This window comes from Neisseria basseii (genome assembly GCF_962707005.1).
GTDB classification, from domain to species: Bacteria; Pseudomonadota; Gammaproteobacteria; order Burkholderiales; family Neisseriaceae; genus Neisseria; species Neisseria bergeri.
The window spans coordinates 1-42,758 of sequence record NZ_CAUIXH010000017.1 but is presented as its reverse complement, the minus strand read 5'-3'; the positions used below and the strand labels follow the sequence as shown (position 1 = coordinate 42,758).

Sequence of the window (42,758 nt, the reverse complement as noted above, 5' to 3'; positions counted from 1 at the left end):
CGGGTTCTTTGACGGTTCAGGTATTGTTCGATCGGCTGCCAATCAATCACTTGATCCAACTTCAATAGTGGGAAGCGGTCGATGTGTTTGGCAATCATGGCTTGTGCGGTTTGCTGGAAGAAGGTGTTCATGAAAAATCCCCTAAATGTCTTGGTAGGAATTTAGGGGATTTTGGGGAATTTTGTAAAGGTCTCTAGTGTTGATAGGCGTACTTGGCTTCAATGTATTCAATAGGATAGATTTCTTCCTAACCGAAAAAATAATTGTTTTTTTCCTTGTAAATAATTGAAATCAACAGATTACTAAAACACAGCCTTGTTTTTTGTTTGGAAGGGAAATGACTGGAAAAAGATCTGCATTATATCGGGGAATGAATCGATGCAAAGGAAATGCCGTCTGAATATGCGTTCAGGCGGCGTTTTGTTGGGGGTATCAGAGCGGAATGTCTGAAAAAGGGTCTCAGGTGGCCTTTGGGCGTGTGGCGGCAGTTGAAAACGTGATAAGGCTACCTGAAAAGTTTGAGAGATTTTCAGGTAGCCTTTGGTATTGGGCGCAACAGATGCAGGTACAGATTAGGCGGTGCGCCGTAATCGCACGAATGCCGATTCAACCCAAGCAGACATCAGTATTTGGGAAGCGGGTGTTCGATGGGGCAAAGGTTGTACGAAGGGTGGAAGGATTTGTTCGTACGATTACGCCACTTGAGGCGGCTAATCGTACTTACCCGGGTTTCAGGCAACCTTTGGGTGTTTGGTATGGTCGCGCTTGAAAAAACGTGTTTTAAGGGACAAATGCCGTCTGAAAATCGGTTTCAGACGGCATTTTTGGTTTGTATGAAACAATTAGGTAAACCGCGCTACGGAATACTTTCCTTGGAAATGGGAAAAGGCAGCATTTTTATGCTGCTTTTTATACGCAAGGGAATTAGAACGTTGCGGCTACACGGAAGCCGTACTCGTTAAACTTTTCTCTGTCTGTTTTGGTTTTGGTAGTATTCGAGACAAATTCGGCAGACTTGCGGATTGCGCGGTGGAGGTAGTATGGGTCAAACTCTACGCCGAGACTGCCGGTCAGTTGTTTGCCCACATTCAGACCAGTGCTGACGAACCGGCCTTTGGAGTTTAGGCTGGCATCTTGGGAAGCAATTGCTATTTTGTTTTTGTTGCGGAGATAGACAGCCACCCCGCTCATGGCTTCAGAAACCGGCCTTCGCCAAGGTTTTGACGGATTTCACCATCTGCTTGCAGGGGGAGGCGTTCGCTTTTGGACAGGCGTAGCCGCAGCACTTTTCTCCCAGATAACGTTTAACTTGGACGCGCTCCAAACCGCCACGGAAACGTGTGGATTCGCCGACCGGTTGGGTGTGGGTATAACCGGCATACACGGCAGCCGTTTTGCCTATTGCGCCGTTAGCGATGTGTGCATTCCCTCTTTTGTCGTCTGCATCGTTTTGCTTCAGGCGTACTCTGTCTCAAAACGCATACTGTGGCGTTCGTTGAACGGAAGCCGATGGACGGTGTGCGTTGTTTTTCTTTCAAATTGCCGGTAGTGGCTTTGCCTTTAACATAAGCGGAAAGACTTTGTATTCGCTTTTGCCGTTAGATTCGGGAATGTCGGTTACCGTAACGGCGGACACGGCTGCAAGTGAGTGCAAGCAGGGTTTTTTTCATGTTTTTATAATGAGGATAAATAAATGGAGAAAGTGTGGGAAATACCCGCATTCCAATTAAATCTTTTTTTAAGCAATTAGTTCTTTTTGTTTTCAACATTTTCCTTGCGTATGAAATTTTGCCGGATGTGCAGGCGGAATCGGCAGTGGGTGTCCTGTACCGGATTGTCGTGGAAACGGGAAAATGGATGTTCCGTACGGTTTTGCCCGAATGAATGGCGGGTATTGTTTTTATCAATCTGTTTCTTTTTCTTTGGAATAAAATTCCTAAAATATTAAAAATATAAAATTTAAAATCTATGAAAAAAGATATATCAGTTATTTTGAAATAAAATAGCTTTGTAGTAATATGTTGCACTTGTTTGTGCAAGGTAAACGATGTAACCTAAGCCGCGTATAAAAACCCATCAGGAAAGATGCAAGATGACACACCATTACCCCACAGACGATATTAAGATTAAAGAAGTTAAAGAGTTGTTGCCGCCGATTGCCCATCTTTACGAGCTGCCGATTTCCAAAGAGGCTTCGGGCTTGGTTCACCGCACCCGTCAGGAAATTTCCGATTTGGTTCACGGCAGGGACAAGCGGCTGTTGGTCATTATCGGGCCGTGTTCGATTCACGATCCTAAGGCGGCGTTGGAATATGCGGAGCGTTTGTTGAAACTCCGCAAGCAGTATGAAAACGAGCTTTTGATTGTGATGCGCGTTTATTTCGAGAAGCCGAGAACGACGGTGGGTTGGAAAGGTTTGATTAACGACCCGCATTTGGACGGTACGTTCGATATCAATTTCGGTTTGCGTCAGGCGCGCAGCCTGTTGTTGTTGCTGAGCAATATGGGTATGCCTGCCTCTACCGAGTTTTTGGATATGATTACGCCGCAATATTATGCGGACTTGATTTCTTGGGGGGCAATCGGCGCGCGGACGACCGAAAGCCAAGTTCACCGCGAATTGGCAAGCGGGCTGTCCTGCCCCGTCGGCTTTAAAAACGGTACAGATGGTAATTTGAAGATTGCAATCGATGCAATTGGTGCGGCGAGCCATTCCCATCATTTCTTGTCTGTAACTAAAGCTGGGCATTCCGCCATTGTCCATACCAGTGGCAATCCAGATTGTCATGTTATTTTACGGGGCGGTAAAGAGCCGAATTATGATGCGGAACACGTCAGCGAGGCGGCGGAACAACTGCGTGCGGCAGGGGTAACCGACAAGCTGATGATAGATTGCAGCCACGCCAACAGCCGCAAGGATTACACTCGGCAGATGGAAGTGGCACAAGACATTGCCGCCCAATTGGAACAGGACGGCGGCAATATTATGGGTGTAATGGTGGAAAGCCATTTGGTCGAAGGCAGACAGGATAAGCCGGAAGTTTACGGTAAGAGCATTACCGATGCGTGTATCGGTTGGGATGCGACTGAAGAACTGTTGGCATTGTTGGCGGGTGCCAACAAAATACGTATTGCTCGGGCAAGTTGAGATTTTTGATACGGAATATCATAAAATGCCGTCTGAAGCTTTCAGACGGCATTTTTATGGAGACGACATGACTAAAATAACCTTAATTGCAGCATGTGCGGAGAATCTGTGCATTGGGGCGGGAAACGCCATGCCTTGGCATATTCCGGAAGATTTTGCATTTTTTAAAGCATATACCTTGGGGAAGCCGGTGATAATGGGACGGAAAACATGGGAGTCTTTACCGGTCAAACCCCTGCCTGAAAGAAGAAACATTGTTATTAGCAGGCAGGCGGATTATTGCGCGGCAGGCGCGGAAACTGTGGCAAGTTTGGAGGCGGCATTGGCATTGTGCGCCAGCGCGGAAGAAACCGTCATTATGGGCGGCGCGCAGATATACGGACAAGCGATGCCATTGGCGACCGATTTGCGGATAACCGAAGTGGATTTGTCTGTGGAAGGAGATGCATTTTTCCCCGAAATAGATCGGACGCATTGGAAAGAGGCAGAGCGGACGGAACGCCGTGTCAGCAGCAAAGGCGTTGCATATACATTCGTGCATTACCTCAAGGGATAACCGCAAGGCAGATGCCGTCTAAAGCCGCTTCAGACGGCATTTTTCCAGCTTGAGAACGGATGTTTGCTCAAATAAGCATTGGTAAACATACCGTCGGCAGTGATTTCGTGCCCCAGCCAGTCCGGACGGTCAAAATCGGCATTTTCGGCGGGCAACTCGATTTCCGCGACGACCAAAGGCGCGTTTTCGCCAAGGAAAACATCGATTTCAAACAGGCTGCCGCCCCATCTGACCGGATAACGCCGTTTTTCCATCTTAAACGGGCACATCGTTTCCATCATCTTTTCCGCATCGGCAAGCGGGATTTCGTATTCAAACTCGCTGCGGCTGATTTCCGAAATATAGCCTTTCAGCGTCAGCCACGCCCGTTGTCCGACAATACGGACACGGACGGTACGTTCTTTCTCGACAGACAGATAACCCTGCCTCAACAGCAGCGGCTCATCGGCGTATTGCCGCCAGTTGTCGTTTCCAATCAAAAAACGGCGTTCGATTTCTATCGGCATAAGATGCTCCGTCAAAACGGTTTGAACACGACCAGATACAGCGCGGCAACCATCAGCAGCACGGGGATTTCGTTGAACACGCGGTACCAGCGGTGTGAAAAAGCATTGCTGTAATTCTGAAAACGACGCAGCAGCACGCCGCAATACAACTGGTAAGCCAAGAGCATCAAGCCCAAACACAGTTTGACGTGAACCCAGCCGCTGCCCCACCAGCCGGCGGCAAACGGTATCGCCGCGCCGAACACGACCGCGCCGAAGCCCAACGGCGACATAAAACGGTACAGCCGCACCGCCATACCCGACAGGCGCACATACTCGGGATTGCCGCGCGGCGCATCAATCATCGCCATATTGACGAAAATCCTCGGCAGGTAAAACAGCCCTGCAAACCACGAAATGACAAAAAACAAGTGAAACAGCTTGAACCAAGAAAACATCATCGCCCACACCCTGCCGAAAAGCGGTATTGTACAGGCAAACCGCTTGGGAAACGTGATAAAATCAGGCGGATAAACAAATCGAATAAATCCTTACCGCAAAACGGAGGCAAAATGCTCAAATCCATCGAACTCAATTCACACGTCCGAAACCGCCTTGCAGCATATCTGAAAGGCAGGGGTATGGATTTTCAGACGGCGATGCGGGAGGAAAAAGGCAACAAAGAAATCGCCGCCATCGTCCACAGCGGTCTGCCCACTCTGGTACGCAAACTGTATTCCGAACAAAAAATGCAGAAGTTTTTTTGGGACAAGCGGGATTTGATTGCCGACTACATCAGCCGCCGGATGCAGGGATAGGCGGCTGAAATCTGTTTTCAGGCAAGTGAAAAGACAATATGGCGGATTGAAATTACGCTTATCGTCATTCCCGCCCGCGCGGGAATCTAGGTCTTTAAACTTCAGTTTTTTCCGATAAATTCTTGAGGCGTTGAAATTCTAGATTCTCGCTTTCGCGGGAATGACGGCGGAGGGTTTTTAGTTTTCCCGATAAATGCACATCATCCAAAATCCCGTTATTCCCACAAAAACAGAAAATCAAAAACAGCAACCTGAAATCCCGTCCTTCCCATACAGGTGGGAATCCGGTTTGTTCGGTTTCGGTTATTTTTCGTTTCGTAACTTTTGAGCCGTCATTCCCGCGCAGGCGGGAATCCAGACCTTTAAACCCCTGCCATCTCCGATAAATTCTTGCGGCATTGAAATTCTAGATTCCCGCTTTCGCGGGAATGACGGCGGAGGTTTTTTTGTTTTTCCCGATTTTTCATTGTGGTGTAGTATGATGTAGTATATAATCATTATAATTTTAACACTTGACAAAGGAAAATTTCTCATGACACTGAAAGCAAGCAAGCAAGCAAGCAAGCAAGCAAGCAAGCAAGCAAGCAAGCAAGCAAGCAAGCAGTCGGGTTAATCTATTAACATTATCTGTTTTATCGCTGTTTTGCACGCCATATGCTTGGGGTTCGGATGCGTACGATCCCGTCAAAGAAGCCGAGATTAAAAACAAATTTATTTTAGAAGCGGCGGAAGACAGAAATTCCCACGTTTGGCGCGGCCCGTGCAGCATATCTTTTGATTGCTTCGGTGCTTTCAGTTATCAGCCCGGTTCGGATACTCGTTCTACAAATATTGGCGATGCTGCCGATTTTTCATTTTCAGACAAGCCGGCAAACGGTGTTTCCCATTATTTTTCCAGCGGTAAAACTGATCAAAATTCATCCGAATACGGGTATGACGAAATCAATATCACGGGTAAAAACTACAATAGCGGCATCCTCGCCGTCGATAATATGCCCGTTGTTAAGAAATATGTTACAGAGAATTACGGAACTGATTTAAAGCAGGCGGTTAAGAAGCAATTAAAGGCTTTGTACGACACGAAACCCGAAGATTGGGAAAAAAATAAAAAAATAGTTGAGGAAGTGTATAGAAAACAGCTTGGAGGAACATTTGATATACTTAAACAGAAAAGACCCAATATAATTAATCAATTGATAGAAGACGCCGTACTCACTCCTTATCCATCATCTACCAATCTCGACAACATCTTCAATAAAACACTGCACGTCAAAATCGAAAACAAATCCCACGTCGCCGGACAGGTGTTGGAACTGACCAAGATGACGCTGAAAGATTCCCTTTGGGAACCGCGCCGCCATTCCGACATCCATACGCTGGAAACTTCCGATAATGCCCGCATCCGCCTGAACACGAAAGATGAAAAACTGACTGTCCATAAAGCGTATCAGGGCGGCGCGGATTTCCTGTTCGGCTACGACGTGCGGGAGTCGGACGAACCCGCCCTGACCTTTGAACAAAACGTCAGCGGAAAATCCAATGTGGTTTTGGAACAAAATCCAAAAAATGTGAAAACGCTCGATGGGCGCAAATTGATTGCGGCGAAACAAGCCGATAAAGATGCGTTTGGTTTGGATAAAACCTATAAATCCGGGCTGTACGAATTATTGCTCAAGCAATGCGAAGGCGGATTTTGCTTGGGCGTGCAGCGTTTGGCTATCCCCGAGGCGGAAGCGGTTTTATATGCCCAACAGGCTTATGCGGCAAATACTTTGTTTGGGCTGCGTGCCGCCGACAGGGGCGACGACGTGTATGCCGCCGATCCGTCCCGTCAAAAATTGTGGCTACGCTTCATCGGCGGCCGGTCGCATCAAAATATACGGGGCGGCGCGACTGCGGACGGGCGGCGCAAAGGCGTGCAAATCGGCGGCGAGGTGTTTGTACGGCAAAATGAAGGCAGCCGACTGGCAATCGGCGTGATGGGCAGCAGGGCTGGCCAGCACGCATCAGTCAACGGCAAAGGCGGTGCGGCAGGTAGTTATTTGCATGGTTATGGCGGGGGTGTTTATGCTGCGTGGCATCAGTTGCGCGATAAACAAACGGGTGCGTATTTGGACGGCTGGTTGCAATACCAACGTTTCAAACACCGCATCAATGATGAAAATCGTGCGGAACGCTACAAAACCAAAGGTTGGACGGCTTCTGTCGAAGGCGGCTACAACGCGCTTGTGGCGGAAGGCGTTGTCGGAAAAGGCAATAATGTGCGGTTTTACCTGCAACCGCAGGCGCAGTTTACTTACTTGGGCGTAAACGGCGGCTTTACCGACAGCGAGGGGACAGCGGTCGGACTGCTCGGCAGCGGTCAGTGGCAAAGCCGCGCCGGCATTCGGGCAAAAACCCGTTTTGCTTTGCGTAATGGTGTTAATCTTCAGCCTTTTGCCGCTTTTAATGTTTTGCACAGGTCAAAATCTTTCGGCGTGGAAATGGACGGCGAAAAACAGACGCTGGCAGGCAGGACGGCACTCGAAGGGCGGTTCGGTATTGAAGCCGGTTGGAAAGGCCATATGTCCGCACGCATCGGATACGGCAAAAGGACAGACGGCGACAAAGAAGCCGCATTGTTGGTCAAATGGCTGTTTTGATGTGTCGGGAAATGTTTTGACGCACAGGCGGCATACCGATCCGAACCCTGTCGCCCCGAAGGGCGGGGCATAATGATGAAACCGGCGGAAAACCGCCGGTTTTTTGCCGCCGTCTGAAACCCGATTCTGGCTTCAGACGGCATTGTCGCGGCATCGGGCGGCAGGGTTTGGAACAGCGGCATAAAAAACTGATACAATCCGCCGGTTGATAATGGTTATTTTTTATTTTTATTTTTGTGGGAAGACATTTATGCCTGCACGAAACAGATGGATGCTGCTGCTGCCTTTATTGGCAAGCGCGGCATACGCCGAAGAAACACCGCGCGAACCGGATTTGAGAAGCCGTCCCGAGTTCAGGCTTCATGAAGCGGAGGTCAAACTGATCGACAGGGAGAAAGTACCGGGGCAGGTGCGGGAAAAAGGAAAAGTTTTGCAGATTGACGGAGAAACCCTGCTGAAAAATCCCGAATTGCTGTCCCGCGCGATGTATTCCGCAGTGGTCTCAAACAATATTGCCGGTATCCGCGTTATTTTGCCGATTTACCTACAACAGGCGCAGCAGGATAAGATGTTGGCACTTTATGCACAAGGGATTTTGGCGCAGGCAGACGGTAGGGTGAAGGAGGCGGTTTCCCATTACCGGGAATTGATTGCCGCCCAACCCGACGCGCCAGCCGTCCGTATGCGTTTGGCAGCGGCATTGTTTGAAGACAGGCAGAACGAGGCGGCGGCAGACCAGTTCGACCGCCTGAAAACAGAAGATCTGCCGCCGCAGCTTATGGAGCAGGTCGAGCTGTACCGCAAGGCATTGCGCGAACGCGATGCGTGGAAAGTAAACGGCGGTTTCAGCGTTACCCGTGAACACAATATCAACCAAGCCCCGAAACAGCAGCAGTACGGCAACTGGACTTTCCCGAAACAGGTGGACGGCACGGCGGTCAATTACCGGCTCGGCGCGGAGAAAAAATGGTCGCTGAAAAACGGCTGGTACACGACGGCGGGCGGCGACGTGTCCGGCAGGGTTTATCCGGGGAATAAGAAATTCAACGATATGACGGCAGGTGTTTCCGGCGGCATCGGTTTTGCCGACCGGCGTAAAGATGTCGGGCTGGCAGTGTTCCACGAACGCCGCACCTACGGCAACGACGCTTATTCTTACGCCAACGGCGCACGCCTTTATTTCAACCGTTGGCAAACCCCGAAATGGCAAACGCTGTCTTCGGCGGAGTGGGGGCGTTTGAAGAATACGCGCCGGGCGCGTTCCGACAATACCCATTTGCAAATTTCCAATTCGCTGGTGTTTTACCGGAATGCGCGCCAATATTGGACGGGCGGTTTGGATTTTTACCGCGAGCGCAACCCCGCCGACCGTGGCGACAATTTCAACCGTTACGGCCTGCGCTTTGCCTGGGGGCAGGAATGGGGCGGCAGCGGCCTGTCTTCGCTGTTGCGCCTCGGCGCGGCGAAACGGCATTATGAAAAACCCGGCTTTTTCAGCGGTTTTAAAGGGGAAAGGCGCAGGGATAAAGAATTGGACACATCCTTGAGCCTTTGGCACCGGGCATTGCATTTCAAAGGCATCACGCCGCGCCTGACGCTGTCGCACCGCGAAACGTGGAGTAACGATGTGTTTAACGAATACGAGAAAAATCGGGTGTTTGTCGAGTTTAACAAAACGTTCTGATGTTCGCTGCAAAGTGAAAAATGCCGTCTGAAACGCTTCAGACGGCATTTTTATAGTGGGGAAGACTTAGGCTTCAACAATTTTGCCGCGCAGGGAGAAGGTGTAGGCCTCGGTGATTTCCAAATCGATCATTTGGTTAATCATGTCGGGTGTGCCGGTAAAGTTGACCACGCGGTTGTTGGCGGTACGGGCTTGCAGTTGGTCGGGGTCTTTTTTGGAGATACCTTCGACCAAGCAGCGTTGAACCGTGCCGACCATGGTTTGGTTGATGCGCGCGGTTTCGGCTTCGATGACTTCGTTCAAAGCTTCGAGGCGGCGCACTTTTTCTTCATGCGGTGTATCATCGTGCAGGTTGGCGGCAGGCGTGCCAGGGCGCGGACTGTAAATAAAGACGAAACTCAAGTCGAAGGCAATGTCTTTCACCAGTTTCAAGGTTTGCTCGAACTCGCGCTCGGTCTCGCCCGGGAAGCCGACGATAAAGTCGGAGCTGAGGCACAAATCAGGACGGATGGCGCGCAGTTTGCGGATGATGGATTTGTATTCCAAAGCGGTGTAGCCGCGCTTCATCGCGCTCAATACGCGGTCGGAACCGCTTTGAATCGGCAGGTGCAGGTGGGAAACCAGTTTGGGCAGGTCGCGGTAGCACTCGATAATCGAGTCGGTAAACTCGCGCGGGTGGCTGGTGGTGAAGCGCATACGTTCGATGCCGGGGATTTCGTGGACAATACGCAACAGGGTGGCGAAGTCGCAGATTTCGCCGTCGTCCATTTCGCCGCGATAGGCGTTGACGTTTTGTCCCAAGAGGTTGATTTCTTTCACGCCTTGCTGGGCAAGGTTGGCGATTTCGGTCAATACGTCGTTGAGCGGGCGGGAGAATTCTTCGCCGCGCGTGTAGGGGACGACGCAGAAGGAGCAGTATTTGGAACAGCCTTCCATAATCGATACAAATGCCGCGCCGCCTTCGACGCGGGCAGGCGGCAGGTGGTCGAATTTTTCGATTTCGGGAAAGGAAATATCGACTTGCGACAGCCCGCTGGTTTCTTTGTCCACAATCATTTTGGGCAGGCGGTGCAGCGTTTGCGGGCCGAAAACCACGTCCACATAAGGCGCGCGTTTGATGATGTTTTCGCCTTCTTGCGAGGCGACGCAGCCGGCAACGCCGATGATGAGGTCGGGATTTTTTTCTTTGAGCGGACGGACGCGCCCCAAATCGGAGAAAACTTTTTCTTGCGCTTTTTCGCGCACGGAGCAGGTGTTGAACAAGATGATGTCGGCTTCGTCGGCCTGGGTAACCTGTTCGATGCCGCCGTGTTCTTCGGCGAGGACGGCGAGCATTTTGTCGCTGTCGTATTCGTTCATCTGGCAGCCGAAGGTGCGGATAAATACTTTTTTCATGGTTTGTGTCTTTCTCAGGCAGCCGTAATTGCGGGGCTGATGGTTGTTGGAATGAAAAAATTTCAGACGGCACGACGATGCCGTCTGAAAATCGGTGCGGATTATAGCACGATGTGGGTTTTGTAAACAAAATATTGTTTTTAATATGAATTTATCCGATTTTGATGGCTGTATTCGGTTGATACCAGTAATCACAGTCGTGGGGGAATTACAGCAAGCGTTTCCTTAAAAGATTGGGTAAACAATCAAAAACAAAATGGCATTGCACCAATCAGAAAAGCACGTTTCTATGGTACAGCCACAAATGTGAAGAATGATTACGCCGATGTTTTACAGAAAAACGGCTATACCTATACGGGTGCAGACGGCAAAACTTATAATAGCGGAGCCTATTCGATTGTGCATAACAAGGATCTTATTGGTAATAGATCGACAATGTGGATACCGCCATTTTTCTTGCTAGGAAATAATGAGACAACAAAAGGAGCTTGTAGGATATTTTGTTATCCGCATAGCTCGTATTTTGCAGAAGTGCCTGAGCAGTACCAAAGGGATAAGAATGGGGATATTTTTGAGAAAAATGGCAAACCTGTTTTAACGGAAGCTTGGAAAGATTACACAAAAAAATGGGGAACCCCTAAAACAGGTGCTGATGGTAAATATATAAATCATGCTATTCCAAAATTAGTCAGTCCCAATAATCCGAATGGAGAAAAATATGAAACAAATCCTTTTTAAATATTTTATGCTAATTACTTGTGTTTTTGTATTAAGCAGTTGTGGTTATTTATTATCATTTGGGCAGTTAATGTTTGATGGTAGTTGTGCAGATTGGAATTGCTCCAAGCCTACTCAAAGATGGGCAAAAGCCGTTGACACATGTGAAACTGAAAATCGCACCTTTGTTTTGCATGAATTAGGCAACCAATTAGGATATAAATCTATTACCGAAGTCTCATTTAGTGAAATTGGGCAACATATTTCTTCTCAATGTATTTACCATAGCGGTAAATATGATATTCATAAAGATAAGCAGTATGGTCATTTGTTTGCAAAATGATATTACGCCAATGTTTTACAGAAAAACGGCTATACCTATACGGGTGCAGACGGCAAAACTTATAACAAATGTTTGGCTTTAATGGGAGGTGTGTATGAAACCGGTTGTATGGGCGGCATTGCTGCTGTGTGCGTGTACCAGCAATTTCGGCGACAGGGAACATCAGTTCCTGCGTTATCAGACGGAAGAGGGAATCGCACAAACGGTTGTTAAAGGCAAAACGACCCGGGCGGAGGTAGAGGCACGTTTCGGGAAGCGCAACCCTTTCGGCTGTTATGCCTATCATGAAGTCAGCTTGCCTATTTATAATTTTTTGCCGACCAATTTCATTTATATGAAATCAGAACGCCGGCATTGGGAGTGGTGTGTGGATTACGACGGGGAGGGAGTTGTCCGGGACTACCGCTTTACACATAAAGTGGAAAAAGACGAGCGTTCCGTCATCCGGGATGCGGTTGGCGTAATCCGCAAAGAAGCGGGCAAATCCTTGTCGCAACCTGAAAAATGATAAAATGGGGCTTTCTGCTTCCAAGCCCGAAACCTGCCGTTCAGACGGCATTTGAGGATAAATATGAACCGTAACGAAATTTTATTCGACCGCGCCAAGGCGGTCATCCCCGGCGGTGTGAATTCGCCAGTCCGCGCATTCGGCAGCGTCGGCGGCGTACCGCGCTTCATCAAAAAAGCCGAAGGCGCGTATGTTTGGGATGAAAACGGCACGCGCTACACCGACTATGTCGGCTCTTGGGGCCCTGCGATTGTCGGACACGCGCACCCCGAAGTCGTCGAAGCCGTGCGCGAAGCCGCGTTGGGCGGTTTGTCATTCGGTGCGCCCACCGAGGGCGAAATCGTCATCGCCGAACAAATCGCCGAAATTATGCCGTCTGTCGAACGGCTGCGCCTCGTCAGCTCCGGCACGGAAGCGACGATGACCGCCATCCGTCTGGCACGCGGTTTTACCGGCCGCGACAAAATCATCAAGTTTGAAGGCTGCTACCACGGCCATTCCGACAGCCTGTTGGTGAAAGCAGGCAGCGGTCTGCTGACGTTTGGCAATCCTTCTTCCGCCGGAGTGCCTGCCGACTTTACCAAACACACTTTAGTCCTCGAATACAACAACATCGCCCAACTGGAAGAAGCCTTTGCTCAAAGTGGCAATGACATTGCCTGTGTGATTTTGGAGCCTTTCGTCGGAAATATGAACCTTGTCCGTCCGACCGAAGCCTTCGTCAAAGCCCTGCGCGAATTGACCGAAAAACACGGCGCGGTGTTGATTTACGACGAAGTGATGACCGGTTTCCGCGTCGCGCTCGGCGGCGCACAATCGCTGCACGGCATCACGCCCGACCTGACCACGATGGGCAAAGTCATCGGCGGCGGTATGCCGCTTGCCGCGTTTGGCGGACGCAAAGACATTATGGAATGTATTTCCCCGTTGGGCGGCGTGTATCAGGCAGGTACATTGTCCGGCAATCCGATTGCGGTTGCGGCCGGTTTGAAAACGCTGGAAATCATTCAGCGCGAAGGCTTCTATGAGAACCTGACTGCCTTGACCCAACGCCTCGCCAACGGTATTGCCGCCGCCGCCAAAGCGCACGGTATCGAGTTCACCGCCGACAGCGTGGGCGGTATGTTCGGCCTGTATTTTGCCAGCCATACGCCGCAAAACTACGGCGACATGGCGCGCTCTAATATCGACGCTTTCAAACGCTTCTTCCACGGTATGCTCGACCGCAGCATTGCCTTCGGCCCGTCCGCTTATGAAGCAGGTTTCGTTTCTGCCGCGCATACGCCCGAGCTGATTGACGAAACGGTTGCGGTTGCGGTTGAAGTGTTCAAGGCGATGGCTGCATGATGTTTTGACGGACAGGGTTTCTCTGTTCGATTTGTTTGGCAGATTGAAGTAAGAATGCACACCGCCGTCATTCCCGCGTAGGCGGGAATCCAGACCTTTCAGTTTCTGTAATGATTGAAAATAACGGCAAGCCCGACCTTCCGGATTCCCGCCTGCGCGGGAATGACGGGCGTGTATGTTTTTGATTTCAATCTGCTGTAAAAATGCCGTCTGAAATGCAAACAGCGTTTCAGACGGCATTGTTTGTTTCTTATTGCGCTTCGGCTTTCGGGGCGGAAATCAGGAAGTGTTCGCGGTAGTGGCGCATTTCGTCGATGCTCTCCAAAATGTCGTCCAATGCCTTGTGCGAACCGCGTTTGACGACGCTTTTGGCAACGGGCGGATTCCAGCGTTTGGCGAGTTCTTTCAGCGTGGAAACGTCGAGGTTGCGGTAGTGGAAGTAGTTTTCCAGTTTCGGCATATATTTGACCATAAAACGCCGGTCTTGGTGGATGGAGTTGCCGCACATCGGCGTGGCGCGTCCGGGTACCCATTCCGACATAAAGTCCAGCAGTTTCTGTTCGACTTCGGCTTCGGTATGCAACGATTCGCGCACGCGCTGTGTCAGCCCCGTCCTACCGTGTGTGGCGGTGTTCCATTCGTCCATATTGTCGAGCAGCTCGTCGCTTTGGTGGACGGCGTAAACTTCGGATTGCGCCAATACATTCAAATCCGAGTCGGTAATAATCATCGCGACTTCGATAATGCGGTCGGTTTCGGGATTAAGCCCCGTCATTTCCATATCGAGCCAGCAGAGGTTGTTTTTATCCTGCATGATGTTTCCTTTGCTTGTCAGCGTTTTGTCCCGCTCAATCGCGCCCATCCTTCTTCGGTTTCTGCAGGATCGAGATCGAACCATTGGCTGTAAATGCCGCCGAGTTCTTCGATTTGTTCGTCCAACAAACCGGATAACACGATGCGTCCGCCCTGTTTGGTGCGGGCGGCGAGCATTTCGCCGAGCATACGTAAAGGGTTGGCGAGGATGTTGGCGACGACTACGTCGAATTGCCCTTGAGGCAGGCCGTCGGGCAGGAAGAATTGTGCATCGACGTTGTTCTGTTCGGCGTTGTCCTTGCTGGCACGGATGGCCTGTTCGTCAATATCGACGCCGACGGCAGAACCTGCGCCGAGTTTGAGGGCGGCGATGGTCAGGATACCTGAACCGCAGCCGTAGTCGAGGACGCTTTCGCCGTTTTTGAGTTGTGTATCCAACCATTTGAGGCAGAGGCGCGTGGTCGGGTGGCTGCCGGTGCCGAAGGCTAGTCCGGGATCGAGGCGGAGGTTGACGGCAGTGCCTTCGGGGGCTTCGTGCCAAGAGGGGGTAATCCACAGGCGTTCGGAAATTTGGATGGGGTCGAATTGCGCTTGGGTCAGGCGTACCCAGTCTTGGTCTTCGAGGGTTTCGCCGGTGTATGCCAAGTCTTTTAATCCGCATTCTTGTGCGGCGGTTTGGATGATGGCAGAGGCTTCGTCGTGTTCGCTGAACAGGGCGATGACTTTGCTTTGCTGCCAGATTTGTTCGGTCGGCATACCGGGTTCGCCAAAGATGGCTTGTTCGTTTTCGGTGCCGGCGTAGGCATCTTCGATGGCGGCGGAGAGTGCGCCGTGTTCCATCAGCGCGTCGGCGAGGCGTTCGGCGACGGCATCGTTGACGTTGACGGTGATTTGTTGGTAGGGCATAACGGGCTTTCTTGGAAATATCGAAATCGGTTTCAGACGGCGGGGCAAGGGAAATGCCGTCTGAACGCGGACGGGCGACTTCAGACGGCATATCGGCGGCGGTTTATTTGTCCTGTTTGGCTTTGCGATCTTCCAGCCAGTGTTCCAAATAGTGGATGCTGACGCCGCCTTCTTGGAAACCTGCATCGGCGAACAGGTCGCGGTGCAGCGGCGTATTGGTTTTGATGCCGGTAATCGCCAGCTCGGCAAGGGCTACGCGCATTTTCGCCATTGCCTGTTCACGCGTTTTGCCGTGTACGCAGACTTTGCCGATCAGGCTGTCGTAGTAAGGAGGGATGCGGTAGCCTTGGTAAATGTGGCTGTCGACGCGGACGCCGAAGCCGCCGGGCAGGTGGCAGCTTTCAATCAGGCCCGGGCTTGGAATGAAGTTGTACGGGTCTTCGGCGTTGATACGGCACTCAAACGCATGGCCTTCGACTTGAATGTCTTCCTGTTTGTATTGCAAAGGCAGGCCGGATGCGATGCGTAATTGCTCTTGGACGATGTCCACGCCGGTGATAAGTTCGGTAACCGGATGCTCAACCTGAACGCGTGTGTTCATCTCGATAAAGAAGAATTCGCCGTCTTCGTACAGGAATTCAAACGTACCTGCGCCGCGATAGCCGATGCGTTTGCAGGCGTCGGCGCAGGCTTTGCCGATTTTGGCGCGTTCTTCTTCAGTGATGAACGGAGCCGGTGCTTCCTCGATGACTTTTTGGTGGCGGCGCTGCATGGAACAGTCGCGCTCGGCAAGGTAGATGGCGTTGCCGTGTTCATCGGCAATCACTTGGATTTCGACGTGGCGCGGACGTTGCAAATAGCGTTCCATGTAAACCATCGGGTTGCCGAATGCCGCGCCTGCTTCGGCCTTGGTCATTTCGACAGACTGGAGGAGGTCTTCTTTTTTCTCGACGACGCGCATACCGCGGCCGCCGCCGCCGCCGGAGGCTTTGATAATGACGGGATAACCGACTTTATCGGCGATTTTGAGGATTTCTTCGCCGTCGTCGGGCAATGCGCCGTCAGAGCCGGGAACACAAGGCACGCCCGCTTCGATCATGGCGTGTTTGGCGGATACTTTGTCGCCCATCAGGCGGATGGTGTCTGCTTTAGGGCCGATGAAGATGAAGCCCGATTGTTCGACCTGTTCGGCGAAATTGGCGTTTTCGGCAAGGAAGCCGTAGCCGGGGTGGATGGCATCTGCATCGGTAACCTCGGCGGCGGCGATAATGGCGGGGATATTCAGATAGCTTTGCGCCGAGGAGGCGGGACCGATACACACGGATTCATCGGCAAGTTTGACGTGGAGGCTGTCTTTGTCGGCTTCGGAGTGGACGGCAACGGTGGCGATGCCCATTTCACGGCAGGCCCGCAGCACCCGCAATGCGATTTCGCCGCGGTTGGCGATTAAAACTTTTTTCAACATGATGACTTTTCCTGTGGTTTCAGGCGACCCGACATAAAAGAGGCGGGTGCAAAAATGCTGGAAGGAGAAAGCATTTCAGACGGCATCGGGAATCTATGCCGTCTGAAAACAGGATTATTCGATAATGAAGAGCGGTTCGCCGAATTCGACGGGGGTACCGTTTTCGACCAGGATTTCTTTGACTGTACCGGATTTTTCGGCTTCAATTTCGTTCATCAGTTTCATCGCTTCGATGATGCACAAGGTGTCGCCTGCTTTAACTTGTTGTCCGACTTCGACAAATGCGGAGGCATTCGGGCCGGGTGCGCGGTAGAACGTACCGACCATAGGTGATTTTTGCGCATTGGACAAATCTCGGGTTGCAGGTGCTGCGGCAGGCGCGGGGGTTGTTGCGGCGGGTGCCGGTGCAGGTGCGGCAGCCATGGCTGCGGCAGGTGCGGGTGCGGCATAAACCGGTGCTGTTGCGATGGTTCGGGTAATGCGGACTTTTTCTTCGCCTTCGGTAACTTCGATTTCGGCAATACCGGATTCTTCAACCAGATCGATCAGTTTTTTTAATTTGCGCAAATCCATTTTTGTTCCTTTAACGGCTGCCGGTTTTTCGGCGGGCTGTTGCGTTGGTTTTTCAGAAAACAGCCGGCTTGCGGCAACGGCGCAAACCGGGCGGAATAGGGTTTGGAAAAGTTTTTCCAACGGCGGAAAACAACCGTAATAATGTGTTTATTTTCCCGAAGTTGTCGGCAAATGTCCAGTAAAATATTAAAAAACAGCAGTTTTTGGCGGAAATATGCAAGGGGTCGGTTTCGTATGCGAGGTATGCTTTGTTGAGAGTGTTTATTCTAATTTATTGGTTTTTCGGACAAAGATGCCGTCTGAAAAAGATAAGTGCGTATAATGGCGGCTTGCCCGAATGAGAGTGTCACAATGGATATTTCAGATTTTGATTTTACCCTGCCCGAACACCTGATTGCCCAGCATCCGCCCGAAGTACGCGGCAGCAGCCGCCTTTTGGTTGCGTTGCCCGATATGCCGCTGCAAGACCGAGTATTCGGCGATTTGCCGGATTATGTCGAGGCAGGCGACGTTTTGGTGTTCAACAACACCAAAGTCATGAAGGCGCGGCTGTTTGGGCAGAAAGACAGCGGGGGCAGAATCGAGGCTTTGATTGAGCGTGTTTTAGACAGTCATACCGCACTGGCGCATATCCGTTCGTCCAAATCGCCCAAGCCCGGTATGGGGCTGGTGTTTGAAGGCGGCATCCGTGCCGTGATGGTCGGGCGTGAGGGCGAACTGTTCTGCCTGCGTTTTGAAGGCGGTCAAACTATTTACGAACTTTTGGAACAGAACGGCCATTTGCCTCTGCCGCCTTATATTGAACGTGCTGCCGATGCGGATGACGACAGCCGTTATCAAACCGTTTATGCCAAATATCAGGGGGCGGTCGCCGCGCCGACGGCGGGTCTGCATTTTACGGAAGAACTTTTGCGCCGCCTGAAAGACAAAGGCGTAGAAACCGCAGAAGTAACCTTGCACGTCGGTGCGGGGACATTCCAACCCGTGCGTGTGGAAAAAATCGAAGAACACAAAATGCACAGCGAATGGTTTGAAGTGCCGTCTGAAACCGTCGCCGCCGTTGAAGCCGCCAAAGCGCGCGGCAATAAGGTGTGGGCGGTCGGCACGACTTCCATGCGCGCCCTCGAGTCTGCCGCGCGTGCGACGGGTCGTCTGAAAGCGGGGCAGGGCGACACCGATATTTTCATCACACCGGGCTACCGTTTTAATGTTGTCGACAGGCTGGTTACCAATTTTCATTTGCCGAAATCAACGCTGCTGATGTTGGTCAGCGCGTTTTCGGGTATGGGTCATATCCGCGCCGTGTATCGTCATGCGGTTGAACGTGAATACCGTTTCTTCAGCTACGGCGATGCGATGATTTTGGGGCGGAATGAAGGAGGCGGGCTTTAAACCGCCGCTGTCCGTTGCAAGACAGATGCCGTCTGAACCGTGGTTCGGGCAGTATTTTTATGGATGTCCAGCGGTTGGATAACACACCGCCACAAATCGGGGTGCTTAGTGCCAAGATATGATGATGGTACTTTATATATTGGTGTAGAGGACTTTCTTTTAGATGAAGCTGCATTGGATTTATAAAAATAGCAATATTAAATTTAATAAAAATGCGTATTTACAACATTTGAATAAATTTGAATTTGTACAAAAGAGGGAATCATGAGTGAAAATATTCCATTCAAGATAAAGAATAAAATAAATGATATTCGATTGCTTCAAGTAGAGATTAAAAACTGGAAAATGAAAACAGAAACAGAAGTAGTTAATATTCTAAAGTTATTTGAAAAAACACCTAGAGATGAAATGTCATTATACTATTCTCCGTATTTCAAAGATGACAAATTTGCTGAGGAACTTTTACAGATAGCACTTAATTATTCAGATAATGAAAAAATACTATTGAATATCATATCTATTTTGGGGAATATGATACTAAGATACCAACTTGAAGAAACCACTGAAATTTATAATTTTATTTTATCAAAGGCTTATAAAAAAGGACTTGCAGGTTATGTTTCTAACTATTTACCGCGCTTAAAAAATTTTGAATATTACCCTGATAAATGGAAATACTTTATGAGTATGCAAAAAATGATACCAAAAAAAATTGCACATCAAAATTTGGTTCATATTATTAATCAAAATATTCAAAGTGTCCCTGAAGAATACAAAAAAGAAGTAATTTCTTTTTTACAAACAAAGCATGATTTAGCTAATAATGATGGTGGCAAGAAATTTTATTTAGATATGATAAAAAAGATCAAAAACTAAAATACGATTGACGTAATGTTTGATAGATAAAAAATAGTTACTTTCAGATATTTGCATTTTGAGGATAAGATTTTATGAATAATAAATATGAAAATATAAGAAAATTTTTATTATATCCAGATAACATTGATGACCTTTGGGAAAGTAATGATTTAATTTGGATTGATTGGAGAGAAAACGACGAATCTGTAATCAATTGCTTTAATAGTGAAATAGGAAATCTCATAGAAGTAGATTTTATAAATAATAATAAAAATATGGTGATGACACAAAATTAAAATACAGAGCTAAAGAAATAGTTGTTCTTTAAGGTAAAAAGAAAGTGAAGGCTATGTGCAACAAAATGCCGTCTGACACCGTAAAGGTTTCAGACGGCATTTCCAACCTGATTCAGGTATCAGCTGCGGTTTTTCAAACGCCCGTGCAGCTCTTGGACGCTGTACACGCCCAGATGGTCTCGGCTTTTCGCGCCTTCGCTCATCGCTTCGCCGCCGGCAGTGGTGGTGTATTGCGGCACACGTTGCTGCAATGCGCTTTGGCGGATGATGTGGCTGTCGGACACGGATTGCGGATCGCTGGAAACGGTATTCACGACCAGTGCGATTTCACCGTTTTTCAGCGCGTCGCCGATGTGCGGGCGGCCTTCGGGGACTTTATTGATGGTTTGTACAATCAGCCCCTGTTCGGTCAGGTATTGCGCCGTGCCGCGTGTGGCGCAGATGCCGTAGCCTAAAACCTGGAAGTTTTTAGCGGTTTTGATAACGCGTTCTTTGTCTTCTTCGCGCACGGAGAGGAAGATTTTGCCGGTCGGGTTGAGGCGTTCGCCCGCGCCGAGTTGGGCTTTGTAGTAGGCTTCGCCGAAGCTTGCGCCCACGCCCATGACTTCGCCGGTAGAACGCATTTCAGGGCCGAGAATGGTGTCCACACCTGGGAATTTGATGAAGGGGAACACGGCTTCTTTGACGGCATAGAAATCGGGGACAACTTCTTTTTCCACGCCTTGTTCTTTCAGGGAAATGCCTGCCATGCAGCGCGCGCCGACTTTGGCGAGCGGCACGCCGGTGGCTTTGGAGACGAAGGGAACTGTACGGCTGGCGCGCGGGTTCACTTCCAATACAAACACCACGCCGTCTTGTACGGCAAACTGCACGTTCATCAGTCCGACCACGCCCAGCGCGTAGGCCATGGCTTTGGTTTGGCGGCGGATTTCGTCTTGGATTTCTTCGCTGAGCGAGTAGGGCGGCAGCGAGCAGCCGGAGTCGCCGGAGTGGATGCCTGCCTGCTCGACGTGCTGCATAATGCCGCCGATAACGACGTCTTTGCCGTCTGAAACGCAGTCCACATCCACTTCAATCGCGTTGTTCAAGAAGAAGTCGAGTAGCACTGGGCTGTCTTCGGAAACCTGCACGGCTTCGCGCATGTATTTTTGCAACTGCTCGGCGGAGTGGACAATCTGCATCGCGCGTCCGCCCAAAACATAAGACGGGCGCACGACCAGCGGATAACCGATTTCTTCGGCTTTGACGAGCGCTTCTTCTTCGTTGTGGGCGATGCGGTTGGGCGGTTGGCGCAGACCTAAGTCGTTCAACACTTTTTGGAAGCGTTCGCGGTCTTCGGCGGCATCGATACTGTCGGCGGATGTGCCGATGATGTTCACGCCGTTTTTAACCAGCGCGTTGGCGAGTTTGAGCGGGGTTTGACCGCCGTAATGCACAATCACGCCCCATGGGTTTTCGGTGCGGACGATTTCCAACACGTCTTCCAGCGTCAGCGGCTCGAAATACAGGCGGTCGCTGGTGTCGAAGTCGGTAGATACGGTTTCGGGGTTGCAGTTCACCATGATGGTTTCAAAGCCCGATTCGCGCAGGGCGAGCGCGGCGTGAACGCAGCAGTAGTCAAACTCGATGCCCTGACCGATGCGGTTCGGGCCGCCGCCGAGAATCATCACTTTTTTACGGTCGGAAGGACGTGCTTCGCATTCCTCTTCGTAAGTGGAATAGAGGTAGGCGGTTTCGGTGGCAAACTCGGCGGCACAGGTGTCGACGCGTTTGTAAACCGGATGCAGGTTCAGCGCGTAGCGGTGTTCGCGGACTTCTTTTTCGCTTACGTTCAACAATTGTGCCAAACGTTTGTCAGAGAAGCCTTTGCGTTTCAGACGGCGTAGGGCGGCGAAATCCAAATCTTGCAGGCAGCCTGCACTGACCTGCTGCTCTTCTTTCATCAAGTCTTCGATTTGCGCCAAGAACCAAGGGTCGATGGCGCAGATTTCGTGGATTTCTTCCAACGTGAAGCCCGCGCGGAATGCGTCTGCCACAAACAGCATACGCTCAGGGCCTGGGTTGGCCAGTTCGCGGCGGATTTCGGCTTTGTCTTCGCTGCGCGGATTGAAGCCGCACAAGCCTGTTTCCAAGCCGCGCAGGGCTTTTTGGAAGCTTTCCTGAATGGTGCGACCCATCGCCATCACTTCGCCCACCGATTTCATCTGCGTGGTCAGGCGGTCGTCTGCGGCAGGGAATTTTTCAAACGCGAAACGCGGGATTTTGGTTACCACATAGTCGATGGAAGGTTCGAACGACGCGGGCGTGCGGCCGCCGGTGATGTCGTTTCGCAACTCGTCCAGCGTAAAGCCGACCGCCAGCTTCGCCGCCACTTTCGCAATCGGGAAGCCCGTTGCTTTGGAAGCCAGCGCGGACGAACGGCTCACGCGCGGGTTCATCTCAATCACAATCATCTCGCCGTTTTCAGGGTTCACCGCAAACTGAACGTTCGAGCCGCCCGTGTCCACGCCGATTTCGCGCAATACCGCCAAGCTTGCGTTGCGCATGATTTGGTATTCCTTGTCCGTCAGCGTTTGCGCCGGCGCAACCGTAATCGAGTCGCCCGTATGTACGCCCATCGGGTCGAAGTTTTCAATTGAGCAAATGATGATGCAGTTGTCGTTCTTATCGCGTACAACCTCCATCTCGTACTCTTTCCAGCCGAGGACGGACTGCTCAATCAGCAGCTCATGCGTGGGCGACGCATCGAAACCGCGTTCGCAAATCGCCAAAAACTCGTCTTTATTGTAGGCAATGCCGCCGCCCGAACCGCCCATCGTGAAAGACGGACGAATCAGCGTCGGAAAGCCGACCTGTTCCTGCGCCGCCAAAGCTTCGTTCATCGTGTGGCAGACAAAGGATTTCGGGCAGGACAAACCGATTTTTTCCATTGCTTCTTTAAAGCGTCCGCGGTCTTCCGCCTTATCGATCGCGTCTTCGGTCGCGCCGATTAATTCGACATTGTATTTCGCCAGCACGCCGTTGCGCGCCAAATCCAGCGCACAGTTCAGCGCGGTCTGGCCGCCCATCGTCGGCAGAATCGCATCGGGCCGCTCCTTGGCGATAATCTTCTCCACCGTCTGCCACATAATCGGCTCGATGTAGGTAACATCCGCCATTTCAGGGTCGGTCATGATCGTGGCGGGGTTGGAATTCACCAAAATGACTTTATAGCCTTCTTCACGCAAAGCCTTGCAGGCCTGTGCGCCCGAATAGTCAAATTCGCAGGCCTGACCGATAACGATAGGGCCGGCGCCGATGATAAGGATGGATTTTAGGTCGGTACGTTTAGGCATGGTGTTTTCCAGTTTTATGAACAGTCTTAAAGTTAAAGTTTTTAAGGGATAAGCCAATCGGTGTCAGGACGTACTAATTGACGAGCATTGTTATACGCCATATCTAATGTTAGACAAGTTGCAGCACGGTAAACTGTACCCATGTTTTCTACAACGATTGCCAAGTCTGCTTTATTTGGTTTTGCAAAACACAAAGGCAAAAGTAACTGAATACGGTTGTTATAATAATGAGGAATTGCAGTTTTATAATTACGCTTAACTCGTTCTTTTGCACTATCAATAGCCCCTTTTAGTAAGATATTTAAAGTATGGTCAGGCATACTTTTATAAGGTTCTGGAAATCTATCTTTATTATCATTAATTATATGTTCTATATTCGCTAATAACTCTTTTTTATAATCAAACACGAGGACTGATGGGTCGTCAAAGTAATGAGTCATTTCTGGAAGCTGAGCAAAGTTTGTCATATCATGCTCTCCCTTTCTGCGCCATCCATTACAATACCAAGGAGAACCTTTGGGGTTTCTATTTGTGGTGCAAAATATGAAAATTGGTTCTTGGTTAATAGTAACTAAGCCTGTATTAAAAGTTAGATATTGTCCATCTTGGGAGATTTCAATCTTATTTTCTTGTGCTAGCTTAGTATAAGTATACTTTAAGTAATTATGTAAAATGGGCTTATTCCTTGTTTCTGATACTATTTGATAGTCCCATTTTTCAGGTTCAGCAAGATTTGCTAGCTCATTAATTTGCTTATCCATATCTGGAAAAAATATCAAATCAAAAAGTTTATCAGGAAATGTCATTTTTATTTACCTCAAGAAGTTAAATAAGTGTGTTCATAATAAATAAACAAACGGTAGCAAGTCGCAGCCTGCATGTAGGGCGTGTGCGATACGCACGCACGCGTTCCCCATTTTCCCTGCAACCCCAACCCACCGCGTGCGTGCCTTGCGGCACACCCTACCGATGGATTCAAAGGCCGTCTGAAAAAACACTCGCGGCGTTTGTTCCATCCGCCTTTCGATAAAAAGCTACCTGAAAAATTCCTGCCGTTGATATTTTGGTGACTCTTTTTCAGACGACCTTTTGCATTTTTATGTTGCACAGGCCGTTTGAAAACTTCCTTAAAAACTGGTAATAAACGTAATCAGGCCCAAAATGATGCCGGGGATGTTTGCCAGTATGACGGGGTAGTCGCGTTTTTCTTTCAAAAAGCCGTAGGCAGTCCATAATGTGCAGTTGATGGCGGCAACGAAGGGTTGCAGCGGCGAGCCGTGGTTGCCTGCGAGGTTGTTTTGGATTTGCGGGATGTAGGAAACGTACATACCCACGGCGGTCAGGGTGGCGGCGGCGGAAAGGATGCGCATTTGTTTTTCAGTCAAAATAGTCCTTTCTGATTTTGGGGCGGCAAGCGGTGTCGGGATACCGTCCGTATGCCTTGTATCGGAATCTGTTTGCGGGTTCGGACGGCATACTTTCCGGATGCCGTCCGAACGGCCGGCTTATTGTTTTGCCGCCTTCATATTGCCAATGAATTTGTCGAACAGATAGCTGACATCTTGCGGGCCCGGGCTGGCTTCAGGGTGTCCTTGGAAACAGAACACGGGTTTGTCTGTCAGTTCGATACCTTGCAAGGTGTTGTCAAACAAGGATTTGTGGGTAATACGCGCGTTGGCGGGCAGGGTGTCGGCATCGACGGCGAAACCGTGGTTTTGGCTGGTGATGACGACTTTGCCGCTGTCCAAATCTTGCACAGGGTGGTTCGCTCCGTGGTGGCTGAAGCGCATTTTCAGGGTTTTCGCGCCGATGGCGAGGCTGATGAGCTGGTGTCCCAAGCAGATGCCGAAAATCGGTTTGCCGCTTTCCATCAGTTTTTGCACGGCTTCGATGGCGTAGGTGCAAGGCTCGGGGTCGCCGGGGCCGTTGGACAGGAACACGCCGTCGGGATTGAGTGCCAACACGTCTTCCGCGCTCGTTTGTGCGGGGACGACGGTCAGGCGGCAGCCGCGCGAGGCGAGCATACGCAGGATGTTGGTTTTCACGCCGAAATCGTAGGCGACGACGTGGTAAGGCTGTTCGTCAGGGGTAACGAAACCTTTGCCCAATTCCCATTCGCCTTCCGTCCATTCGTAAGTTTCCGTGCAGGAAACTTCTTTTGCCAAATCTTTGCCGACCATACTGCCGAACGCGGCGATGAGTTCTTGCGCTTTTTCGATTGTGGCATCCGCGCCGGTCAGAATCGCGCCGCCTTGCGCGCCTTTTTCGCGCAACAGCGTGGTCAGGCGGCGGGTGTCGATGTCGGCGATGGCGACGGTTTTGTTGCGTACCAAATAGTCGTGCAGGCTTTCGGAGGCGCGGAAGTTGCTGTGCAAGAGCGGCAGGTCGCGGATAATCAAGCCGGCGGCGTAAACGTTGCGGCTTTCTTCATCTTCGGCGTTGGTGCCGGTATTGCCGATGTGTGGGTAGGTGAGGGTAACGATTTGTTTGCAGTAGGACGGGTCGGTCAGGATTTCCTGATAGCCGGTCATCGAAGTATTGAACACGACTTCACCGGAAGTCGAACCTTCATAACCGATTGATGTGCCGTGAAATACACTGCCGTCAGCGAGGACGAGGAGGGCGGGGGTGCTCATAATGGGAATCCTGTTTTTAATAAAATTCTTGACAATGCCCTCTGAAGGGACTTCGGCAGGGTCATCCGGTCGGAAAAATCCGGTCAAAAAAAAACACGCCGCGCAAGATAGACGCGTAACGTGCTTTTCGGGCAAGTGCCTATACCCTGAAAGCAGCATATTTTAAGACGAAACATACCCGATTTCAAGCGCAAACGCGCCCGGCGGGCCTGTATGTTCGCGCGAAACCGGAAATCCGTGGCGTAAAACCGCCCACCCAGCGCCCCCTATGCCCGTTACGCATTTCCCCACGTCCGCCCTGCGAAACTATGGGAATACCCTAACCGTCAGAAATACCCGAACCGTCAGAAATACCCTAACCATCAGAAATACCCGAACCGTCAGGAATACCCGAACCGTCAGAAATACCCTAACCATCAGAAATACCCGAACCGTCAGGAATACCCGAACCGTCAGGAATACCCGAATCGTCAGGAATATCCGAATCGTCAGGAATATCCGAATCGTCAGGAATACCCGAACCGTCATTCCCGCGCAGGCGGGAATCCAGACCTGTCGGTGCAGAAACTTATCGGGTATAACGGTTTCTTGAGATTTTACGTCCTAGATTCCCGCCTGCGCGGGAATGACGCGTTTCATTTGCCGCCCCCATCCCGAAAAACGCAAAAAATGCCGTCTGAAAGCTCTTGTAGGGTGGGCTTCAGCCCACCGATTCCACCGTTTTCCACCGACCCTAACGATTCCGCCAATATTACCCATCCCGTAAATTCTCCATTTCCACCGATTCCGCCGAAAACCGAAGCCGCCGACTTCCCGACAGTTTGCCAAAAATTTTTGATGCGGCGGGCTGAAGCCTACCCTACAACCCACCTTTTACGAATCCTCCTACACCCTATACAACACCTTGAAAATCCACCTTGTCGGAAGTACCCGAACCGTCAGGAATACCCAAACTGTTAGGAATACCCGAACCGTCATTCCCGCGCAGGCGGGAATCCAGACCCGTCGGTGCGGAAACTTATCGGGTAAAACTGAAGGTTTCTCCAGTCCTGAGTCCTAGATTCCCACTTTCGTGGGAATGACGGGATGTAGGTTTCCTTAACCCTGCATTCTAGATTCCCGCCTGCGCGGGAATGACGGCGCATAAGTTTCCGTGTTGATTTGAGTACGCCGCAGGATGTTGCGTAGGGTAGGTTTCAGCCCACCGATTCCGCCGATTCCAACACCTCCGCCGTATCCCGCCATTTTCAGACGGCATCGGTTTGATGGCGTTTCATTTGCTGCCCCCCTCCCGAAAAACGCAAAAAATGCCGTCTGAACGCTCTTGTAGGGTAGGCTTCAGCCCACCGATTCCATCAATCCCACATTTCCACCGTTTTCACCGAATACCCCGAATCCGCCCCTTTTCACAATCCGGTTCTACGCAACTGAACCGTCATTCCCGCGCAGGCGGAAATCCAGACCTGTCGGTGCGGAAACTTATCGGGAAAACGGTTTCTTCAATCCTGAGTCCTAGATTCCCACTTTCGTGGGAATGACGGGATGTAGGTTTCCTTAACCCTGCATCCTAGATTCCCGCCTGTGTGGGAATGACGGCGCATAAGTTTCCGTGTTGATTTGAGTTTTGGTATTTTTGCCCGACGGGGTGAAAAATACAGTTGCTACGGTTCGATGTGCGGACAAATCTAGATTCCCGCCTGCGCGGGAATGACGGCATCGGTTTGACGGCGTTTTTCCCCCCCTCCCGAATTTGTCGGCGTTTCATTTGCCCCCCCCTCCGAAAAACGCAAAAAAATGCCGTCTGAAGGGCTTTCAGACGGCATTTGCGGAAAAATCGGCCGTGCGGGCGGGTCAGAAGAAGACTTCGCGCCAGCTTACCCGTTTCATATTGCAGATCGGGCCGGCAACGTCCAAGTCGGACATATCGTTCATCAGCAGCGTGTGCACGCCTTTGCTGAAGAAGCAGCGGTTGCCGGATTTTTGGAAGGGGGTGTTGTCATTGCCGCTGCCGCCCGCGTCGCCGTCTGCCGTTGTCGGGTGATCGTTTGTTTTTTGGCTGTCCAAATAGCTTGCGGTCAGCAGTTTCGGATAAACATATCCGCTCGGGCAGACGGTTTCAGTGCCTTTTTCCATACAGCCCACGGGGATATTGTTGCCTTTTGCGTCTTTTTTCTCGCCGACTTTTTTTGCCACGCGGTTATCCGGTACGACGGGGCGCGCGCTTTTCTTCGTCAGCTTGCCGCCGTCGGCGGTATTGATGCCCAAGAATGCCGTTTCCGCGCCGCAGCCGTTGGCATTGTAGTTGCGGATGGTTACAAAGGCGGTACGCAATACCACGGTCGGTTTGACGGTAACGCGCTGTCCGGGCTGCAATTTCACTACCCAGCCCTTGTCGCCCGAGCCGTCAGACCTTTTGTAGTCGCTCAAGAACAGCGTATTGTTGCCGTCTTTTGTCAGCACTTGCTCAAGCAGCCCTTTGCCCAATCCGTCTTCTGCCGGCAAAGATTCCGTATCGTTATCAAAGATACCGTAAACGTGTTGGATTTCTTGGCTTGCCACATCATCCTCAGTCAAATCGCTGCCCGTGCCGAAGATGACGACGCGTTTGTCTTTCAGTTGGGAAACGGCGGGCGCGGAAGTAATCGGTTTTGTGCCGTTGAAAATGGCGCGTGCAGACCATCTGGTCGGGTCGTTGCCGCCCAAATCAAAGCGGTACATCTTGCCGCCCCGGTCGCCGGCATAGGCGATATCGACCGTGCCGTCCAAGTCCGTATCGACAAGCGTGGGGGACGAAAGCCCACCCTTGCCGTCGGGTACATCGATTTTTTTAATCAGCGTGCCGCTGCTTTCCAAATCATACACATACAGCGCGGTTTGATTTTCTTGGCTGTCAATGTCTTTAGTCGCATAACCGGAGGCGAGGAAGGCGGCGTATTTGCCGTTGTGGGTTTTGCCGATTTGCGGCGTGCCGACGGTGTAGCCCAATCCGTTGCCTTGTACATCAAACAGGGAAACGCCGGTCTGGTTGCTTTCGGCTTTGGTCAAATCCAAGGCATACGCGCCTTTGCCGCCCTGACCCATCGCGCCGAACATAAACACGCGGCTTCCGACTTGGCGCAAGACAAAGCCGCCGTCCACGCCGTACAAGCCGCCCGTGTAGTTTTCGTTGGCAAAATTGTGCAGGTCTTTTGCCAAATCGGAATCTTGGTTATCCAAATCTTTGCGCGGCATTTCACCGGGGATGTAGCTGAGCTTCAGATTGTAGCCGCCGCCGCTTTTTTTGAAGATATGCACCATCCCGTCGTTGGCGGCGGTTGCCAGATAGTCGCCGACCGCCGTTACCGGGCTGTTGACGATGTCGCCCAAATCGCGCTTGCTGTTGTCGCGGATGCGGTATTGCTGGCTATACAGTTTGCCACGTGTGTCGGCATCTATCGCGCCATTAAAATGCTTAAACTGATCGTCGTTTGCATCGCGCCTGTCGGTCCAGCGCAATAACACGTCTTTCCACTCTTGCTGATTATTCCCATTATCGCCGATACCGAATGTGCTATTCGTAATGCCGTTAATATTGCTGTCGCTCAAGGATACGCCGTTTGCCAAGCGGATTGCCGCCTTGCGTCCGGCAAAGACGGGTTCGGTAAAACCTTTGCTTGGCAGATAATCCGCGCCGCCGTTTTTCTTATTGTTTTTATCCAAGGTGTAAAAGAGGATGCGGCTGCTTGCCGACTTGGGATCAGTAACGACCGCCGCCGCCTTGCCCGGGAAACCCGCGCCCAAAGGGGCTGGGGCGACGATGGCGTATTGTCCGCCGTCCGGGGCGGTGTTGGTATATTGCGCCCGCGTACAGCCGCCCGCGCCTATGCTCGGGAGCTGGAGTTTTACGTCGATATGGCCTTTGTCCTCCACTATGTATTTGGACGCAGTCCTACCCACTTGGCCTGCCTGGTTTTTCGGAAAGAAGGTAAATTTAGGCATATGGATTTCACCCAGTTTGATTTCCTGCGCCTGGATACTGTCTCCTGCCGGGTCTGCCAGTTTGTGCAGCTTGGCTCGCATAACGAAGGCGCGACCATTGCTCCTCTGACCATTCGGCTGAAGAATGAGAGTAGATACATTAATGTTGTCCTGACCAATTACCCAAGTTTCTTCCGCCTTACCATTTTTCAGTTCCGATACGCCCAGTTGGAATGAAATACCCAACCACGGATGATTTTTCAGCTTGTATATCGGAAGGTTATCAGGGCTGGTTGCTACTGGTGTAGTATCGAGCAAACTGTTGGTAAAGTTGAAATAAAACCGGAAAGGCAGGTCGGGACACTGGCGGCTCTGACCCGTCGATATGGAAAGATTATTTCCGAGGTCGCAGCTTAACCCGTCGAAATCGTAACCCATCTTTCCTTTGTGTGTGGTTGTCAGCCAGTCATTGGTTTTGCGCCCCTCCATATTGTCGGCATCGAGGCCGGAGACTTTACCCCATAAGGGCGCGCCGCCACCGCCGAATGTCAATTTCCCGGTTTTGCCCGCAAGCAGCGTGTCGTAGTTTGAGTAGGTAAATTCGTTAGTCAGCACGGCAAGGAAATTACATTGACTAGAACCCGGCGTAATCCCCAAGCTCACACATAATGCTTTTACAGAGCCCGGTTTAGACGTATCGGTTACTTTCTGACCGCTGCGTACCCCCGGCTGACCCGGTATTTTCCGACCTTCCACTCTTCCGTAGTCGTCAACGATAAAATTCCAAGTTTGCGTGTCTGCCGCACCGAACGCTTGTTGGGACGAAGCCGCCAAAATCATCGCGGTATAAACCGCAGTATGGCGGAGCAAGTGCCGTTTGGGTGTTTTTTTCATGTCGTTTTCCTTTTCCGTTTTCCTTTTTGGGTGAAACCCCGCCACTTGGACATCCGTCCTTCGCGGCGGCAGAATCAGACTTTGTTTGGGAGGGGCGCAACCCCTTCCGAATCGGGGCGGCACATAGGGCGACGCTTTATGTGTCGCCCTGCGTGTCGAAACATATGTTTCGCAGGGTGTTTCGTGGGTTTTGCAGGGCGGGCGCAGTGTGCTTCGCAGGGCGGGCTTCAGCCCACCAATCCAACCAAATCCATTAATCCCGCCGATTCCGCCGCCGTCATTCCCACAAACCTACATCCCGTCATTCCCACGAAAGTGGGAATCTAGGATGCGGAATCTCAAGAAACCGTTTTACCCGATAAGTTCCTGCACCGACAGACCTGGATTCCCGCTTTCGCGGGAATGACGGCGCATAAGTTTCCGTGCGGACGAGTCCGGATTCCCGCCTACGCGGGAATGACGGTATCGGTTTGACGGCATTCCGAAACGGTTGCGGGGTTTTGTCGGCAAGGTTGGCGGAATCGGCGGGATTGGTGGGCTGAAGCCCACCCTACAGCCTATCCTACGGCTTTCTATAAAAATACCTAAACCGTCATTCCTACGAACCTACATTCCGTCATTCCCACGAAAGTGGGAATCCAGAACGTAAAATCTCAAGAAACCGTTTTATCCGATAAGTTTCCGCACCGACAGACCTGGATTCCCGCTTTCGCGGTAATGACGAATCCATCCGCACGGAAACCTGTACCGCGTCATTCCCACGAAAGTGGGAATCCAGAACGTAAAATCTCAAGAAACCGTTTTATCCGATAAGTTTCCGCACCGACAGACCTGGATTCCCGCTTTCGCGGGAATGACGGAGTATCAGTTTCTGTGCGGACAAATTCAGATTCCTGCCTGTGTGGGAATGACGGTATCTGTTTGACGGCATTCCGAAACGGTTGTGGGGTTTTGTCGGAGTTGGCGGAATCGGCGGGATTGGTGGGCTGAAGCCCACCCTACAGCTTTCTATAAAAATACCTAAACCGTTATTCTTACGAACCTACATCCCGTCATTCCCACGAAAGTGGGAATCCAGAACGCAAAATCTCAAGAAACCGTTGTATCCGATAAGTTTCCGTGCCGAAGGGTCTGGATTCCCGCCTGCGCGGGAATGACGGACGGGAACGGCGCACGGGCATTGCCGGAATCTTTTGTGTTTCCATTATCATACTCTTTTTAATGCGCTATTCCAAGAATATGATGCCCTTCGGCGGCATCGCGCCTTATCTGTCCGCATCGGAACAGGGCTGTATGGCGGATGCGTAGGATGGGCGTAGGTGGGTTGCAGGGTGGGATGTAGGGTGGGCTTCAGCCCACCGATTCCACCAATGTTACCAATCACGCCGATTCCGTCAAATCCAAATCCAACCACGTCTGCCGATTCGCCGAATCACGCCTATTCCCCAAAAAACTTTGATGCGGTTAAATTGGTGGGCTGAAGCCCACCCTACGGCGCAACCTACATCCCACCCTACGGCTTGCTATAAAAATACCTGAACCGTCATTCCCGCGCAGGCGGGAATCTAGAACGTAAAATCTCAAGAAACCGTTTTATCCGATAAGTTTCTGCGCCGACAGACTTGGATTCCCGCCTGCGCGGGAATGACGGTATCGGTTTTCCGGTATTCCGAAACGGTTACGGGGTTTTGTCGGAGTTGGTGGAAATGTGGGATTGATGGGATTGGTGGGCTGAAGCCCACCCTACAGTCCACCTTACGGCTCGCTAAAGAAACTGTTTTATCCGATAAGTTTCCGCACCGACAGGTCTGGATTCCCGCTTGCGCGGGAATGACGGCATATCGGCAGGCGCGGGGTTTCAGACGGCGTTGCGGTTTCGGGCGGGGCTTTATTCGACGACGATTTTGGGGAAGCGGCTGCTGAAGTCTTTGCCTTTGTCGGCAATGCCCAGGGCGATTTGGAATGCGGCATCGGTGTAGATTTTGGCGATGGCGGGGTGCTTGTCGAACAGTTGTGCCGCCGCCCCTCCGTCCATTGCTTCGCGCACGGGCAGGCTTAAGGGAAGCTGTCCGAGCAGGGGGACGTTGAGGCGTGCGGCTAAATCTTTGCCGCCGTCCGTGCCGAACAGGGCTTCGCTGTGTCCGCAGTTGGTGCAGATGTGGACGGACATATTTTCCAATACGCCCAAAATCGGAATGTTGACTTTTCGGAACATATCCACGGCTTTGCGCGCGTCTATCAGGGCGATATCCTGCGGCGTGGTTACGATGACCGATCCGGTTACGGGGATGCGTTGGGACAGCGTGAGCTGGATGTCGCCCGTACCCGGGGGCAGGTCGATAAACAGGTAGTCCACTTCGTCCCACTCGCTTTGGAACATCAGCTGCTGCAAGGCTTGGCTGACCATCGGCCCGCGCCAAACAACGGCTTGGTCGGTATCGACGAGAAAGCCGATAGACATGACCTGTATGCCGTCTGAAGATTCGACGGGAATGAGTTTTTGGTTTTTCTGGTCGGGTTTGCGGTCGTGTACGCCCAGCATCGTGGGCTGGCTCGGACCGTAAAGGTCGGCATCGAGTACGCCGACGCGTGCGCCCATGCGCGCCATTGCGGCGGCAAGGTTGGCGGTGGTTGTTGATTTGCCCACGCCGCCTTTGCCGGAGGCGACGGCAATGATGTTTTTCACACCTTTGATGGTGGTAACGCCGGGCTGGACTTTGTGTGTGCCGATTTCGGTGTCTATGGACAGATGGATGTGTGTGTCGCCTGTCAGCGGCATCAGGATTTCCTGTATGCGGTCGGCTGTTTCTGAGGCAATGTGCGCGACAGGGAAACCGAAATGCAGGGCGATATGGATGCCGTCTGAATGCTGTTCGACCGATCGGACGGCCTTTTCGCTGCCGAGTGTGCGTGCTGTATTCGGAATACTGACAGTTTCAAGGAGTGTACGGATGTTTTGTATATTCATGATGTGTGCCTCTGTTCGCAAGTTGGGTGAGAGGAAGATAGACGGAAAGTGTACATGATTTTGGGCAGTTTGCTTTTTTCTTGTGCGAACTTTTACACGGCATGGGTCGGATTGTGAAAATCCGTTGCCAAAATATCTCGTGCAAACAGCAGTCTGCAATTAAGTCTGTAAAAATTGCTTGACGGTGGGGAAAGGAGTTGTATAATGCACGGCTTATCGGGTCGTTAGCTCAGTCGGTAGAGCAGCGGACTTTTAATCCGTTGGTCGAGCGTTCGAATCGCTCACGACCCACCAGATAGCCGAAAGCCAAGTTTTAAGACTTGGCTTTTTGTTTGCCTGTCAATCGCCGACAACAGCGTTTCCGTACTGTTTGGGAGGTTGTATGAAGAAAAAACTGCTTTCGGGCATCAAATTTGCCGTTCAGACGGCATTGGTGTTTTTATTGGTGTCGCTGTTTTTGGATTGGGTACGCAAGCCCGACGAACCTGCCGGTGCGGCAGGGCGGCCTTTGACCCTGCTGTCGGGGCAGCGGCTGACTTTGGGACAGTTTAGCCGGGATAAGGCGGTTTTGGTGTATTTTTGGGGGAGCTGGTGCGGCGTGTGCCGTTATCAGTCGCCGATAATCGATGATTTGGCGGCGGACGGCGTGCCGGTCGTCGGCGTGGCGGTACGTTCCGGCAGCGCGTCCGAAGTGGCGGCGTATATGGCAAAACGCGGCTTGGGCTTTCCGACTGTCAACGATGAGGACGGGGGTTTGGCAAGGTCTTGGCGGATTGTCGCAACGCCTGCCGTCGTTTTGGTCAAAAATGGGAAAATGGTTCACTATACGACGGGAATCAGCAGTTATTGGGGCTTGCGCGCACGAATTTTTCAGGCGGATGTTTTCGGTTAACCTTTGTTTTTGTTAAACTTTGCACTATGTAGAGAATCAAACGGAATATGCCTTGCGCGGCGGATGCGGCGGCTTTTGTTTTTTGGGAAAGAGCCGGCGCGCCTGCCGATGTAATCCCTTGTTGTGATTGTGGGAAAAATAGATTAAGATATAACTATTAAAATATTTTTAGATAGGATTATCGGAATTAAAGTCTTTTATACCCAGTCGTCCGATGCGGTTTATAGAGTATTGTTGCTATATGTTCGTTTTGTTATATAACGGTTGCATCAAAATTTACGCCCACAGGCTTTCCCGACGGTTTGAAAGTTTGATTTTCGATAACTTGGAGACTTGAACAATGCCTACCCAATCAAAACATGCGTCTATCAATATCGGTCTGATACAGGCAAGGGAAGCCCTGATGACCCAATTCAGGCCTATTCTGAATCAGGCGAATATTACCGATCAGCAATGGCGGATTATCCGTCTTTTGGCGGAAAACGGCACGCTGGACTTTCAAGATTTGGCGAATCAGGCGTGTATTCTGCGCCCCAGCCTGACCGGTATCCTGACCCGCCTTGAGAAAGCGGGTTTGGTTGTCCGCCTGAAACCTTCCAACGACCAACGCCGCGTTTTTCTGAAGCTGACTGCCGAGGGCGAGAAGCTGTATGAAGAAATCGGCGAAGAGGTGGACGAGCGTTACGACGCTATCGAGGAAGTGCTGGGCCGCGAGAAAATGCTGCTGCTTAAAGACCTGTTGGCAGAACTTGCCAAAATCGAGGATGCGTTGAACTCGTAATACGCCGTAACGCGCGGAAACGTCCGACCGACGGCTTTTTGAATCAGAACTGCTGCACATGGGGGATGCCTTGTGTGCAGCATTCTTATATAGGGGACAGTTTAAAGGGGAAAAATGGCGGATTTGCAGAAAACTTTTCAAACTTCGTTCCGTGATGCGATGGCATCTTGCGCGGCAGGTGTTCATGTCATTACGACAGAGGGATCGGCAGGACGTTACGGCATCACGATGACTGCGGTTACACCGGTTACGGATGAGCCTCCAACCGTGATGCTGTGTATCAACCGTAAAGCCCGTATCATTCCGATCCTGTCGGAAAACGGCAGCCTGTGCATCAATACGTTGGCAGACGAACATCAGGATGTGGCCGAACATTTTGCCGGATTGACCAATCTTTCGCCCGAAGAACGTTTTGCCTATCATATTTGGCATCACGGTAAAACCGGACAACCTGAAATAGAAGGAGCGTTGGCGCACCTGCACGGGCATATTGTCGGCCAACATGAAATCGGCACGCATTTTGTGTTTTACGTCAGGCTCGACGAAATTAAAAATTGCGTGGGCAAACGTCCGGCGCTGCTTTATTTCAGACGGCAGTTTAGATCTTTAGTTTAGATCTTTAGACTGATATTCGGACAGATATATATATGAAAGCGATGATACTGGCGGCAGGACGCGGCGAGCGTATGCGCCCTTTGACCGATACCACTCCGAAGCCGCTGCTCGATGTGGCGGGTAAGCCCCTAATCGGTTGGCACTTATGCCGTCTGAAGCAGGCAGGGTTTACCGAAATCGTCATCAACCACGCTTGGCTGGGTCGGCAGATAGAAGATGCTTTGGGCGACGGCTCGGCTTATGGCGTGAACATCGCCTATTCGCCCGAACCCGCAGGTGGTTTGGAAACGGCAGGCGGTATCGCACGGGCATTGCCGCTGTTGGGCGATGCCCCGTTTTTGGTTGTCAATGGCGATGTGCTGACCGATATTGATTTTGCAGCGGTGCACCGGAAGGCATCGTCCCTGCCCGAGCACATTTCCGCACATTTGTGGCTGGTGGAAAATCCGCCGCACAACCCCGACGGCGATTTTTCCCTGCTGCCCGACGGCAGCGTGCGTCCGGAAGTATCCGGCGGCAACGGATTGACATTCAGCGGCGTGGGTATTTACCGTCCTGAAATGTTCGGAGGCATCGAAGCGGGCAGTGTGGCGAAACTCGCGCCCGTATTGCGGAACGAAATGCGGCAAAACCGCGTGAGCGGACAGAAGCATACGGGCTTGTGGCTGGATGTCGGCACGGTATGCCGTCTGAAGGAAGCGCAAGCCGTTGCAGGGGCTTGGAAGTAAAACGGAACGGGATGCGGATTTGCATCCCGTTTTCTTATTGCAGCCGTCTTAACTGATGCATTGCATCTTTAAAGGTTTTCGGAACAGGTTGTGCAGAGGTATATATCGTAAATAAGCATGTATACAATAAGGAAGATGGGGATTATGTAGAGCTGGTAATTGAATAGTGTATTAAAATAATTACGATATAATTTCACGGGTTCTGATAGTAAATGACAGATATTTGTTCAAAAAAAGATAGTTACAAATCGAAATTTTAGGAGGTACAGTATGTTAACGATAAGTGATATTCTCAATGACGATTTTGAATGGGACGAAGTCAAAATTGATGACGATGAATTTGAGAAATTAAGCACAGAGCTTATTATTGATTTTCTTAAGAAAAATACTCCGAAAGAAAGACAGCTATTAGCAATAAGTTGGAACTTTGATAATTCTAAAAAAGTAATCCAGTGGATAGTTGATCAGCCAGATACTGACAGAGGCACAATCCTTTATTTGTACTGGTACATGGCACCTGATTTTTATAAAGAGAACTGTGTGGACAGAAAAGAATGCGAAGAAAAATATTCATGGGGCTTAGAAGATTATGATATTTTAGATACCATTGAAACAAACTATCTTTCTGATTTTTATAATGATCAAATTTATGCATTTAATCCGACTAACGATTTATATTCTAGAGGACATGATTGGACAAAAGGATATGACGATAGTAAAGCAAAATCAAAAATACCAGAAATAATGTTTAAGGCGTTAGATGGTGAAATTCTTGAAAGTCCAGACTGGGATGAAGGAATTCCAGAAGCCCTTTCTGTAATTATGGACAAGCTTTACAACGCTTTGGATGAATAAAAAAGATAAATCCCAGTTTGTCGAGGTAATACCTTTTAACGATAACCTTAAGCTATCGTTAAAAAGTTCATGGAGTTGAGCATCAAAACCGGTTCAAGATAAGGCGGATTTGCTTCATGTTTGGTTATGCAGGATAAACAATGCCGTCTGAAACGGAAATCTGTTTCAGACGGCATTTTGCCGATTCGGTTAGTTGCGGACTTCGCCGATTTTTTCTTTGTGTTTCAATACGGCGCGGTCAAGTTTGTCTGTAAGGGTGTCGATGGCGGCATACATGTCCTGACCGTCGGACTCGACGTGCAGGTCTTTACCGGCAAGGTGTACGTCTGCCTCGGCCTTATGGCCGGCTTTTTCCACAGACAGCGTTACAGTTATAGAAATGATGTCCGAAGCGTGGCGGTTGATGCGCTCCAGTTTCTTGGAAACATGGTTTTTGATGGCTTCGGTAACGTCAAAATTCAGACCGGTGATTTTCAGATTCATGATACAGCTCCTTCGGTGGGTTCTGTCCGTCGGCGACGGAACGGAAAAACGGGTTGTAGCATTGTGTTGAAAAATTATTCTGCGGTTTTGCGTTTGTGTGCTGCCGGAATCTCAAGGGATTCTCTGTATTTGGCAATGGTGCGGCGGGAAACCTCCATACCGCGGAAAGCCAGCAGGTTGGCGAGTGCCTCGTCAGAATAGGGCTTGCGTTTGTCTTCGCTGCCGACAAGCTGGGAGAGTGCGGCTTTAACGGCGTGTTGGCTGACGGCTTCTTTGCCTTCTTCCATTTGAACTGCCTGCGTGAAGAAATAGCGTAGCGCAAACACTCCGCGCGGGCAAGACAAATATTTTTGGTTGGCGGCTCGTGAAACGGTACTTTCTGCCACACCCAATTCGGCGGCGGCATCTTTCATCAGCAGGGGGACGAGTCCGATTTCGCCAAAAGTGAAAAAGTCTGCCTGATGTTTAACGATGTATTCGGCAAGGAGAACGACGGTTGCCTTCCTCAATTCGAGCGAATCGATACGTTGTCTGGCTTCGCTGATTTTTTCCTTCCATTCGGGCGAGAGACCTTCAGACGGCATCAGTTCGCAATATTCGCTGTTCATTTGCAGAGGAGGCAGGGAGTCTTCGTTGAAACTGACCGTCCAGCCGTCTTTACTTTCCTCAACCCAGACATCCGGGCGGATATACGGCGTGGGCGTGGACGAGGCAAAACCGGCGGCGGGAAAGGGATTGAGCGAAGCAATGAGGTCGAGTGCGGCTTCGAGTGTGCCGCTGTCGGTTTGGGGAAGGTGTTTTTTTATTCGCGCGAGGGTTTGGCTGCGGTTGCCGTCAATGCTGTCGAGGGCGTTTCGGACGATATGCAGGGCGGCGGTTTTGGCGGCGCATTCGCCCAATCTTTCTATCTGCAATATCAGCGATTCGGTCAAATCGGCGGCGGCTACGCCTGCCGGGTCAAATTTTTTCAATGCGGTCAGGGCTTGTTTCAGCATCGCCTCATCCAACATCCACTCCAAGGGCGTATGGTCGAGGATGTCTTCAATGCTGTCGGTCAGATAACCCTGCTCGTCAAGGAAATCGATGAGGATGTGGACGCAGGCGGCTTCTTGGTCGGAAAGCGGGTGTTCGCAAACCTGCGCGTGCAGGTATTGCTTGAAATCTTCTTCGCCGGCGATGTTGGACAGCATATCTTCGCCTTCGTCTCCGCCGATTTGACGCGCGGGCGCGGTGTAATGGGAAAACCCGGCATCGGAAAATTCATCCGTGTCTTTGCGTTCGAGCAGGGGATTGTCCGACAGCCAGTCCTCGACCTCGCGTTCAAGTTCGATACCCGACATCTGCAATACGCGCAAAGATTGTTGCAGCCGCTGGTCGAGCTGCTGGGTCTGTTTGAGCTTTATTCCGAGTAAGGTCATGATAATGTGGGGGAAATTGTTATTTTCAGCCTGCCGGCGCAAAAAAATGCCGCAAAGCGTCATTGCATTATAAATGGTTTTAATGGGCGGGTTCGGGTTCTGTCCGATAACAAAAAACAAACGGAAATCAAAAACCGATTGCTTATAACAATATTAAATCGATTTCATAGTTTTAATAGCGAAAATCTTGGCGTATAGTCGCATCCATAGTTTTTAAAAAAGGAAAACAAAATGTCGATTCAAGAAATTTATTGCAATCAAGAAACCGGTTACGAATACGCTTTCCGCCAAATCGTACTGTAAGCCGTTTACCCCCCCATTTGACCAACCCGAGAAAAGGAACAAGAGCGATGACTGCCTCCAAATGCCCCGTAACCCATCTGACCATGAACAACGGCGCGCCCGTTGCCGACAATCAAAACAGCCTGACCGCCGGTCCGCGCGGCCCTCTGCTGGCGCAGGATTTGTGGCTGAATGAAAAACTCGCCGACTTCGTACGCGAAGTCATCCCCGAACGCCGTATGCACGCCAAAGGTTCGGGCGCGTTCGGTACGTTTACCGTAACGCACGACATCACCAAATACACCCGCGCCAAAATCTTCAGCGAAGTCGGCAAAAAAACCGAGATGTTCGCCCGTTTCACCACCGTGGCAGGCGAACGCGGCGCAGCCGATGCGGAACGCGACATCCGAGGCTTTGCCTTGAAATTCTATACCGAAGAAGGCAACTGGGATGTGGTCGGCAACAACACGCCCGTGTTCTTCCTGCGCGATCCGCGTAAGTTCCCCGACTTGAACAAAGCCGTCAAACGCGACCCGCGCACCAATATGCGTTCCGCAACAAACAACTGGGACTTCTGGACGCTGTTGCCCGAAGCGTTGCACCAAGTTACCATCGTGATGAGCGACCGCGGTATCCCTGCCAGCTACCGCCATATGCACGGCTTCGGTTCGCATACTTACAGCTTCTGGAACGAAGCGGGCGAACGTTTCTGGGTGAAATTCCATTTCCGCAGCCAACAAGGTATTAAAAACCTGACCAACGAAGAAGCTGCAAAAATCATCGCCGACGACCGTGAAAGCCATCAGCGCGACCTGTACGAAGCCATCGAGCGCGGCGAGTTTCCGAAATGGACGATGTACATCCAAGTGATGCCTGAAGCCGATGCGGAAAAAGTACCTTATCATCCGTTTGACTTGACCAAAGTTTGGCCGAAAAAAGACTATCCGCTGATTGAAGTGGGCGAATTCGAGTTGAACCGCAATCCCGAAAACTTCTTCGCCGATGTGGAACAATCCGCTTTCGCACCGAGCAACCTCGTTCCCGGTGTCGGCGCGAGCCCCGACAAAATGTTGCAGGCGCGTTTGTTCAACTACGCCGACGCGCAACGCTACCGCTTGGGTGTGAACTTCCGCCAAATCCCCGTCAATCGTCCGCGTTGCCCCGTACACAGCAACCAGCGCGACGGACAAGGCCGCGCCGACGGCAACTACGGCAGCCTGCCGCACTACGAACCCAACAGCTTCGGCCAATGGCAGCAACAACCCGACTTCGCCGAACCGCCTTTGAAAATCAACGGCGACGCGGCACACTGGGACTACCGTCAAGACGATGACGACTACTTCAGCCAACCGCGCGCCTTGTTCAATCTGATGAGCGACGCACAGAAACAGGCATTGTTCGGCAACACCGCCGCCGCAATGGGCGACGCGCCCGACTTCATCAAATACCGCCATATCCGCAACTGCTACCGTTGCGACCCGGCATACGGCGAAGGCGTGGCAAAAGCCCTCGGACTGACCGTCGAAGACGCACAAGCTGCCCGCGCGACCGACCCTGCATTGGGACAGCCCGGTTTGCTGTAAGGGGGAATTATGTGGATGGAAATTGAAGAAATCCTGTCCCGCGCCGTCCGCTACCGGAAATAACCGGGCATAAAAATGCCGTCTGAAACGTCGTTTGACCGCTTCAGACGGCATTTCCACACCCCGCCCCGCCGTTTCAGACGGCATTTTTATATCGAATACAAATTTATATTAAATACAAAAATACCGTCATTCCCGCCCCACAGCCCACTTTTCCGCCGTCATTCCCGCACCATCCCCACCGGTTCAAACCGGCACGAAAACTTTTCCGCGTCATTCCCGCGAAAGCGGGAATCCAGAACGTAAAATCTAAAGAAACCGTTTTACCCGATAAGTTTCCGCACCGACAGACCTGGATTCCCGCCTGCGCGGGAATGACGGGATTTCTGTTTTTGATTTTTTTGTTTTTGGGGAATGACGGGATTTGAGATTGCGGGCATTTATCGGGAAAACAGCAACCCCTCCTCCGTCATTCCCACGAAAGTGGGAATCCAGGTTCGTTGAGTTTCAGCCATTTCTAATAAATTCTTGCAGCTTTGAGTTTCCGGATTCCCGCCTGCGCGGGAATGACGAATCCATCTGCACGGAAACCCGCATCCCGTCATTCCCACGAAAGTGGGAATCCAGAACGTAAAATCTAAAGAAACCGTTTTACCCGATAAGTTTCCGCACCGACAACTCTAGATTCCCGCCTGCGCGGGAATGACGGGATTGCTGTTTTTGATTTTTTTGTTTTTGCGGGAATGACGGGATTTGAGGTTGCGGGTATTTATCGGGTAAAACGGAAATTAAGCGTTGCGAAAATTTATCCGAAATCACAGCAACTTTCCCGCGTCATTCCCGCGAAAGCGGGAATCCAGAACGTAAAATCTAAAGAAACCGTTTTATCCGATAAGTTTCCGCGCCGACAAAACTGGATTCCCGCCTGCGCGGGAATGACGGTTCAACGTTCCGTAGGGCGGGACGTAGGGTGGGCTTCAGCCCGCCATTCCCGCCCCACAGCCAACTTTTCCGCGTCATTCCCACGAAAGTGGGAATCCGGGTTCGTTGAGTTTCAGCCATTTCTAATAAATTCTTGCAACTTTGAGTTTCCGGATTCCCGCCTGTGCGGGAATGACGAAATTTCTGTTTTTGATTTTTTGTTTTTGGGGAATGACGGGATTTGAGATTGCGGGCATTTATCGGGAAAACAGCAACTCCTCCTCCGTCATTCCCACAAAAGTGGGAATCCGGGTTCGTTGAGTTTCAGTCATTTCTGATAAATTCTTGCAGCTTTGAGTTTCTAGATTCCCACTTTCGTGGGAATGACGGGAAACTTATATTTCGTCATCACACCAATCCCACCCTGCCCCCCCCCAAAAAAAAAAAAAACCAAAAAAAACCCA

38 protein-coding genes, 1 tRNA gene and 3 pseudogenes are annotated in these 42,758 nt (G+C 51.0%); 22 read left to right on the top strand and 20 right to left on the bottom strand.

From position 1 onward, the window contains the following. From Q9I99_RS08775 to Q9I99_RS08765, 3 genes and pseudogenes are all read right to left on the bottom strand, one after another. Window positions 1–131 (bottom strand): annotated as a pseudogene (locus Q9I99_RS08775) (IS5/IS1182 family transposase); the annotation flags it as partial. Window positions 132–924: 793 nt separating this feature from the next. Beyond that, window positions 925–1,191, bottom strand: a complete 267-nt coding sequence (locus Q9I99_RS08770) for a hypothetical protein (RefSeq protein WP_301666746.1) — start codon at window positions 1,189–1,191, stop codon at window positions 925–927. 4 nt (window positions 1,192–1,195) lie between these two features. Beyond that, window positions 1,196–1,384, bottom strand: coding sequence for a hypothetical protein (locus Q9I99_RS08765; RefSeq protein WP_301666747.1), 189 nt, complete (start codon window positions 1,382–1,384; stop codon window positions 1,196–1,198). 320 nt (window positions 1,385–1,704) lie between these two features. Here Q9I99_RS08765 and Q9I99_RS08760 point away from each other — a divergent pair, with 320 nt between their 5' ends. The 3 genes from Q9I99_RS08760 (at window position 1,705) to Q9I99_RS08750 (ending at window position 3,704) form a co-directional block, all read left to right on the top strand. Then, window positions 1,705–1,884 (top strand): hypothetical protein, encoded by a 180-nt coding sequence (locus tag Q9I99_RS08760; protein ID WP_164734381.1) that lies wholly within the window; start codon window positions 1,705–1,707, stop codon window positions 1,882–1,884. Between the two features lie 208 nt (window positions 1,885–2,092). Next, the gene (gene aroG, locus Q9I99_RS08755) at window positions 2,093–3,148 is read left to right on the top strand and encodes a 3-deoxy-7-phosphoheptulonate synthase AroG (RefSeq protein WP_301666748.1); all 1,056 of its coding nucleotides are present in this window, start codon (window positions 2,093–2,095) and stop codon (window positions 3,146–3,148) included. 67 nt (window positions 3,149–3,215) lie between these two features. Further along, a complete protein-coding gene (locus Q9I99_RS08750; RefSeq protein WP_301666774.1) occupies window positions 3,216–3,704 on the top strand; it encodes a dihydrofolate reductase in 489 nt (162 codons plus the stop codon). A gap of 29 nt (window positions 3,705–3,733) precedes the next feature. Here the strand turns inward: Q9I99_RS08750 and Q9I99_RS08745 are convergent, their stop codons facing one another. Together Q9I99_RS08745 and Q9I99_RS08740 are read right to left on the bottom strand one after the other, a co-directional pair. After that, entirely contained in the window at window positions 3,734–4,210 is a 477-nt protein-coding gene (locus Q9I99_RS08745; RefSeq protein ID WP_301666749.1) for a CYTH domain-containing protein, read from the bottom strand. A gap of 11 nt (window positions 4,211–4,221) precedes the next feature. Beyond that, a complete protein-coding gene (locus Q9I99_RS08740; RefSeq protein ID WP_301666750.1) occupies window positions 4,222–4,650 on the bottom strand; it encodes a CopD family protein in 429 nt (142 codons plus the stop codon). 111 nt (window positions 4,651–4,761) lie between these two features. On the opposite strand from Q9I99_RS08740, the gene Q9I99_RS08735 reads away from it, so the two are divergent. From Q9I99_RS08735 to Q9I99_RS08725, 3 genes and pseudogenes are all read left to right on the top strand, one after another. Continuing rightward, a complete protein-coding gene (locus tag Q9I99_RS08735) occupies window positions 4,762–5,007 on the top strand; it encodes a hypothetical protein (protein WP_107819723.1) in 246 nt (81 codons plus the stop codon). Window positions 5,008–5,549: 542 nt separating this feature from the next. Beyond that, a pseudogene (locus Q9I99_RS08730) lies at window positions 5,550–7,649 on the top strand (autotransporter outer membrane beta-barrel domain-containing protein); the annotation flags it as partial. 217 nt (window positions 7,650–7,866) lie between these two features. Next, on the top strand, window positions 7,867–9,333 hold the full coding sequence (locus Q9I99_RS08725) for a surface lipoprotein assembly modifier (RefSeq protein WP_439652322.1): 1,467 nt from the start codon (window positions 7,867–7,869) through the stop codon (window positions 9,331–9,333). Window positions 9,334–9,399: 66 nt separating this feature from the next. Here Q9I99_RS08725 and miaB read toward each other — a convergent pair whose 3' ends face one another. Beyond that, on the bottom strand, window positions 9,400–10,728 hold the full coding sequence (gene miaB, locus Q9I99_RS08720) for a tRNA (N6-isopentenyl adenosine(37)-C2)-methylthiotransferase MiaB (RefSeq protein ID WP_301666752.1): 1,329 nt from the start codon (window positions 10,726–10,728) through the stop codon (window positions 9,400–9,402). A 306-nt stretch (window positions 10,729–11,034) separates the two neighbouring features. Here miaB and Q9I99_RS08715 point away from each other — a divergent pair, with 306 nt between their 5' ends. The 5 genes and pseudogenes from Q9I99_RS08715 (at window position 11,035) to hemL (ending at window position 13,643) form a co-directional block, all read left to right on the top strand. After that, the gene (locus Q9I99_RS08715) at window positions 11,035–11,466 is read left to right on the top strand and encodes a hemagglutinin (protein ID WP_301666753.1); all 432 of its coding nucleotides are present in this window, start codon (window positions 11,035–11,037) and stop codon (window positions 11,464–11,466) included. Then, on the top strand, window positions 11,447–11,788 hold the full coding sequence (locus Q9I99_RS08710; protein WP_301666754.1) for a hypothetical protein: 342 nt from the start codon (window positions 11,447–11,449) through the stop codon (window positions 11,786–11,788). The genes Q9I99_RS08715 and Q9I99_RS08710 overlap by 20 nt, the downstream gene beginning before the upstream one ends. After that, window positions 11,742–11,854 (top strand): annotated as a pseudogene (locus Q9I99_RS11570) (hemagglutinin); the annotation flags it as partial. The gene Q9I99_RS08710 and the pseudogene Q9I99_RS11570, both read left to right, overlap by 47 nt. A gap of 28 nt (window positions 11,855–11,882) precedes the next feature. Next, window positions 11,883–12,296: a glucosamine-fructose-6-phosphate aminotransferase gene (locus Q9I99_RS08705; RefSeq protein ID WP_107819726.1), complete on the top strand. Its 414-nt coding sequence runs from the start codon at window positions 11,883–11,885 to the stop codon at window positions 12,294–12,296. A gap of 63 nt (window positions 12,297–12,359) precedes the next feature. Next, window positions 12,360–13,643: a glutamate-1-semialdehyde 2,1-aminomutase gene (gene hemL, locus Q9I99_RS08700; protein ID WP_301666755.1), complete on the top strand. Its 1,284-nt coding sequence runs from the start codon at window positions 12,360–12,362 to the stop codon at window positions 13,641–13,643. A 250-nt stretch (window positions 13,644–13,893) separates the two neighbouring features. Here hemL and orn read toward each other — a convergent pair whose 3' ends face one another. The 5 genes from orn to Q9I99_RS08675 form a co-directional block, all read right to left on the bottom strand. Then, a complete protein-coding gene (gene orn / locus Q9I99_RS08695; RefSeq protein WP_114934950.1) occupies window positions 13,894–14,457 on the bottom strand; it encodes an oligoribonuclease in 564 nt (187 codons plus the stop codon). A 17-nt stretch (window positions 14,458–14,474) separates the two neighbouring features. Then, window positions 14,475–15,362, bottom strand: coding sequence for a 50S ribosomal protein L11 methyltransferase (prmA, locus tag Q9I99_RS08690; protein WP_301666756.1), 888 nt, complete (start codon window positions 15,360–15,362; stop codon window positions 14,475–14,477). A gap of 103 nt (window positions 15,363–15,465) precedes the next feature. Continuing rightward, window positions 15,466–16,827, bottom strand: coding sequence for an acetyl-CoA carboxylase biotin carboxylase subunit (gene accC / locus Q9I99_RS08685; protein WP_301666757.1), 1,362 nt, complete (start codon window positions 16,825–16,827; stop codon window positions 15,466–15,468). 114 nt (window positions 16,828–16,941) lie between these two features. Beyond that, window positions 16,942–17,400 (bottom strand): acetyl-CoA carboxylase biotin carboxyl carrier protein, encoded by a 459-nt coding sequence (gene accB, locus Q9I99_RS08680; RefSeq protein WP_301666758.1) that lies wholly within the window; start codon window positions 17,398–17,400, stop codon window positions 16,942–16,944. Continuing rightward, on the bottom strand, window positions 17,382–17,636 hold the full coding sequence (locus Q9I99_RS08675; protein ID WP_301666775.1) for an acetyl-CoA carboxylase: 255 nt from the start codon (window positions 17,634–17,636) through the stop codon (window positions 17,382–17,384). The genes accB and Q9I99_RS08675 overlap by 19 nt, the downstream gene beginning before the upstream one ends. 115 nt (window positions 17,637–17,751) lie before the next feature. Here Q9I99_RS08675 and queA point away from each other — a divergent pair, with 115 nt between their 5' ends. From queA to Q9I99_RS08660, 3 genes are all read left to right on the top strand, one after another. After that, the gene (gene queA / locus Q9I99_RS08670; protein WP_301666759.1) at window positions 17,752–18,792 is read left to right on the top strand and encodes a tRNA preQ1(34) S-adenosylmethionine ribosyltransferase-isomerase QueA; all 1,041 of its coding nucleotides are present in this window, start codon (window positions 17,752–17,754) and stop codon (window positions 18,790–18,792) included. A gap of 264 nt (window positions 18,793–19,056) precedes the next feature. Continuing rightward, window positions 19,057–19,668: a hypothetical protein gene (locus tag Q9I99_RS08665; RefSeq protein ID WP_301666760.1), complete on the top strand. Its 612-nt coding sequence runs from the start codon at window positions 19,057–19,059 to the stop codon at window positions 19,666–19,668. A 74-nt stretch (window positions 19,669–19,742) separates the two neighbouring features. Then, complete coding sequence (locus Q9I99_RS08660; protein ID WP_301666761.1) at window positions 19,743–19,946, top strand: hypothetical protein; 204 nt, start codon at window positions 19,743–19,745, stop codon at window positions 19,944–19,946. 119 nt (window positions 19,947–20,065) lie between these two features. Here the strand turns inward: Q9I99_RS08660 and carB are convergent, their stop codons facing one another. The 6 genes from carB to pilC all read right to left on the bottom strand — a co-directional run bounded on the left by carB (window position 20,066) and on the right by pilC (window position 30,768). Then, window positions 20,066–23,281 (bottom strand): carbamoyl-phosphate synthase large subunit, encoded by a 3,216-nt coding sequence (gene carB, locus Q9I99_RS08655; protein ID WP_301666762.1) that lies wholly within the window; start codon window positions 23,279–23,281, stop codon window positions 20,066–20,068. Between the two features lie 41 nt (window positions 23,282–23,322). Continuing rightward, complete coding sequence (locus Q9I99_RS08650) at window positions 23,323–24,087, bottom strand: DUF3825 domain-containing protein (protein ID WP_196429010.1); 765 nt, start codon at window positions 24,085–24,087, stop codon at window positions 23,323–23,325. Between the two features lie 321 nt (window positions 24,088–24,408). Then, a complete protein-coding gene (locus Q9I99_RS08645; protein WP_301666763.1) occupies window positions 24,409–24,666 on the bottom strand; it encodes a SemiSWEET family transporter in 258 nt (85 codons plus the stop codon). A gap of 120 nt (window positions 24,667–24,786) precedes the next feature. Then, entirely contained in the window at window positions 24,787–25,917 is a 1,131-nt protein-coding gene (gene carA, locus Q9I99_RS08640; protein ID WP_301666764.1) for a glutamine-hydrolyzing carbamoyl-phosphate synthase small subunit, read from the bottom strand. A gap of 1,685 nt (window positions 25,918–27,602) precedes the next feature. Next, window positions 27,603–27,740 (bottom strand): hypothetical protein, encoded by a 138-nt coding sequence (locus Q9I99_RS08635; RefSeq protein WP_301666765.1) that lies wholly within the window; start codon window positions 27,738–27,740, stop codon window positions 27,603–27,605. Window positions 27,741–27,768: 28 nt separating this feature from the next. Then, complete coding sequence (gene pilC, locus Q9I99_RS08630; RefSeq protein WP_301666766.1) at window positions 27,769–30,768, bottom strand: PilC family type IV pilus tip adhesin; 3,000 nt, start codon at window positions 30,766–30,768, stop codon at window positions 27,769–27,771. Between the two features lie 1,119 nt (window positions 30,769–31,887). Here pilC and Q9I99_RS08625 point away from each other — a divergent pair. Continuing rightward, window positions 31,888–32,076, top strand: a complete 189-nt coding sequence (locus Q9I99_RS08625) for a hypothetical protein (protein WP_301666767.1) — start codon at window positions 31,888–31,890, stop codon at window positions 32,074–32,076. Window positions 32,077–32,656: 580 nt separating this feature from the next. Here Q9I99_RS08625 and apbC read toward each other — a convergent pair. Continuing rightward, window positions 32,657–33,736: an iron-sulfur cluster carrier protein ApbC gene (apbC, locus tag Q9I99_RS08620; protein ID WP_301666768.1), complete on the bottom strand. Its 1,080-nt coding sequence runs from the start codon at window positions 33,734–33,736 to the stop codon at window positions 32,657–32,659. 218 nt (window positions 33,737–33,954) lie between these two features. On the opposite strand from apbC, the gene Q9I99_RS08615 reads away from it, so the two are divergent. The 6 genes from Q9I99_RS08615 to Q9I99_RS08590 all read left to right on the top strand — a co-directional run bounded on the left by Q9I99_RS08615 (window position 33,955) and on the right by Q9I99_RS08590 (window position 37,607). Then, window positions 33,955–34,030, top strand: a tRNA-Lys gene (locus tag Q9I99_RS08615). A gap of 88 nt (window positions 34,031–34,118) precedes the next feature. Continuing rightward, a complete protein-coding gene (locus tag Q9I99_RS08610) occupies window positions 34,119–34,628 on the top strand; it encodes a protein disulfide oxidoreductase (RefSeq protein WP_118822614.1) in 510 nt (169 codons plus the stop codon). A 340-nt stretch (window positions 34,629–34,968) separates the two neighbouring features. Next, entirely contained in the window at window positions 34,969–35,409 is a 441-nt protein-coding gene (gene nadR, locus Q9I99_RS08605) for a MarR family adhesin repressor NadR (RefSeq protein WP_002214596.1), read from the top strand. Between the two features lie 114 nt (window positions 35,410–35,523). Continuing rightward, on the top strand, window positions 35,524–36,024 hold the full coding sequence (gene hpaC / locus Q9I99_RS08600; RefSeq protein ID WP_301666769.1) for a 4-hydroxyphenylacetate 3-monooxygenase, reductase component: 501 nt from the start codon (window positions 35,524–35,526) through the stop codon (window positions 36,022–36,024). Window positions 36,025–36,056: 32 nt separating this feature from the next. After that, window positions 36,057–36,752, top strand: coding sequence for an N-acetylmuramate alpha-1-phosphate uridylyltransferase MurU (gene murU / locus Q9I99_RS08595; RefSeq protein ID WP_301666770.1), 696 nt, complete (start codon window positions 36,057–36,059; stop codon window positions 36,750–36,752). A 270-nt stretch (window positions 36,753–37,022) separates the two neighbouring features. Then, window positions 37,023–37,607, top strand: coding sequence for a DUF4274 domain-containing protein (locus Q9I99_RS08590; protein WP_301666771.1), 585 nt, complete (start codon window positions 37,023–37,025; stop codon window positions 37,605–37,607). Between the two features lie 189 nt (window positions 37,608–37,796). Here Q9I99_RS08590 and hpf read toward each other — a convergent pair whose 3' ends face one another. Further along, entirely contained in the window at window positions 37,797–38,090 is a 294-nt protein-coding gene (hpf, locus tag Q9I99_RS08585) for a ribosome hibernation-promoting factor, HPF/YfiA family (RefSeq protein ID WP_025457848.1), read from the bottom strand. Window positions 38,091–38,164: 74 nt separating this feature from the next. Continuing rightward, the gene (rpoN, locus tag Q9I99_RS08580; RefSeq protein WP_301666772.1) at window positions 38,165–39,508 is read right to left on the bottom strand and encodes an RNA polymerase factor sigma-54; all 1,344 of its coding nucleotides are present in this window, start codon (window positions 39,506–39,508) and stop codon (window positions 38,165–38,167) included. A gap of 350 nt (window positions 39,509–39,858) precedes the next feature. On the opposite strand from rpoN, the gene katA reads away from it, so the two are divergent. Beyond that, on the top strand, window positions 39,859–41,373 hold the full coding sequence (gene katA / locus Q9I99_RS08575) for a catalase KatA (RefSeq protein ID WP_301666773.1): 1,515 nt from the start codon (window positions 39,859–39,861) through the stop codon (window positions 41,371–41,373). Window positions 41,374–42,758 lie beyond the last annotated feature (1,385 nt).

Excerpts from the sequence above, each read along its gene's own strand:
- Q9I99_RS08635 (WP_301666765.1), bottom strand. The coding sequence starts at position 27,740 with ATGCCGTCTGAAAGCCCTTCAGACGGCATTTTTTTGCGTTTTTCGGAG.
- Q9I99_RS08750 (WP_301666774.1), top strand. The coding sequence starts at position 3,216 with ATGACTAAAATAACCTTAATTGCAGCATGTGCGGAGAATCTGTGCATT.
- murU (WP_301666770.1), top strand. The coding sequence starts at position 36,057 with ATGAAAGCGATGATACTGGCGGCAGGACGCGGCGAGCGTATGCGCCCT.
- Q9I99_RS08705 (WP_107819726.1), top strand. The coding sequence starts at position 11,883 with ATGAAACCGGTTGTATGGGCGGCATTGCTGCTGTGTGCGTGTACCAGC.
- Q9I99_RS08590 (WP_301666771.1), top strand. The coding sequence starts at position 37,023 with ATGTTAACGATAAGTGATATTCTCAATGACGATTTTGAATGGGACGAA.
- Q9I99_RS08665 (WP_301666760.1), top strand. The coding sequence starts at position 19,057 with ATGAGTGAAAATATTCCATTCAAGATAAAGAATAAAATAAATGATATT.
- accB (WP_301666758.1), bottom strand. The coding sequence starts at position 17,400 with ATGGATTTGCGCAAATTAAAAAAACTGATCGATCTGGTTGAAGAATCC.
- nadR (WP_002214596.1), top strand. The coding sequence starts at position 34,969 with ATGCCTACCCAATCAAAACATGCGTCTATCAATATCGGTCTGATACAG.
- accC (WP_301666757.1), bottom strand. The coding sequence starts at position 16,827 with ATGTTGAAAAAAGTTTTAATCGCCAACCGCGGCGAAATCGCATTGCGG.
- orn (WP_114934950.1), bottom strand. The coding sequence starts at position 14,457 with ATGCAGGATAAAAACAACCTCTGCTGGCTCGATATGGAAATGACGGGG.
- Q9I99_RS08660 (WP_301666761.1), top strand. The coding sequence starts at position 19,743 with ATGAATAATAAATATGAAAATATAAGAAAATTTTTATTATATCCAGAT.
- Q9I99_RS08740 (WP_301666750.1), bottom strand. The coding sequence starts at position 4,650 with ATGATGTTTTCTTGGTTCAAGCTGTTTCACTTGTTTTTTGTCATTTCG.
- Q9I99_RS08735 (WP_107819723.1), top strand. The coding sequence starts at position 4,762 with ATGCTCAAATCCATCGAACTCAATTCACACGTCCGAAACCGCCTTGCA.
- Q9I99_RS08610 (WP_118822614.1), top strand. The coding sequence starts at position 34,119 with ATGAAGAAAAAACTGCTTTCGGGCATCAAATTTGCCGTTCAGACGGCA.
- Q9I99_RS08770 (WP_301666746.1), bottom strand. The coding sequence starts at position 1,191 with ATGAGCGGGGTGGCTGTCTATCTCCGCAACAAAAACAAAATAGCAATT.
- Q9I99_RS08745 (WP_301666749.1), bottom strand. The coding sequence starts at position 4,210 with ATGCCGATAGAAATCGAACGCCGTTTTTTGATTGGAAACGACAACTGG.
- apbC (WP_301666768.1), bottom strand. The coding sequence starts at position 33,736 with ATGAATATACAAAACATCCGTACACTCCTTGAAACTGTCAGTATTCCG.
- hpaC (WP_301666769.1), top strand. The coding sequence starts at position 35,524 with ATGGCGGATTTGCAGAAAACTTTTCAAACTTCGTTCCGTGATGCGATG.
- katA (WP_301666773.1), top strand. The coding sequence starts at position 39,859 with ATGACTGCCTCCAAATGCCCCGTAACCCATCTGACCATGAACAACGGC.
- hpf (WP_025457848.1), bottom strand. The coding sequence starts at position 38,090 with ATGAATCTGAAAATCACCGGTCTGAATTTTGACGTTACCGAAGCCATC.
- carB (WP_301666762.1), bottom strand. The coding sequence starts at position 23,281 with ATGCCTAAACGTACCGACCTAAAATCCATCCTTATCATCGGCGCCGGC.
- hemL (WP_301666755.1), top strand. The coding sequence starts at position 12,360 with ATGAACCGTAACGAAATTTTATTCGACCGCGCCAAGGCGGTCATCCCC.
- aroG (WP_301666748.1), top strand. The coding sequence starts at position 2,093 with ATGACACACCATTACCCCACAGACGATATTAAGATTAAAGAAGTTAAA.
- Q9I99_RS08710 (WP_301666754.1), top strand. The coding sequence starts at position 11,447 with ATGAAACAAATCCTTTTTAAATATTTTATGCTAATTACTTGTGTTTTT.
- prmA (WP_301666756.1), bottom strand. The coding sequence starts at position 15,362 with ATGCCCTACCAACAAATCACCGTCAACGTCAACGATGCCGTCGCCGAA.
- carA (WP_301666764.1), bottom strand. The coding sequence starts at position 25,917 with ATGAGCACCCCCGCCCTCCTCGTCCTCGCTGACGGCAGTGTATTTCAC.
- rpoN (WP_301666772.1), bottom strand. The coding sequence starts at position 39,508 with ATGACCTTACTCGGAATAAAGCTCAAACAGACCCAGCAGCTCGACCAG.
- Q9I99_RS08650 (WP_196429010.1), bottom strand. The coding sequence starts at position 24,087 with ATGACATTTCCTGATAAACTTTTTGATTTGATATTTTTTCCAGATATG.
- pilC (WP_301666766.1), bottom strand. The coding sequence starts at position 30,768 with ATGAAAAAAACACCCAAACGGCACTTGCTCCGCCATACTGCGGTTTAT.
- miaB (WP_301666752.1), bottom strand. The coding sequence starts at position 10,728 with ATGAAAAAAGTATTTATCCGCACCTTCGGCTGCCAGATGAACGAATAC.
- queA (WP_301666759.1), top strand. The coding sequence starts at position 17,752 with ATGGATATTTCAGATTTTGATTTTACCCTGCCCGAACACCTGATTGCC.